The sequence below is a fragment of the Endozoicomonas sp. ALB091 genome, assembly GCF_049310265.1.
In the GTDB taxonomy this organism is placed as follows: Bacteria; Pseudomonadota; Gammaproteobacteria; order Pseudomonadales; family Endozoicomonadaceae; genus Endozoicomonas.
The window spans coordinates 519,043-576,713 of the sequence record NZ_JBLYNQ010000006.1 but is presented as its reverse complement, the minus strand read 5'-3'; the positions used below and the strand labels follow the sequence as shown (position 1 = coordinate 576,713).

The window sequence follows — 57,671 nt, the reverse complement described above, 5'->3', positions numbered from 1 at the left end:
CGGCTGAGCTGATTGTTGAACGCTCGAACCCGGATCAACCCAATATGGGGCTAATGAGCTTTGCAGGTGACAGGGTCAGAAAAGCCGATGTGGTGATTGCCAAGAACTATTTGAATGCAGAAGAGCTGGATCACTTGAATCGTCTGGTGTCGATGTTTTTTGATTTTGCCGAGCTGAGAGCAAAACAAAAACAGCATCTCACGCTGGCCAGCTGGCGTGATTATATCAATAATTTTATGACTTTTAATGAACAGCCATTACTGAGCAATGCAGGACAAGTCAGCCGCAAGAGTATGGAAAAAATAGCGGGTGAGCGTTATGACCAGTTCAATACTCAGCGTAATCAGGCTGAGGCTCTGGAAGCCGACAGAAAAGAAATGGAAGCTCTTGAACATCTGGAAAAGCAGTTGTTGCAAAAACGTAAGAACGATTCAGAGCGTTAAGGGTGGCCCATCAGAAACCGATGATCTTTTTTTGTTAAGTCGAGAGCAATATTCTGATCGGTTGGTAAAGTATACACAGAGAGGTACATATCAGGAGGATGGGAAGGCAACCGTGGTTTTCCCTCGTTAGCTAGCTGGGGGCATTAAACCAGGCCTTCATGCTATCGATGGGTAATCCGTAATGATATTATCCCCACGATTACAGAATGGACCTCAATAATGAACGAAGCCATGATCAATCCGGAGATTGTCCACTGGGCGCGAGAGCGTGCCGGGATGGCTCCTGCTGATCTGGCGGGAAAGTTAAAACAGAAGCCCGAAAAGCTGCTTGAGTGGGAACAGGGCAAAAGTCGGCCCAGTTTTTCCCAGGCTCAGAAGCTGGCAAGCCACCTCCGGATTCCTTTCGGTTATCTGTTTCTTAAAGAGCCTCCTGAAGCTCCTTTGCCCATACCTGACCTGCGTACCGTGGGCAGTCGGGTATCCCCTGAGCTGGGGCAGAATTTCCGTGATCTCCTGAATAATGTGCTGCTCAAGCAAGAGTGGTTTCGGGAGTACCAGATTGAAAACGGGAATGACAAAGTTGAGTTTATAGGCCGCTGTTCTTTGAATGACGACGCTGCCAGTGTGGCTGAGGATATCGCTCGTACGTTGGGTGTAACGGCCGCTTTACGGAAAGGTGCCCGGAACTGGGAGCAATACCTGAGCTTGCTGATTGAAAGGGCGGAAGCCGTGGGCATTCTGGTGATGCGAAGCGGCATTGTCGGCAGTAGTTCTAATAGAAAACTGTCTGTGGAAGAGTTTCGGGGGTTTGCCATCAGTGATGATTATGCCCCGCTGATCTTTATCAATGCGGCCGATGCACCTGCCGCGCGGCTGTTTACCCTGGTTCATGAACTTGCCCATTTGTGGGTGGGTAACAGTGGTATTTCTAATGTTCCGCTGGATGATTTTTCTGAACGAGGTCACCAGAGGAAGGAAGAGGCATTTTGTAATCGGGTTGCTGCTGAGTTTCTGGTGCCTGGTAAAGAGTTTGTGAATGACTGGCAGGCAAAGCGCAGCCTGGTGGAAAACTGTGCGGATTTAAAAAAGGTTTATAAGGTCAGCCCCATGGTGTTGGCACGTCGTGCCTATGATCTTGGTCTGATTCCCCGCGAGGAGTATCTGGACTTTTATCATGCTGAGCTGAAAAAGTTCCGGAATCAAAAAGGCGGTGGTGGTTCTTTTAATCTGAACCTGAAAACACGCAATGGCGTTCTTTTTTCTACGGCTGTTGTGGGGGCTGCAATGGAAGGGCGCTTGTTACTCAGGGATGCTTCCCGGCTTTTGAATATCAATAAGATCAGTACTCTCAACGATTTTGCCAAGTCTCTGAATGGATAGTCTCTTAATGTAGGGTGAGCTGTTGATGCAATACCTTTTGGACGCGAACACGTTTATCCAGGCGAAAAACCAATACTATGCTATGGACATCTGTCCCGGGTATTGGGATTGGCTTGAGCGGGAGAATGGCCTGGGCCGTATAGGCAGTATCAGTGAAGTCGCCAGAGAGTTGAAAAAGCAGGAAGACGAGTTGAGTTCCTGGGTTAAAGGACGAAATGAACCGGATTTTTTTCTGCCTGTTGATGATCAGCAGACACAGGAAATCTATACGGAAATCGCCAATTATGTCGTTCAAAACTATGAAGAGAAGCACTTTGCGCCTTTTCTCAATGTCGCTGACCCATGGCTGGTGGCCAAAGCAAAGGTAACAGGGGCGGTACTGGTTACCCATGAAGCACTGGTACCTGCAAACAGCAAGAAAGTAAAAATACCGAATATCTGCAACCAGTTTGATGTGCAGTACATGAGCACATTTACCCTGCTGAGAAGGCTTGATGCCAGGTTTTTTCTTCAACCGGCTGCTTGATATTGGCTTACAGCTTGCTCTTCTTAAAACATTGGCCCCGTACACTGACCATTAATCATCTGACCATAGCAGGTTGGATGATTCGCTGTTTTGGGCAGAATAGAGCCGTGACACACGCCGTTCACTATAGACCCAATGCATTCGTCTGCTCGGTAGACTTTGGTGCCGTAGCTGGACTGTGTCGCCCTTCTGGCAGATGAGTTCTGAATACCTCGATTCATGGTACTGACATAGAAATCCATCTGTTGCTGATATTCAGAGGCCAGACACTGTTCGTAGGCAAGAGAATCCATTTGCCCTGATGATTCTTCCTGCTGCTTCTGACAGCTTTCTTCAACTCCATTACGTGCCATCTGGTCAAAAGCATTGTAATAGGTTTCGTATACAGCGATTTGAAGTTCTCCAACCTTCCGGGCTACGGATGTACATCCTGTAGAGGCAATGGTTAATCCGAGAATAACTATGAATGTTAGTTGACGGCTGATGTTCAAATTTGTGGCTCTGAAACAGTGGTTTGATGATGCCGAGTGTACATTTTGAAAGCTTTTAATCCATGCGGATAATGCACTTTATTTGAGACTTGTTCAGCCGTTTTGCTGCCGAACCTTGCCATAAATCGATGTTGGTCTCGTATTTATACATTTCAGTTTTAGTCTTTGAGAATTTGCAGTCATCCCGAAGTTGGTTATTGCCAAAAATAATTCGTAATGGCAGGTTATTGGTTGCTATATGTTGCAACAAGGACGTATGTGATGACTGTTCAATTACGGTTTACGGATGAAGAAGAGTTAAATGTAGGTCAAGAACTTGAACATTCCTGCCTGCTATTGGCTGGGATTGAGACTGCTGGCAGTTTCGATGAGTTTGTGGACTGGTATCGGGAACAGGAAAGGGAGTCTGATAGTATTCGACAATCTAGATTGGGGACTATCCATCGTGGACGAGAAGACTATTTGCTTGGTAATCATTGGCTGGGAAGATTTAAGGAAGCGCAAAAAAACTACTCGACAATACTGAATCGACATAAAGAAGGTAGGACCGAACTGAGTTTTCATAGCTATTTAGCTTGGGATGGAGTGACTCGTGAGTCGATATTGATCACCAAACTTGAGTTACAGAAATACTGTTGCGAGAGAGGAATATTTCCAGAGTTTTTACTGCCTTTTCATCCTTCAGTTGTTTCTGGGCGAGTTGTTGAACAAATAGCGTCATCCACTCAGACAGCCACGGAAAATAAAACTCTGAAGTTGAGAGTGGAAGAGCTGGAAAAAGAATTGGCTCTGGCCTGCCTCTTCAGAGATTCTTCACTTCCGGCATACCAAGAAGAATTGGTTATCGCTGTTGACCTTTGGTATGAGTTTCATGGACAAGAAGTACGGAAGAAATCGCAAAAAGAGGTGATGAGAGGATATTTAAAACAGCACCATAATCACTTGAGTGGAAAGGCTGTCGATCGAATTCTAACAATGGTCAACTGGAAGATGGGGGCACCCAAAAGTTAAATTTGTTCATCTCTCTCTGACCCCTTACTGACTGGGCTATTCACCTAAGTCCGCCCCCTTCTTCAGAAAGTCCGCTCCCTGTTTGGTGGTTTCTTTCTATGGTTTTCTATCTTTGCACTCACAGCAAGGATACGGCTTATGGCAAAAAAAGTTTTTGAGCAGGACGCAATCAAACGAGGTTTTACCCCGGAGCAGGCGTCGAACTATACAGGTTTTTCAAAATCACTGATTGATCATTATCGGACAGATGGCCAGGTGAATGATATTTCTGGCCCAGCATTCATAAAAATTGGTCGTAAGGTGATCTACCTGAAAGAAAGTCTTGATGAGTGGATGGACAGTTTTACCCAGGTACGTTCATTGGCTGAACTGACGTTGAATGAGCCAGATGATATCAATGGATAAAAAATCGATTCCTGCTCATTTCCGAAACTTGGTGATTCCTGATACTCGGCTCCTGATGTTGTATGCAGGGGCTCCCGAGTGTTGGGCTGCTTCTCGAAAAGACAGTTCTGCGGGGCTATTCAATCACCTGGTATTACCGGAGTTGAATCAGGCTGAGTATTTTTACTGGCCTGTGGCGCTGCTCCGTTGTCATCATTAACTTTGATCGTCTGAATATGCACCTGGCGCATAAGCTCGCTCATATCATTCTTGAGGCGGGTGCAAACGATGTGGCTTTACGGAATATGCCGGATCAGACGGTCTTTACGAGTATTCTGGAAGAATAGACTAGTGGCACTGTCCAAAATGGATCGGCCTGCTGTTCAAAAGTGCCCCCCCCTACTGCTGATGGCACACCGTGCTGCAATGTGTCCATTCAGAAAAAATTTGTAACAGCAAGTTTAACCCGCTGTAACCTGCTCGTACCCCAAAACCAAAAAGGCAGCACCAGTTACCCAGTGCTGCCTTCATTTCATCGTGAATATAAGGTGTAAACCTTAACTCACGGTCGTCTGCCAACTGGCAGCAATCACCGGAGTAACCTGATCGCGAACGTTCTGTGGCAGCTGAGCTTCACCAGCTGGCGGTGCATCAAACCCAGCCATGGCATTGACCAAGTTCTCCACCTTGTTGGCCAGCAACACAGCATCGCCCGTGCGGATTTTATCCAACTTTTGGGCATCATTGCTGTACCAGTCCTGTACCGTAATCTGATCATCAGAACCGATAACATCAATCAGCAGATGGTCACCGGAGCGGGTAAACCAGAGGTTTTCTTCTTCAATGCCCAACAGCTGCAGTACATCCTGATCCACTGCTGAATTGGACAGGTTATTGATCGTGTCAGCACCACCACCTGTTGTGAAATGGTAGGTATCATTTCCATCACCCCCCATCAGATAGTCATTGCCAACGTTGCCATGAAGATGATCATCGCCGGCTCCACCATCCAGCATTTCAGCATCGGAAGAGCCAAGAATGATCTGATCACCAGCCTGGCCGTTCAGAATCGTGGCATAACCCCGTTCGTCCGGAACGTTCTGGTAGTCCGGTGAACCATTGGTATCAGGGTTAGTGCCACCAAAAGCACCGAATATCTGATCTGCGGTAATCTGACCGCCACTGGCAAACCGAATGGTATCCACTACGTTATCACCACCCAGGAACCAGTCTTTCAGCGTAACCGTATCAGTCCCACCCTGAATATTGAGAATCAGGTCACTACCAAAACGGCTGAGGCCTGAGGCTACCTGGTTAAAGCTGATACCTTCAAACAACAGCGTATCATTACCACCGCCAGCATTGTTGATAACGTCCTGACCATCTCCGGCAGTAAACACATAGGTATCGTTACCACGTCCACCTTTCAGAGTGTCATTTCCAGCCTGTCCATTCAGGGTATCGTGACCATTTCCGCCCTCCAGAAGATCATCACCGCCATCCCCGGATAGCTGATCATCGCCATTAAATCCACGGATGTGATCAACGTTGGTTGTACCCGCTAACGATGCGTCATCACCGGCTGTGCCATCAACCTCATTAAGACTGTTTTCAGAAGGGGTTGGAATGGCCAGACCAAAGGCAGCAAAAATCCGGGCTGCCGTGATCTGACCACCAGTAGCAAACGTGAAGCTGTCGATCAGATGTTCACCGCCCAGGAAGAATTTCTTGAGGGTGATCTGATCCGGGCCACCATTCACCTTGAGAATCAGGTCATCGCCCATTTTGGAGAGGCCAGAGGCTACCTGGTTAAAGGTGATACCATTTACAAAGTGCACTTTGTCGGTACCACCACCCGTGTTATCCACCACATCCTGTCCACTGGAGAAGTGATAGATATCATCTCCCTGACCGCCAATCAGATGATCGTTGCCAGCTCCGCCAATCAATGTGTCATTACCGGCACCGCCCAGCAGCACTTCATTGGCAGCGGTCCCTGTGATGACATCGTCACCGCCCAGTCCTGGCTCGGTTGGCTCACCGGTCTCTCCACCCTGGTTACCCCCACCGGAGCTGCCACCAGAGTTATCAACCGATTCACCACCATTACCGTTGCCAGTCTCACCTCCGCTGCCATCACCACCGCCCGGGAGAGCCGTTAGTAACGATGCAAAGCTTGAGGCCGGGATAGCATAGCCACCGTCAGAAGGTTGCACATAGCTGATGGCTTTCTCACCACCAAGGAAGTGATCTTTCACCCGCAGCTGTTGCTTCAGATCATTATCCAGAAGCATGACCAGATCATTGCCATCCTTATGGAAGCTGATCCGGTCACGGCTGATACCGCCATTGAAAAGCACCCAGTCGGTACCGCCACCCGTGGCATCAATGGTATCTACACCGTCTCCGGCCTGATAATAGTAGTGGTCATCACCGACACCACCATTCAGGGTGTCGTTGCCATCTTCGCCGTTTAGAACGTCATTTCCAGCACCGCCGGCAAGGACATCATCACCAGACCCCTGACCAGAACCATTACCACCCATCAGGCGATCGTTTCCATCACTACCTTCCAGCCGGTCATTGCCGGACATTCCGAACAGGGTGTCATCACCACCTTCACCCAGAACCTTATCATTGTTTGCACTACCAACCAGACGATCACCGTCGTTAGTGCCTTTCACCACTGAAGCAAAGTCCGGATCACTGCCCCCGGCAACCAGCTGATTGATCTTGTTGGTGGTGATCATAAAGCCACCATCTGGCTGTACACCATCCAGTGCCCAGTCACCGCCAAGGAAGTGGTTCTTTATGCGGATGGACTGACCTGTCTGATCTTTCATGGCAATCAGCAGGTCATCCCCATCACGGCTGAAGTCCAAAGACTCCGGGGTTGCACCACCCTGAAGCAACAACAGTCCTTGTCCGCCACGGTTATCAATAACATCCGCGCCATCACCCACAGCCCAGACGTAAGTGTCCCGACCCGCGCCGCCTATCAAGGTGTCGTTGCCGCCCTCTCCACGAAGCTGGTCATTACCATCACCACCGAATAAACGATCATCGCCGCTTTCACCGTCCAGGTAATCATCACCGGCATCGCCATGAATCAAATCATTACCGGCACGTCCCCAGACTTTATCGTCTCCGGCACCGGCATGGATTTCATCATGATGATCACGGTAGCCAATCATGGTCTGATCGCTACCGTCAGTTCCATAAGTTACTACCTGCTCTTCAAGGTCGGCATCGGATAAGATGGTGCCATCGGCAAACTCAAAACTATTGATTTTGAAGTGCTCGGTAGGCTCCCGGAACCAATTCTCAATGGTGATCTGGTCACTGCCGTTACTGTGGCTGATGACCATATGATCCCCTCGACGGGCATAGGAAAGATCAATGGCGGCAATGCCTTCACCAAAACGAAGCACATCAAAAGAGGCGTTGTAATTGCTATAGGCTTCGCCCAAGCGCCGTTCAATCACCCGGTCAGCACCGTCACCCAGATTGAAAAGGTACTCATCATCGGTAAAGCCACCATATAGAGTGTCATCACCTGCACCACCTTCCAGTGTACTAAGCACACCGCGCTCCCAGGGCTGGCTGTCAACGATCAGGGTATCGTTACCGGCGTCACCTTTCAGGGTGCTGCCACTTTGCCCGGTAATGACATCATGACCTTCACCACCTGCTAAAAGACCACTGCCTTTCAGAGTGTCGTCACCTTCATTACCAAACAGGTGCCCACGACCAGACAATTTGTCATTCCCCTCTCCACCATACAGGGTGTTATTGCCGGTGAGATCGGTCAGCTCATCATCGCCTGAGCCACCATGCAGGGTGTCATCACCCCAGTCACCGTTCAGCGTGTCGTTGCCGCTGTCCCCAAAGAGCTGGTCATTGCCACCACCGCCACTGAGGTCATCATTCTGGTCACCACCGAAAAGTTGATCGCTACCGTCCTCGCCTAACAGGGTATCGACACCTTCACCACCTTCCAGGCGGTCATCGTCGTCCCCGCCTTCCAGACGGTCATCGCCCTGACCACCCAACAGAACATCCCGGCCGGTCTCACCGTAAAGCGTATCGGATCCGTGACCACCATCAATCTGATCATGGCCTCCCTGACCATGAACCACATCATCACCACTCAGTGCCGTGATCATGTCATTCTCAGCGTGAGCCAGAATCTGATCATTGGCTTCAGTGCCTTTGACCGACTGAACCAGAATGTCGTCTGTATTCCAGCGGGTTCCGTTGGCAAATGTGATGACATTAATGGCACGAAGGCTGACAGCACCGGTCTGTTCGGTAAAGTGGTTGAGGATACGAACACTGTCATTACTGTCAGCGTGACGGGTAATGAGCAGATCATCGCCCTGTCGACGAAGTAACACATCATCGTCGTTCAGGTCTTCAAAGATCAGGGTATCGATGCCGGCACTGTCTTCAATAACGTCACTGCCATCGCCGACTGCAAAATGATAGGTGTCATCGCCAACGCCCCCTTCCAGTCGGTCGTTGCCAGTACCGCCACGCAAGCTGTCATCACCTGCATTGCCCACCAGTGTATCGTTGCCAGCATCACCGGAAAGCACATCGTCTGTCGTATAACTGCGGAGCAGGTTATCGCCAAGATCTCCAAGCAGCGCTTTATCCAGCAGGAGTTCTTTGTTCCAGACGGTGCCATCAGCAAACGCCACCGTATCCAGAGCGTATCTGGAATGGCCTTCATCCTGGAAGAACCGGGAAACAGTGACCTGATCATTCCCCCCATAACTGAGCAAAAGATCATCACCAACCCTTGATACTGCGACACTGTCCGGTGAAACACTCTCTGCAAACCGAATAGTGTCCATGCCTTCACTATCGTAGTTATGAATCACATCCTGCCCGTCTCCAGCAGCAAAATGATAAGTGTCAGCACCTTCACCGCCCGTCAGGGTGTCATTGCCCAGCCCGCCAGTCAGGTGATCATCATCCGCTTCGCCTTCAAGGGAATCATCACCGCTATCGCCGACAAGTACGTCATTGCCAAAACCGCCCTGAAGACGATCCTGGCCATCACCGCCACTGATAACGTCATCACCGCCATAACCCAGCACACGGTCGTTGCCATCGAGAGCAGTCACCTGATTCACCAGGTTGTTACCCTCAATCACATCATCTAATCCCGTGCCCTCCAGTGTTTTGAGGTTAATCGCTGCTTTATCGAGAACCCGAGTATCTTCATCAGGGCCAATCAGAGTCAGGTCACTCGATGGCAGGTCGTTAACAAAGAAATACTTGAGCGTCACATTGTCTTCAGTACTGTCACGGAAAGTCAAAGTCAGGTCATCATCCACACGGCGGAAAGTAATCAGGTCAAGATCAAGGCCAGTCAGTAATAGGCGAGTCTGATCCTGATAGTTATCCCGAATCTCATCTTTTCCATCGCCTTGGGCAAAGTAATAATCATCAGCCCCATGGTCGCCGCTCAGGATGTCGTCACCCATACCGCCTGTCAGCGAGTCGTTACCATAGCCACCGTAGAGACGGTCATTACCTGTCCCACCGGTTAACTGATCATCATTCTGGCCACCATCGAGGTAGTCGTCCCCTTCACCGCCGTAAAGCTGGTCATTACCGTAATCACCATAGAGATGATCATCATTTTTACCACCGTCGAGATAATCATTACCAGCTCGGCCATAGAGGGAATCATCACCCTCTCCACCTTCAAGGCGGTCATTCGATGCATAGCCCAAGAGTTTGTCATTACCGTCTGTGCCCAGAAGCACTTTGGCTTTCACAGTTTGAACATCCCACTGTGTACCATCAGCAAACTCAATCTTATCAACCGCGTAATTAGTTGCTGCATCACGATGAAAGTAGTTGTTAATACGAACCGTTTGGGTCTCATTAATGAGCAGTAACAAGTCAGAGCTCTGTCGGCGGGCTATCACTCCCTCCGGTGAAATTCCTTCACCCAGTTGAATGCGATCCGCACCACTGCCACTTGAAGATTCGGTGATCGTGTCATGTCCATCACCCTTGGCAATCACATAGGTATCATTGCCAGAGCCACCATTTATCGTGTCGTCGCCTTCACCAGCCACAATGGTGTCAGAGCCAGCCCCGCCATAAATGACATCATCCCCCTTGAGGCCGCTGATATGATCATCCGATGCATACCCCCAGAGCTTGTCATTACCATCTGTGGCCTGCATTACTTTGGCTTTGACGGTCTCAATATCCCACTGTGTACCATCAGCGAAATCAATCGTATCAACCGCGTAATTGGTTGCTGCATCACTGTTGAAGTAGTTGCGAACACGAACCGACTGATCACCTCCAATATATAAGAGAAGGTCTGCATCCAGCCGCCGAGCCACAACATTCTCCGGTGAAATTTCTTCACCCAGTTGAATGCGATCCGTATCGCTGCCACGCCAATATTCAGTAATCGTGTCGTGCCCATCACCTCTGGCAATCACATAGGTATCATTACCAGAACCACCATCTATGGTGTCATCGCCCTCACCAGCCACAATGGTGTCAGAGCCAGCCCCGGCATAAATCACATCATTACCCTTCAGGCCACTGAGGTTATCATCCGATGCATACCCCCAGAGTGTGTCATTACCGTCTGTGGCCAGAAGCACTTTGGCTTTGACGGTTTCAACATCCCATTGTGTACCGTCAGCGAATTCAATCGTGTCAACCGCGTAATTGGTGCTCCCATCACTGTTAAAATAACTGCGAACGCGAACCGACTGGTCATCTCCAATGAGCAATAGAAGGTCTGCATCCTGCCGCCGAGCCACCACACTTTCAGAGGTAATCCCTTCACCCAACTGAATGCGATCGGTATCACTGCCACTTGAAGACTCAATGATCGTGTCGTGCCCATCACCTTTGGCAATCACATAAGTATCATTGCCCGAGCCACCGTGTATCGTGTCATCATCTTCACCAGCCACAATGGTGTCAGAGCCAGCCTCAGCATAAATAACATCATTGCCTTTGAGGCCGTTCAGATGGTCATCCGATGCATACCCCCAGAGTGTGTCATTACCGTCTGTGGCCAGAAGCACTTTGGCTTTGACGGTTTCAACATCCCATTGTGTGACATCAGAAAAAACAACCGTGTCAACCGCGTAATTGGTGCTCCCATCACTGTTAAAATAGTTACGAACACGAACCGACTGGTCATCTCCAATGAGCAATAGAAGGTCTGCATCCTGCCGCCGAGCCACCACATTTTCAGAGGTAATCCCTTCACCCAACTGAATGCGATCGGTATCACCGCCACTTGAAGACTCAATGATCGTGTCATGCCCATCACCTTTGGCAATCACATAAGTATCATTACCTGAGCCACCGTGTATCGTGTCATCATCTTCACCAGCCACAATGGTGTCAGAACCAGCCCCAGCATAAATAACATCATTGCCTTTGAGGCCGTTCAGATGGTCATCGGAAGCATACCCCCAGAGTGTGTCATTACCGTCTGTGGCCAGAAGCACTTTGGCTTTGACGGTTTCAACATCCCATTGTGTACCGTCAGCGAATTCAATCGTGTCAACCGCGTAATTGGTCGCTGTATCACGGTGAAAATAATTGCTAACACGAACCGTTTGGGTATCACTAATGAGCAGTAATAAATCTGAATTCTGCCGCCGGGCCACCACACTCTCTGGTGTAACCCCTTCACCTAGTTGAATCTTATCCGTATCATTGCCACTCGAAGACTCAGTGATCCTGTCATGCCCATCACCTTTGGCAATCACATAAGCATCATCACCGGCTCCACCTTCAAGCCTGTCATTACCCTGCCCACCATTAAGCTGGTCATTACCGCCGTAGCCAAAGATATGATCATCACCGGCAAGCCCGTCAAGCTGATCGTTCACAGCATAACCGTAAAGATAATCATTGCCCTGCGAACCCTCTTGAACCAACTCCTTGACGTTATCAACTGTCCACTGCTCACCACCGGCAAACTCAATCATGTCCAGTGCATAACCACCAGTAGCATCACGATTAAAATAATGATTAACGGTGACCTGCTGCCCGGAGTCTTTAAAAGTCAGGAAAAGATCTTCATTGTAACGAGTGGCTCGAATGGACTCAGGCTTTATACCTTCTTTAAAGCGCAGCACATCGTGACGGTTTGTATGAGTGTCGTGGTTATTGATGGTCACATTGCCATCACCGGTGCCATACAGGTACACGTCATTGCCACTACCGCCAGTTAGAGTATCTGTACCGCCATTGCCATCCAGCACATCATTGCCATCACCGCCGTTAAGAGCGTCATTACCAGCAGAACCGATCAAGAAACTGTTACCACTGGAACCATTATGGTTTTTCTTCCAGAAGCTGACATCCTGGATATCACCCGTTAACAGATCATGGAAAATTGCAGCACCAGGCACCTCTGACAACTGCGCAGCCACTGCCTGCTCATTAACACCCAACTGATTACGGAAGGAACTATAAAGGTGAGCAAAAGCAACAGCTTCATCTGTCGTACTCAGGGTTTTGGCGTATTCAACCAGCGATGCCTCAAGCATTTCCCGGTCAGCGATTTCTACCCGGTTATTAGTGACTGAATAGAATGTGCCTTTAAATGCATCACTCATGACAGATTGCACCAGAAACCGTTCCGCATAATGGTGCTTCAATGCCTCAAAACGGCCATCAAGATAGCCAGAATTTAAACGTCTAATGGTAGGGCTTCGACCTTGCGCAAACTGAAATTCAATGGTTCCTTTGAATTCTTCGATGCCAAAAAAGCTCTCCATAATCCAGAGTTTTTCGGTAGTAGATAATGGTCGTTTGGTATTCAGTCCAGCCTTTTCCCTGAGTGAGGTTAAACCCGACCAGTCCGCAAGCACCTTGTCAAACTGCGCATAAACGTTAGCCGCATCAGCTGCTGCCAACGATTGTACAAGTTCCAGCGTGGTATCATTTTTGGCGTATACAGACTGCAAATCTTGAACGGAACCAAATCCACGGAGCAGCGGTAAATCAATATTCCGTTCCAGCAAATCTTCCAGAACGCTGAGATCCAGAGTATGGGTGCCGGGGTCTTTCGTCACACGGTTATCAAGCTGAAGGTCAAAAGCAGCGGCATAAGCTGCTTCTCCATTGATGATTGCAGAACCTTCCGCCAGGATACGGTTACCATTACTGTCCTTGCTGACTTCTTCGTGTTCCAGGTTGATCGACTCAATTCCTAAAGATTCGAGAGTATGAAGTTCATCCTCCTGACTCAAACCATCTTGGTTAGTATCCTTCCAGACTTTCAGACGGGAAAAAATCTCATCATTACTGTCAATCACGCCATCATCATTGCTGTCACCAGCCTGCTTTAACGCCTTGAAGCCATTGATCTGAGCGTTACCAAACAATTCAGAAATATCATCAATCGAACCATTGTCGTTCAGATCATTAACCAGCAGACCATCTTTAGCATTAATCCAACCAACCTTCTCGGCAATACCGTCTTCATCGAGGTCAAAGAAGGCCGTGCTCAATTCAACATTTCTGGTAGCAATATCACCACTGCCATCCAGATCGAAAGAAAGCGGGTCAAACCGTCTAATCGTCGTTGCATTTGGATCATGCTCGGGCGGTTCTTCCGGCTCTTCATCTTCGGTTTCCAGCCGGATGCCTAACTGGCCATTAGTGAAGTTATTGATGGTCAAGCCACCATTGATGGTCAGGGTATTACCACTGAGAAAATAAGTATTTCCTCCACCTTTAAACTCGTTGGCTGGGTCATCTTTTCTGCGGGAGCCGCCAGAGAGAGCCTTCCCACCCAACAAGACGACACCTTTGCCATCAGAATCAAGGATCGTATCCTCACCGTCTGCATGGTAAATATCTCGCCCATCACCACCATAGAGCTTGTCTGCGCCATCCCCACCCAACAAAGAGTCATTCCCCTCTGCGCCAATCAGGGTGTCATTACCAGCCCCACCTAAAAGGGCATCATTGCCAGCATTCCCAACTAGAGAGTCTTCACCATCACCACCATCCAGATGATCGTTACCCTCGCCACCCAGCAGGTCGTCATTACCACCTTTACCGAGCAGTTTGTCATCGCCACTCTGTCCGTTCAGCGTATTTCGGGCATTATTACCAGTGATTTCATTATCGAGTTCATTACCAATACCTACCAGCTCTGCTTCACCGGTCAACTCAAGGTTTTCAAGATTATCGGACAGTGTAAAGACGACAGAAGATTTGACCGTATCAATACCTTCATCGGCTTGTTCAATCACCTGGTCGGAAGCGCTATCGACAATGTAGGTGTCATTGCCCTGACCACCTTCCATAATATCGTTGCCGGATTGGCCATCCAGAGTGTCATTACCACCATCAAAATCTGCCAGGTAGTTATCGCCGGAGTCTCCGGTTAGAGTGTGGTGAATATTGGTGTCGTTCTGGATAGTTTCACCTTCGGGAATCAGGAAGCGCCCCTTATAAAACTTGAATCGATCGCCCTTATCAGCAAGCCACCGGTTCAGAAGTACCAGCTCTTTAACCTTGAAACCATAGCCATGAGCTATAGATGTCAGTGTATCCCCACTTTTTATGACATAAATACCTTTTTCACCCAGATTGATTTTTTCACCAATACCAAGGAATACATCAGAAGAAACAAAGCTCTCTGAAGCAATACGATGAAGGTTATTCTTTAGAACAATTCCATCATTGCGGCCCTCTATAACAGCAAAACGCTGACCATTATTATCAATATATTTAATCTCTGGTATGCTGAGTATCGGCTTCAGATTATCTCTCAGGTAGTCTTCGTAGCTTTGAATCGTGATATCGAAAGTTGTTGAGTCGACACTAACAAACCCACCTTGCTGATCAGAAAACAAGTGGACTGTTTCAGGCTCAATGGAAGTATTTTCGATAATGGGTGATGGACTAATAATCGCTTTTCTGTCGCTCTCTATTAAGCTAAAAAATTCATCATAGAGATAACTAGAGAGGTACGTTCCTGCTGTCGCTGCAGCACCTAATAACACAGCCACTCCAATAGCTGGCGCTGCAACGCCACCAATAAATGTTCCAGCAATGTAAGCGTTCAAGCAGGGAGCAGACTCCCCCTACTTGTCGAGATCGGCTTTTAATGGATTGGCCCCGAATTTCTCTTTCCAGAGTCGCGGTATCAGTTCCCTGATATCACGGGCCGGGTGGAGGCTGATGCGTTGGAGAACATCAACCAGGTATTTGTAGGGATCGATGCCCGCCAGCTGGCAGCTGGTGATCAGCGTCTGGAACACGGCAACATTGTCTGCGCCTTCTTCCGTCCAGCAGAACATCCAGTTCTTTCTTCCCATCGGGATGCAACGAAGGCCACGTTCAAGATGATTGGTGTCTATCGCTACCGTTGGATCGTTCAGGTAAACCTGAAGCTCTTTTTCCCGCTTGTGAACATAGCCCAGTGCCTTGCTCAGAGGGTTGCTGGGAACCAGGTCAAGCCGTCTCAGCTGCTCCCGGTTCCATTCAAAGAACTGGTCAACCAGGGGTTTGGCTTTTTGTTGGCGATAATCACGCAGTACGTCGCCTTCCAACCCCTGACGACGGATGTCATCTTCAACCTTGTACAGTGCGCCGATCTGTTTCAGGGCTTCTTTGGTCGCTTCGGGTTCCGCTTTTTCTGACTTGACGAAATAACGTCGGCTGTGTGTCCAGCACTCGGCATGAGTGATCTTTGGGTATTTCGAGCAAAGGCTAGCGTAGCCGGGGTAGCCATCTGTGAGTAATACCCCTTCAAATTCTTTCAGGTAAGGCTCAACCACATCACAGGAGCGGCTGTCGGAGTAGATAAAGGCTATTTCTTCGTGGTCGCCATAAAAGCACCAGAAGTAGCCTTTTTTCATTTTACCCTTACATTTCAGCCCAGCTTTTGAGGGTGTTTCATCCAGTGCCAGGGTGTGACTTTCAAGGCAGCTGTTCAGTACTTCATGGGCGACAGGTTGTAACAACTGGCCAGCACGCTGCTCCAGATTGGTCAGCGTGCCACGACTGACGGTGATACCGCTGGCTTCCAGTCTCTGATGTTGACGGTAAAGCGGCAGGTGGTAGCGGTATTTCTCAACCAGCAGGCCAGCTATAAAGCTCACATCGGCAAAGCTGCGGTCAAACAGGCCGGAGGGGGCTGCCGCCGTGCTCAGGGTTTGGTCTGCCTTATGGCGAACGACGTCCCTCTGGTATTTCAGAATAACGTAACTGCCCGGTCGCTGCGCCAGACGATGGGTATATTTATGATCAATGATTTCATACTGGTCGGCGTCTTCACCCTGCATTTCAGGAGCCGGAATATGAATCAGCTCAACAGGTACACCTTCCGTGAAGCGCAATCCCTGATCGGTAACACAGTCATCCGGCCTGTGCTTCTTTCTGCGCTCATAGGTGATGGTTTCTGTTTCCGGAACTTCTGGAGACTCAATGTTCTTGAGGATCTCCCCGAGAGCCAGCTGGTCCGGGTTTTCTATCAGTCTCTTTTCCGATTTTTCACCAAACAGCTGTTGTTTAAACCAGGCCAGCTGATGTTTGAGGGACTCGTTTTCCTGCTTCAGGTGTTCGTTCGCAGATTTGTGTTCCTGCAACAGCACCTGCAACTGCTTGAGCAGCTGCAGGTGAGAGGGTTGATTGGCAGGAACAGGAAGATTCATAGCCCTTGAATGTAGCTGCTATTCAGAGGTTGTGCTGTTCGATGTATCAGGTTTTACATAACGTTTGTGATAGCGGATAGAACGGGTATCAATACCGTCAATGATCAGCTTCAGGTCGGTCAATGCCAGCAGTTGTTTAACCGCCTGACCGGCGTGGGAGTGAAACTGACCCTGCTCCAGTCGTTTACTCCAGATGCAGTAACCGCTACGTTCAAAGTACAGCACCTTGCACTGGTTTCGGCGACGATTGATAAAGACGAACAACTGCCCACTCAACGGGTCTTCCTCAAGGGTATTTTTCACCAGAGCAACCAGGCCGTTGTATGACTTCCTCATATCGGTGGGGCGGTTATAAAGCCAGACCCGCACCTGTGATTCAGGAAAAAACATGATCAACGCCGCATACGCAGGGTTACACCACCGGGTAATTCGAGTTCAATTTCCCATGGAGGCAGGTCTGATGGTGTGTTGTGAAAATCAGTTTTAAATTCGAACCAGTCAGGGTCTGGTTGTGCTGGTTGATCAGGCCTTTCGGTTGCCTGCCTTAGTTTGCGCTTCCACAATGTGAAGGTTGACAGGCAGATATTGCGCGAAAGGCAAAAGGCTTTCTGGCTGATGCCGCTTTCCCGCTGTTGATCGATGAGGCCTTGCCACTGTTCAGAAGTGCGGCGGTTTGGTTGTTTTTGATTCACGGCTCGCTCCTGTTTTTAAAACAGGGGTTAGCGTGGCAGACAGATGATGGGTTTTGAAGACGTCCTTAAATAAGCGCTTACCCAGCAATGCCAACAGCAACAGATGCAGCAAGGGATGTAGTTGCGATCTTACCAAGTGATATCCATAACTCCGAAGTACTCTCCCCTTTACTAATGGCATCAGATAGCTCATTTACAATAGTAACTGCATTAATGGTATTTGACGCAAATTTCACAGGTGCGGCACTGTGAAAAATAACAAGAGACTTTTTAAGATCTCCTAACAAGGGCTCTATTGTCTTGGTGTATTTTTTTAGATCTTCACTCCTAATATAATTATTTTTATTAAGGTCTGATTGCATCGTTTCAATGGCAGTTTCTATACCACTGGCTGCTGCTGAAAGATGATTGTTAAGCACATCTCTAAGTTGCTGATTTTTATCAGCAGCATTTTTATCATACTCTAGTGATGAATCTATAATCATATCACTCATTAGAGGCTTCTCCTTTTTGTTTTATCGCTTGATTAGAGTACTCAGAGAGCACCTTATTTTTAAATAAAAGAGTGCTTACAATATAAGAAACAAAAAAGGCCATACCATTTAGAACTAGAAAAGGGATATCATCGTCCTCAGCACCTCCACATCTTACAGAACATGATTCTGATCTGACTAAGCTGATATTAAATAAAGACAACATAAGAATACACAATATGAAGATAACAGCTTTCATAGGGCCAATTATTTTTGTTTCAGAGAAGCCAAAGTTCAATACATTTTGTTTTTCTAAATCAGACATACTTATAGAGTGAGAAAATATGAGATAAGCCGTTAAGCAACTCCAGCCCGCTACAAAGAAAAAGTTATGGCGTACTTCTGAAACACGTTCGTACAACCCTAGCTTCACAAGATCTCTTTCAGTTTTTCCCATTGCAGGAATAACCTCTGCAACAATTTTTTCAGCAGTTGAAAATAGTGAAATATACGTTCCATATGCCTCGTAGAAAAAAGTACGAAGAAACATAATTGATAAGAAATATAGTATTGGAACACCTAATAAGCAGGCGAGTAGCCAACGCTCTTTATAATTTAAAACCCCTGTATTTCTTAAATGCGCAATATATATGCACAAAGCACAGCACAAAGCAATGTAAACAGACATACTTACTGAAAGTAATGAGACTCCTTTAAAAAACATAAATAGAGCTATCATTACCAATGTAAATGATATGATTTGATAGTACCTTTGCAAAATACTCTTATTGTTCACGAGTACTCTCCTGCTTAAAATTTACTCGCTCCCACAATCCACCGTAGGAATCCATATCGTTTTTTTTGTTCAATTGTTTGTCTCCTTATGCATCCCCCCGAAGAGCGTGGGAACGAGATAAAAAATTTTACTCACTATATAGCTTTCCATTTTGCTGTTTCATAAACCTAGAAATGTAAATGACTTTATAAGATCCGCCGAGAGTACAGCCTAGTATGCTTCCTAGGTAATATAAAAAGAGGAATCCAAGATCTGAATTATCAATACCATAACATTTAACAGAGCATGAGCTATCGGTTGCCCAATTCATAAAGTAGGTGTACATGGCAACCACACATATTAAAATTACTCCTAATTTTGAAACCCATGAGAATTCAAGAGTGTCTGACTGAGAAATACCGTGCTCTTTAATAAAGTCTATTTCACTTTCAATCCAGCGCGGGAAATAGGAAAGAACCCAATAAAAACTAAGAAAATTGCAAAAGACTGCAAATGAAAAATTATGCCGTGCTTCTTCTACTCGATCATAAAGCCCATTTTTTACCAGAGCTTCTTCAGTAATAGTCATTGCAGGTATAAGAGTGCTGGCAACCGATTCGGCAGGAGATAAAAAGGAAATATACTCTCGGTATCCATCATAAAAAAACAACCGAAAAAGAATAATAAACAGATAGTAAAGCAGTGGTAAAAGTGAAATAAAGGCAACACTTGACCAACTTTTCATAAAGGAGATTTTTGGGTGTGTTAGCAGTCCTGGGGTACAAAGGATATAAAAAACTGCACAACATATAGCGATATATGCAGACATAAAGATAGCGCCAAAACCTATTCCTTTGATGAATAAAAAGATAACCAAAAAAACAATTGTCGTAACAATTACTTCCCAGAAAATCCCTAATCTAAAACTATCGTTCACGAATACTCTCCTGCTTAAACCTCAACAACGGACTCAGAAAATACTCAATCAGTCGTCTTTGTCCGGTTTTGATCTCTACCGCCACGCTCATTCCCGGAGCCAGATTCACCTTACGGTTTTCTACCTGCATCCAGTCTTTTTCGATTTGAACATTGGCAAGGTATCTCAGCCCTAACTGCTCATCGGGCACGGCATCGTTGGAAACGTTGGTTAACATGCCATCAATCAAACCGTATTTGGTGAAGTTAAAGGTGTCGATTTTCACTTCAGCGCTTTGTCCTTCATGAACAAAACCAATGTCTTTGTTCAGTATCCAGGCTTCCACTTCCATCTTTGCTTCGGCGGGTACAATCTGCATCAGTGCCTGCGCTGGCTGTACCACACCGCCGATGGTGTGCACCTGCAATTGTTGCACCGTGCCATCAATGGGTGAGGTGATCTGTTGCTGGTCGTGCAACTCTTCTGCTTTGATGCGTTCCTGTTCCAGTGTGTCCAGCTGACGGTGCAGCTGTTCCTGCTGATCCAGGCTTTCCCGGCGAGTCTGTGCATGGAGGCTGGCCAGTTGATGTTGCAGCGCTTCCGCTTCTGCAGCCAGTTGCTTAACGGCGGCGCTTTGAGCCTTGATATCTTCTTCCAGTTCGATGCGTTGCTGTTCCAGCTCCAGGTATTCCACTCTGGAGCCGTAGCTTTTGTCATAAAGCGCTTTCAGTGATTGGGTGCGTTCTTCAATAATGGGAAGAACCCGCTTCAGCTTGTTCACCTGGGCGACAATGGTTTGTAGCTCAGCGCGTTTGCTTTTTTCCTGGCTGATCAGGGCATTTGCTGATGTTCTGTAATCTTCGATTTGTTGGAGTAATAATTGTTGTTCGAAAGTTTTTACCTCTGTAGCAGAGGGGGTATGCATTCCCACGGGGACCGTGGGAACGAGGTCGGAGGAGTGTTGATCAAGATAAGTCACAAACGCCTGCTGTCTGGCGAGCTGCAGGCTCAAGGCTGTAATCTCCTGCTGCAACCGAACACTTTCGGCTTCAGTGACGGTGCCGACCAGAGTGATTAACGCATCGTCGGCTTTGACTTCATCGCCTTCGTGTACATGAATCGCCTGCACCTCACCAATCACCATCGGCTGAATGGTTTTAACCCGCTCACCGGGTATGATTTTTCCCTGTGCGTGGCCACAATATCGATTTTGCCAAAGCAGGCCCAGAGAATGGCGATGACAAACAAAGCGATAATCACTTTAACGATAACCCGGCTTGCCGGACTGGCTGGGGTATCTTCCACCTCCAGTGCCGCTGGCAGAAACTGACGTCGAGTGTTGTCCAGTGCTTCAGGCCGCTCAGTTCGACTCAACAGTGCTTTGGTGGCTTTTGAGAACAGAGACTTCATCTACACCGTCTCCCGTAATCCATGCTGATGGGCATTCAACCTTGCGTAATGACCACCCTGTTTTACCAACTGATCATGAGTGCCTTCTTCCACAATACGACCTTTGTCCATCACGATAATACGGTTGGCATCCCGCACCGTGGAAAGACGATGGGCAATAATAAAGACCGTGCGTCCCTGGCTGATCTTTTTCATGTTCTGCTGGATGATGTGTTCCGATTCATAATCCAGGGCACTGGTGGCTTCATCAAAGATCAGGATTTTCGGGTTGGTGAGCAACGCACGGGCAATGGCAATGCGCTGTTTCTGACCACCGGAAAGGAAGCTGCCCTGTTCACCGACATTGGTGTCGTAACCTTCGGGCAATTCCAGAATAAAATCATGGGCACCAGAGAGTTTCGCCGCTGCCATCACCCGTTCAACGGAGGCACTCGGGTCGGCCAAGGCAATGTTGTCCCGCACCGAGCGGTTGAACAGGAAGTTTTCCTGCAGCACCACGCCCACTTGTCGGCGTAGCCAGGCGGGTTCTACCAATGCCAGGTCGACACCATCCACCAATAGACGACCAGACTCCGGTACATACAAGCGCTGCACCAGCTTAGTCAGCGTACTTTTACCGGAACCGGAACGGCCAACAATACCTATAATTTCTCCCGGATTAACTGTTAAGGAAACACCATTGAGCACTGCCGGTCGATCAGGCTGATAACGGAAGGTCACGTGTTCTAAACGCACCTGACCTTTCAATGCCGGTAATGTGGTTCGGTTCGGATCGTGCCCCGGTTCTGTAGGGGTATTCAGTACATCGCCCAATCGCTGAACAGAAATTCCCGCCTGTTGAAAGTCCTGCCATAACTGTACCAGTTTCAGGATAGGGGCACTTACCCGACCGGCAATCATATTAAAGGCAATCAGCATACCAACGGTAAGCTCACCATTAATGACCAGTGTGGCCCCTACCCATAACGTCAGCACCGTGACGACTTTATTGATTAACCCGGCAAACTGGCTGGCAATATTGCCAAGGTTCATAGCCCTGAAGGAGGCAGACACATAAGCCGCTAACTGATCTTCCCAGTGCCGCTGCATCTGGGGCTCCACCGCTGAGCTTTTGATGGTTTCCATGCCAGTGACCGATTCCACCAGGAAGGATTGATTTTCTGCGCCACGCTTGAACTTCTCATTCAGTCGGGCACGGAGAATCGGGGTAACGATCAAAGAGAGCAGGATATAAAAAGGAATGGAACCCAACACAATCCAGGTCAGCGTTGGGCTGTAAAAATACATCACCACAAAAAAGACGACGGTGAATAACAGGTCGATACACAACGTCAGGGCAGAGCCGGTAATAAACTCCCGAATGGTGTCCAGCTCCCGAACCCGGGCCACCGTGTCGCCTACTCGACGAGCTTGAAAGAATGCAATGGGTAAGCGAAGTAAATGGTTGAACAGCCTTGAGCCAAGCACCACATCGACTCTGTTTGTGGTGTGACTGAATACATAATTCCTGAGGCCATTTAGGACAATATCAAAAAATGAGAGTACCAACAGGCCAAATGCCAATACGTCTAACGTCGTTAATGCCTGGTTAACCAGCACCTTGTCGATAATCACCTGAAAGAACAGTGGGGTGATCAGTGCAAACAATTGAATAAAGAAGGAAGCCAGCAATACTTCCGACAGCAGTTTTTTATGCTTCAGCAAAGGGGGAATAAACCAGCTGAAATCAAACTTGGCAAAACTGCCCGGCAATAAAGAGCGTTTCGTGAATAACAGAACATCGCCAGAGAGCATCGTTTCCAACACATCCAACGATACTGCCTCGGGGGATTGCTTCAGCGGACTTTGAATCAGCGCCTTCCCTTCATGTACCCGGGCAATGATGAAGTAGTGACCATCCGCCTGTCGTGCAATCGCAGGCAACGGCAGATCAGTCAGCTGATCCACTGCCACTTTGATTTTTCTGGCCTTCAACTTCAGGGATTTAGCCGCCCTGAGCATGGCTATATCGTCAAGCGCTGCATCGCCACGACCAAACTGGTAATGCAACTGCTCAGCCTCTGCCGCTACGCCATGAAATTTGGCCAGCATCACCAGGCAATGTATGCCACTATCTATGGAATTGAATTGACTCACTACTACGGCTGTCCAGATACTTATTTTTATGAATGGACATCGTGCCTGATGCAGAACACGAACTTTCAGTTAGAAGAGGCTTGGAGAAGGAAAGCTTTTCAGCTTGCGACATCTACTGATAACAGGCGATTCTTTCCAGGTACCAGCGAAAGACTGGATATAAGCAGTACGGCCACGAACGTAGGCCATCATTCCTCGGGTCATTCCATGTATCCCTTTCACTATTGAGTTGTTCTTATTGAATGAAACACATTCAAACAGCAGTGTAAATCGGTGTCAACAGCTATAAATAAAGTCAATATATTTTTTGACTCTGTTCACATAATTGCTATAGCAACAAGACTTCCAAAGCATCCACAGAATTACAGCCGGGTACTCGTTACAATTCACGACAGAGATAATCGTAGAGTTCCAGTCCATTAGCCTTTGCACTTTCGATCAGGCTGTAAAAAATGGCACTGGCCTGAGAACCAAAGGTCTTCTTTTTCAGCCACAGCACCGTATCCGGCGTATTCATCAGTTTGCAGATACGGGAACCATAGATTGTGCAATGAACTGTTCCGTGGTTCCCTTTTTGATCCGTCACGTTATAGGTTTACTGCATATTATTCCTGTTTTGCCAAATTGAGACTTTGTTTCTTACGCATTGACTCCCCTGACAGTTCCAAACGGTGTGAACGGTGAATCAGACGATCCATAATGGCATCAATAAAAACTGATTTCTGGTTATCCAGTCGCATCGACACAGGGTTTCTAATGCGCCTCGATCAATCCCCCGATTGGCCGCATAATCAATATCCTCCACATAGGCGCTGGCCTGCTTGATTTTTGCCGCCTTCCTGAGTCGTTGCTGTTTGCGCTGCTTACGATCCAGAGTTTCAGCTTCAAGTAACAGGCTGAGACGATCTTCAAACGACAGTTTCATCTGGTCGGGTGTTTCAAACATACGGGACAATGCTTGCTCAAAGCCCGGTAGCCGAAGCTCTCTGATCTGCTCTATCAGTTGTTGCGTGCTCATTTCAAATGACCTTCATGATCCGCATAGTAAGAAGCACCCCGGACATTGGAGTGGGCAGGAAGCTTGTGTTGTGTGGTGGTTTCCGTAATCTGCTGTCCATCAAGGTGGCATTGCAGAATTGAGTGCACGCTGGTTACCGTGAGAGACTGAATTTCGGTCACACAGGTGCAGGCATTCATGAATCGCTGCACTCCATAGTGCCGACACAATTTTTGCAGCTTGCTACAGGCTCGTACGCCTTTTAAGGAATGTTCAGGCAGGTTCTCAAACTGCGCTGTCACAACAGCCAGCACATCAGCACTCTGTTCTTTGGCCCAGTTGATAAAGTAATCCCGGGTCTGGTTTGCGTATGCCTGATGCTGGGTAGGACGGTGCTCCGGATAGGTGGTTGCGTCCTCTTTGCGATGACTTCGGGGGTGGATTGCCACCCGATGGTGCTGATGGAATATTTCAACCTTCTGATGACCTACCTTCACTTCCACACAGAAGATTAACTGTGAGTAGCCAAGCACTCCCACGAACAGTTCCACCTTTTGTGTCTGGCCTGTTGCAGAATCAACAAACGACAAACGTTTACCTGCATAATCAACAAAACAGACATCACCCGGCTCGTAATGTTGTCGCATGCATAAATCAATAGTTTTTCGGTAATCCCGGTAATATTTATTGAACTGGCTATAACAGTACGCATCGTCAGGGTTGATACGACGGTATTCCTCCCATATCTGCAGACGACACTGATGCTTGTCCTGCAATAACTTATGAATGTGCGACCAGTCTGGAGCCCGCTTGTCCGGTTTAAGCCCAGAGGAAGAGCTGACCAACCGGAACAAAGCAGGGTCATCCAGCTGTTTCACTTCTCCCCAACAGCACTCACTTTTATTGATTCGCGACCGGTATCGTCGAACGGTTGTTTTTGATAACTGCGTCAATTGAGCAATATGGCGATTTGAAAAATGGGTTGACAGCAGCAAGCGCAAAAGCTCACGCAAGGTAGATGACTTCATGCATCCTCCTTGTTTTCATCAAGAACATGGGAAAACAAGGCAAACTCAACCCAGCCAATCAATGTAGACATTTGACAGGGTTGAGCTGGAAAGCTTAAATGAGGGGACTGAGTCTTATCTCATCCTCCCGTGAAAAGCCAGAGTCCCGACAACTCTGGCTTTTTGCTTTCAGTGCCTTGAAATGGAATAACAAGCTTTCTCAGTTACTTATTGCTCATCCTCTTCAGTCGTGTTGAACGAGTTTTCAATACTCTGTTTTGCCAGCCACCGGGCAACATCAGCGACCAGGACAAATCGCCCCCGCCGCTTGGCCATAGTAAACAGCCTCACAGGAAAATGGTGCTGATTGATGGCCTGGCGCAATGCGCCCATGGTCCGATACCCCATTGCCTGACGAAGTTGCTCCCCGCTCAATACGGGTGAGCGATAAAGCGTCAGCAGGTCACTTTCCAGTTTGGCCGATAACGCGGTCACCCTCGCCTCAGGCTGTCCAGTACTCAAGCTAACCTCCACACATCTATATCAGTGATAAGTGGTCATTTAGTAAGAATAAGCGCTTTTACAATTCTTGCGTAGCGGCTTATTTTTAGAAAAAAGGCACGACTTTTTTTGCATTGAAAAAGATAAGTGCTGATATACCAAGGCCCTGCCGGGCACAGCGCAATTTTCGCACATCCAATGCGCAATTTTTTTCTTATGTATTCCTTTACTGATTACAAACGTTTGTCGCGGAGAACACGATCCTTGACCACGCGATACTGGGTTGCCTGGATAAAAGAACGCCTTGGGGTAAAAACCGCTTACCAGATTAAGAAGTGCTTGCTGGAAGACTCTGTTTTGGCAGAGAAGAACCCCGGCTGGCTGAACCATTCTTCAAGGTTCTGGAACAGAAAAGAAAACGGGCAGCCTGCCTCTCAGGAAAAGTTGGTAAACCAAGTAGAATCATGCAGTAAAACAAAGGGGGCGAAAGGCATTCTCTGTCATTGCTTTTGGGAACTCATTGATCAACAGCAGATTGATCAGGATTTTTTACACCATATCCTGTTACAGCTGCCCTCAATGTACAGGGGCAAACTCTTCAGTGATGAAAATAGCGCTGTCAGAAGACAGACATTAAGGGCCAAAACTGTTAATAAACTTGAAGTGCCTTACACGCTTGATTCGCTGACCTGTTTTCTGGCATTGGCTATTGAAGAGGGGTGGGCTGAGCAGAAAAATACTTGTCGACGGGCACATGGCTGCCAGATGACAGTAACCAAACTGTTTCTCAGACAGAGCTTACTAACGCCATTATCTGCTGTTGCAGAAGAACTTTACACGACAATATCTGAACAACTGCAGCACCTGTTTACAACGTCGGTTTATGATCCATTCTATTTTGAGTTTAATGATCATAATGACCATCAACGCCAGCTGATTAATGGTTTTTTCGCTCACTGTGAGCTTGTTTTCTCTGGCAGTTTGAAACTTTATGGAGAATGGTTGGCCCAAGCCAGAAAAATCGGGTTGACAAAAAACGCTGCTGATGACAAGGCTTTTTTGTGGTCAGTATTCCTGACAGAAGCCGAAAAGCTTGAGTCCGTATTATTCGACGACGATCCGAACCGTACGAATAGCCATCCACTGATCCTGAAGCTGAAGAGCAGGATGGATGATTTCAAAAAATACACTGGACCATAAACAGCGGGGTGGTAACTCTAAAACAGCAGGGTGGGTCACATTTGAACAGCAGAGGTGGTCAGTTTGGACAGTGCCACTAATAGCTATTGCTGGTGGGGTGTCAGCAAACTTGCTGATAGTCATTGATGAAATATTGTGAGATGGGTCTCCTCAAACTTGGGGAAGGCTGGGTAAATACTATTAATTTTCAAATCCTCAATTTAAGGAACTGGAAAGTTTGCAGTGCCCAAATGTGAGCACTGTCATGAGTGAATTGATTTCAGAAAGGTTAATCTTTTTACATGGACAGTTACTGAAAATTCCGATGTGTCCAAGTTTGGACGCATCTTATACTTTTGTAGTCATCTGATAGCTACCCCTGATTTTTCTTAGGTTACAGGATAGAAAAAAAGGGGGGGTGTACTCAAATCTGAGCACACCTAATAATGAATGGCATTTTCCAAGTTTATAATGGGAAGGTCAGGCTATTTCAGATTTCTCCTGTTCTGGCTCATTACTGATCTCAGATACACCTTCATCCATAGCCTGTCTGGAAGCCTTCATATAATCATTCAGTACAGCAATAGCAGACTGCCTGAATTGAGGGGCCAGGTGAGCATATTTGAGTGTCATATCAATAGACTGATGACCCATCGCATCCCTGACATGGTTCAGGTCAACTCCCGCCATTACCATGTTGCTGGCAAATGAGTGTCGAAGATCATGAAAGCGGAAGTGTAAATCCTCTTCTTTTGGTTTGTATAAGCCTGCTTCTTTTCTGATCTTCGTCCAGGAGGATTTAATATCCTTCATGGGCTTGCCCGTTTTTTTATTAGGAAAAATGACCTTGGTTTCCATATTTTGTTTACGCCACTCCCGAAAGGCGTAATGGGCTTCATCGGTCAGATGAATATGACGGGTTTGGCCGTTTTTGGCTCTATCTCCTATCACTGTCAGTAGGCGCTGATTTATATTGACCTGGTTCCAGTTCAGCTCAAGCACCTCGGTAATGCGAAGACCGGTATTCAGAGCGATCAGGACAACCGGCTTTACATGGCATGCAAAAGTACTAGCCAATTCTGGAATATTTGGACGACGCCGTTCCAAAAGCCACTGGTTATAGCGGACTCGTTTGTTCCTCTGCTCATCATCGTAGTTGTCCAGAGCAATACGCAAACGCTGCTCTTCGTCTATGGAGAGGTATCTAACGCGCTTATTCTTATCAACGGGAAGGTTCTTGAGCTTGCGTAATGGGGTCCCTTCCAGCAATTCAAAATCTACGGCTTTACTCAATATTCCTCTTATGCAGTTTACGTCCCGGTTGATACCCGATGCTTTCCGGCCCTTCTTGAGTTGCTCTGTCTGAAAGAGTGTCAGGCGACGAACAGATATTTCTGATAGTGGAAGGTCGAACCACTTTCCGAAATGCCTCTCTGCTCGCTTGAGATCCTCCTCACCTTGTTTTTTGTGGGTAAGAGCCCAAAGCCTATAACGCTGCTCGATGAATGCACCAAGAGTGCTGCTTTTTTCCAGCTCTGCCTGGCGACGTGAATCATTTCTGGAAGCCTGAATATCAATACCTTTGGCTACCTCTCCTAGGGATGCCTTCGCCATTCTTTTGGCATCAGATGGGGTGATAGCTCCATGACGACCCAACTTAAAATCCTTTCTCTGGTTGCAACCCGGCACTGTGTAGCTGAGATAATATGTTTTGGTGCCTTTCGGGCTGACAAGGACATAGAGACCTTGCTGTTTTTGCTCCCATACCCGATATGATTTGTCTCTGGGTTTCAGGTCATCAACTGAAGTGTTGGTGAATGAAATTTTCTCATTGGTGGTCTTAGGCATGTCCGTTTACCTCTTTATTATTTGAATGAGCGCCGGAAGTGATTTTTTTCCAGTATATTTCCAGTAAAACTCAGACAGCGATATACAATTCCATGCAACATGGTACAATATGTGGGTGGGTGATAACTTTATATATATCAATGAGTTATCTATATAATGGCTTGTTTTAAGTTGTAAGGCAATGGCTGGGATGATGGGGTGAATGATCACTCCGGAGGCAGAGGTCAGAGGTTCGAATCCTCTCGGGTGCGCCATAATCATAATAGAGGTATCTGCGTGCATGAGTAAGCGCTCATACATTTGCCTTTCATGATTTCCAATCTACGTATAGCCTACACCTCTCATCAAGTTACTCTCTTTTATTTGTGTCTTGTGTCAAACCCTTTCCAGCGTCGTCTATACCGGCTTGCTTGCTTGTTTGTCTGATGATTATCAATGGATTGTTCTTGCCATCCATGTTCAATTGTGTTCACAAAAAGGCCAGGGCGTTTCCCGGTGCAAAACGAATGGAGTCGTTTATTCCCATGTCGCGGATGGTGGATGACTGGCTGTTCCGGTTTGCCAGAGGTTTGTCTGAATGGGCATATCCACAAACGCCGGATGGGAATTTTCCGAATCCATTTCCTGCAGCAGCAGCTACTGTTATTGGGCTGGAGAGTTCATTGGCTTTGCCAGATAATGTGGTCAGCCTTGACGAGGTACGTAAGCTGTAGAAAGGTGCAGAAGGCATAACAGTTATGAGTGAATACCAGTATTACGAGTTGGTGGCCGTTGACCGGCAGTTGTCGAAAGAGGAGATGGGGTATCTTCGGGGGATTTCCAGCCGGGCACAGATATCGTCTACCCGGTTCTGTAACACCTATAACTACGGTGATTTAAAAGCCGACCCAAGGCAGTTACTGAGCAGGTTCTTCGATGCTTATGTTTATGTTTCCAATTTTGGTTGCAAAATTTTTGCGATTAAGGTGCCTCGTCATCTTATTGATGAATCGACACTGCTGCGTTACCTCCAGGGGGATATCTGCACTTACAAATCGTCTGGCGCGCACTGGATTATTGAATTTGTCTATGAAGATGAAGACGGCTACGACGATGAGTGGGATGAAGGCGATGGCTGGATGGGCAGCCTGCTGAACATTCGCAGTGAGCTGATGCACGGTGACTATCGTTCACTGTATCTGGCCTGGTTGTCTCAATTGGATGAGCTGGAACCGGATGCGCTGTCCCCCGCCATCCCTCTGGGCCTTGATGACCTTTCTGCCAGCCAGAGTGCGTTGTGCGATTTCCTGAAACTGGATGCCCAACGGGTTGTTGCGTCGGCCAGGGTCAAACCGGATTATGCCAGTGTTGAGCCTGAAGTGTTAATTGATCAATATGTCATGCAACTCCCGGAAGCGACGGCCAGAGCCCAGCTGAAAGCGTTACTGTTAGATGAAACCGGTACTGCACGAAGAGAACAGTTTGCCGCCCTGGTGGATCAAACTCAGGAAATACCGCGCAGCAGTTCAGTCACGGTTGGCCATCTGCTGGCTTCTGCCCGGGAGCTGCGGAAAAAGGCTGATGAAAAGGCCATGATGCAAAAGCAGCTGCAACAGCAGCAAAAGGCCGAAAGCGTTGCTGCCAATGAAGAGGCCTATTGGCGTCGGGTGGAAGAACTGTTTGAGCAAAGAGGCTCATCTACCGTGTATTCCGAGCTGTCAACAAAGCTTGGCGATCTTCAGCTGATGGCCAAAATGCTGAACAGACAAACAGCCTATGACCAGAGGCTGGCCGAGCTGAAACAACGCTACGCCAAGAAAACCAGCCACTGGCAGGGATTAAGGTACCGGTAACTGACCTTAATCAACTGGCCAATAAGTAGACATAAATACCACTATTTAATGTTGTTCGCGTTTATATGCTGTGTATTTTGCTATTATGTAGACAGAAATACACCATTTAAGTGATTAAAACGTTTACATGAAGGAGTGGTAACGATGGATCAGGCCACTGCAATCCACCGGCTATCGGCTTTTGACCGGATGGGACATTCGGTTTTTACCGCCAGGGATTTGGGCAAAATCTTTAGTGAAGACTCCCCGCGAGCCTTTCAGGCCGGACTGGTTCGGTTGGTGAAGAATGATATTCTTCGTCGGATGATGAAAGGGATTTATACGTTCACCCTCTCAAGCAACAAAAATGCAGATATGCTGGAGCGCATTGCCATAGCCTTGCGAAGGGGGGAGTACAACTACATCAGTTTGGAATCAGCGCTATCAGAGTATGGCGTTATTTCCCAAATCCCTGTTGATCGGCTGACCATTATGACCACAGGCCGGAAGGGAGAGTATAAAACCCCTTTTGGGGTTCTTGAATTTACCCATACCCGCCGTTCAGTCGCCGATATTCTGGACAGTGTCGTTGATCGTGACAGACCGTTAAAAATTGCTACGCCTGAGGCGGCTATGCGTGATTTGAGGCGTGTGGGGAGGAATAGTCATTTGGTGAAGGAGTCACAGAGTTATGAAAATGACCACTGAAGATTTTTCACAGCTGGTTGAGAGGATTATGCAAAATAATCATCTCGCACTAATGCGGCCAGTCGTTGAGAAAGAGCTGCTTCACTATGACATTCTGTTCTGTCTTGACCGGGAAGGCCTGTTGGATCAGTTGGTGTTTCAGGGCGGTACGTCGCTTCGTCTGTGTCATGGAGGTAACCGGTTCAGTGAGGATCTGGATTTTGTTGGAGGGGTGGATTTTTCGTCAGCCTCTCTTGCCAATATAAAGACCTGTATTGAGGACTATATTGGGGCCAGATATGGATTGGAGGTATTGGTTAAAGAGCCGGCGACGCTTAGAAAAGAGCCTTGTTATGCACAAATGAATATTGATAAATGGCAAATCTCAGTAATAATCTCTCCGAAGCGTAAAGATATTCCCCGGCAAAAAATCAAGATTGAAGTCGCTAATGTTCCGGCATATACCAAAGAAGCATTGCCGCTACGAGTGAATTACCCGTTTCTTCCCGATGGTTATGGAGACACTCTGGTTTTTACTGAAACCCTTGACGAAGTGCTGGCAGACAAACTGATCGCTTTGCCTGCAACACAAAAATACATTCGTTACCGTGATATTTGGGACCTGCCCTGGCTTCAGCAACAGGGTGCTGAAGTGAATGTTGAGCTGGTGAAGAAGAAAGTGAACGACTACCGGCTTGATGACTTTGAGCAGCGGCTGGATCAGCTGATTCGGAATATCCCTGAAATAGTGACCGGCGGTGGGCTTAAAACTGAAATGCGGCGATTTATACCTGCCGATGTTTATGAACGCACTCTGGGTAAGGGGAAATTTGAAAGCTACTTGTCAGGGACGTTACAAAAACTGTTTAGCCGCTTAAAGGGAGAGCTTTATGGCGAAGGTGAGCTTCCTGAGTTCAGAATGTGATGATGCTCGAATGTTCTTTTCCGGAGTAACGACGACGAATGAATAACAGTAATTCGCTGCAGGATTGTGAGGTGTTGCAGCTTAAGCAAAAGCGGGCACTGGTGCTTGATTTTACCGATGGTAAACGTTGGACGGTGCCATACTATATGCTCAATCTCGAAGGTGCCGACGCTCGTGTTAATCATGAAATGCAACAAGGGGTGAGTCGCCATGCCATTGCTGTGGGTGATCTACTGGGTTTTAAAGATAAGCAAAGAGAGGAACATTTTGGCTATGTCCTCCGTCTGAATACCAAGTCGGTTACTGGATTATGATTGTTTAGTCCCAGCATATTTACCATCTCGACTACATCCGATAGTTAATTAACGGTACACTCCCCCGGTAACCAATTTCCCATAGCCGGGTCTGATGCTCTGCCTTCGTCTATATGACAGCGAGCCTGTCTGCTTATTTGTTCCCCGGCATTATTGTCCCTGATGCCAAGTACCCATTATGTCCAACACCCATAACAATCTTGCCGCCTTTATCTGGTCCGTTGCCGACCTGCTGCGGGGAGATTTCAAACAGTCCCAGTACGGTCGCATCATTTTGCCGTTTACTTTGCTCCGGCGTCTGGAGTGTGTGCTGGAGCCTACCAAAGAAGCGGTGCTGGCCCAGTATGAAAAAGTGACGGTGATGAACCTGCCGGAAGAGGGACGGGAGAAGCTGTTGTTGCGGGCGGCCGGGTTGTCCTTCTTTAATACATCACCGATGGATCTCTCCAAACTTGGACAGATCGGTATTAAAGACAATCTGGAAAGCTATGTGCTTGCCTTCTCACGGGATGCCAGGGAGATCTTTGAACATTTCAAGTTCGATGAATTTGTTGGCGGCCTGCAGGAGGCCAACCTGTTGTATAAGGTGGTGCAGAAGTTCGGCAGCATCGACCTGAGCCCGGATGCCATTTCCAATCACGATATGGGCCTGGTGTTTGAGGAGCTGATCCGCAAATTTGCCGAAAGCTCTAACGAAACCGCCGGGGAGCACTTTACCCCACGGGATATTGTCCAGCTCACCACCTCCCTGGTGTTTATGGAAGATGACGATGCCTTAACAAAAGAAGGCATTATCCGCACCATTTACGATCCCACTGCCGGTACTGGTGGCTTTCTTTCTTCCGGTATGGAATATGTGCATGAACATAACGCCAATGCGGTGATGCGCGCCTTTGGTCAGGAGCTGAACCCGGAGTCTTACGCCATCTGTAAAGCCGATATGCTGATCAAGGGGCAGGATGTCAGCCGTATCAAGCTGGGCAACACCCTGTCCAATGACCAGCTTGCCAGTCAGCAGTTTGATTATATGCTCTCCAATCCACCGTTCGGAGTGGACTGGAAGAAGATCGAAAGTACGGTCAAAACAGAACATGACGTGAAAGGCTTTGATGGTCGCTTTGGCCCGGGTCTGCCACGGGTATCCGATGGTTCCCTGTTGTTCCTGATGCACCTGATCAGCAAATTTCGGGCTATAACGCCCGATAATCAAAACCCCAGCCGTATTGGTATTATCCTGAACGGTTCGCCGTTGTTTACCGGCGGCGCGGGCAGTGGTGAAAGTGAGATTCGACGCTATATTCTGGAAGCCGATCTGCTGGAAGCCATTGTCGCCCTGCCTACCGATATGTTCTACAACACTGGCATTGCGACCTATATCTGGGTGCTATCCAACAAAAAATCGGCGGAGCGTAAGGGCAAGGTCCAGCTTATCAATGGTGCGAAGCTGTTTGGCAAGATGCGCAAGTCCCTGGGTTCCAAGCGCAATATGATGAACCCGGAAGACCGTGCCATGGTGACTCGCTGCTTTGGCAAATTTGAGGCGGAAGCTACTGACTCCAATGGCATAGCAATGAGTAAACTATTTGAGACATACCAGTTCGGTTATCGTCGCATAACGGTAGAACGCCCCCTGCGCCTTTCTGCCCGGATTACTGCTGAAGCCGTTGCCAGCCTGCGTTATGCGCCCAAACCGTTTAACAATGTAATGCGCTGGCTATTCGAACAGTTTGGCGATGCCTGCTACTCGACACTGGCAGACCAGGAAGAAGCCATCCGCAACAAAATCAAAAAAGACTTCACCGAGCTGAAAGAGAAACAGGTTAAAGAAGTACTGGATACCAAACTGTGGTTGTTCCAGCGCAAGCTGATGGAAAAGGCGCAACAGCTTCAGTCTGAGGTTGGTATTGAGAACAGCGATGATTTCAATCGCTTTGATGAATTATTGAAGGCAGTGATTAAAAAGCGGGCGATCAAGCTGGATGCCAAAGAGAAGAAGCAGCTTCTGGATGCCATTACCCATAAGAACCCGGAGGCCGAGCCCGTTGTCAAAAAGGTATTAAAAGAAGAGTCGCAGCCCCTCTACGGTGCCTTTGAATACCGAGGCAACGTCGTCGAGTTTGAAACCGATGGCGACCTGCGGGATAACGAAAATATCCCCCTTGATCCATCGGTGACCACCTCAACGCTGATCGAAACCTACTTTCAGCGGGAAGTGATGCCCCATGTACCGGATGCCTGGATCAATGCCAGCAAGCGGGATGAGCAGGACGGTGAGATCGGTATTGTCGGCTATGAGATTCCCTTTAACCGCCACTTCTATGTGTACCAGCCACCCCGAGCCCTGGAAGCCATTGATGCCGATCTGGATGCGGTCAGTGGGCGGATTATGAAGCTGCTGGCGGAGGTGCATTCCTGATGGCTGATGTTGGCGGCAAATACAAGACTTATGCGGAGTATAAGGACTCTGGGGTTGAGTCAATGGGAACCATTCCTTCAGCTTGGGGCCTGGTGCGTGCAAAGAATATTTTTTCTATTAAGAAAAGAATTGCTGGCGAGTTAGGTTTTGACATCCTTTCTATCACCCAAAAGGGAGTGAAGAAGAAAGATATTGAAAGTGGTGAAGGGCAACTTTCAATGGACTACTCAAAGTACCAACTTGTGTTTGCTGGTGACTTTGCAATGAACCATATGGACTTGTTAACTGGCTATGTAGACATCTCACCTTTTAACGGTGTTACAAGCCCAGACTACAGAGTGTTCAACATTGAGAATACGAAGGACTACGTGCCTGAATATTACTTATACTTGCTTCAAAATGGTTATAGACAAAAGCTTTTTTTCCACCTTGGACAAGGTAGTGCACACCTTGGGCGATGGCGTTTGCCAACAGAAGCTTTCAACGAAATTCTTTATCCAAAACCAACCAAGCGTGAACAGGAGCTTATTGCCAGCTTCCTCGATCACGAAACCGCCAAAATCGACACCCTGATCGAGGAGCAGAAAACCCTGATCCGGCTGCTGCAAGAGAAGCGTCAGGCGGTGATCAGCCATGCCGTGACCAAAGGCCTTAACCCTGATGCACCGATGAAAGACTCCGGTGTGGAGTGGCTGGGTGAAGTGCCGGAGCACTGGAGTGTCAGACGGCTCAAGCATGTTGCTGATCTACAGTCTGGTATACCAAAAGGCAAAGACCTTGCGGGCAAAATAACAATCGAAGTGCCCATGCTTCGAGTGGCTAATGTCCAGGATGGTTATTTAAAATTAAATGAGGTTCATAAAATTCATATTGAGCCTGATCAGTTGGAACGTTATGAACTGAAAAAGGGTGATGTTCTAATGAACGAGGGTGGGGATAACGATAAACTTGGCCGTGGAGCTGTATGGAAAGGTGAAATTGCACCGTGCATCCACCAGAATCATGTTTTTGCAATCAGGCCAAAAGATATTGAACCAGAGTGGCTTGCACTACTCACAGGTTCTTCATATGCCAAGTTTCATTTCTATAGGGTAGCCAAGCAAAGCACCAATCTGGCATCTATATCCTCAAGTAATATCAAGGAAACGCCGTTAGTTATCCCTCCTTTTGAGGAGCGTAGAGCGATCATTGATCACCTGAAGACATTAATGAAAAAGTACGATGCCATTGAAGCCCAGGGACAAGATCAAGTCAGGCTACTAACAGAACGCCGCACCGCCCTGATCTCTGCCGCAATTACAGGCAAAATAGACGTCCGTGACTGGACACCCACTGCCCACCCACAACAAAAACACCCCGAGGCCCCCCATGAGCAAACCGCCTGAACCGCCGGAGCACCCAGACACCCTGTTCAGCGAAATCAAAGGCCTGATCCAGTCCGCCCGCCAGCGGGCTGCGGTGGCTGTGAATGCCGAACTGACCCTGCTTTACTGGCAGGTGGGGGGGCGCATCAATAGCGAGGTGCTCAAAGGTGAACGTGCGAATTATGGCCAGGAGGTGGTTGCCGGCTTGTCCAAACGACTGACTCAGGCGTTTGGTCGCGGCTGGTCTCGCCGTAATCTGTTTCAAATGATCCGGTTTGCGGAGTTGTTTCCCTCTCTGGAGATTGTGCAGACACTGTCTGCACAATTGAGCTGGAGCCACTTCACCGCACTGATCAGCCTTGAGGATAGCCTGAAGCGAGAGTTCTATCTGACCATGGCAATACAGGAGCGCTGGTCAGTCCGTACGCTGGCAGACCGTATCGACAAACTGTTATTTGAACGAACAGCCCTGTCCAAAAAACCTGAGCTGACCATTACCAGGGAACTGGAGATTCTCAGAAGCCAAGGCAAGCTCAATGAGGAAATGGTACTCAAAGATCCTTATGTACTCGACTTTCTGGAAATGAATGACGCTTACCTGGAGAAGGATCTTGAAGACGCCATTCTGCGGGAGATGCAACAATTTCTGCTGGAGCTGGGCGTGGGCTTCACCTTTGTCGCACGGCAGCATCGTATTCAGATCGGAGGTGATGATTTTTATATTGATCTGTTGTTCTACAATCGCAAACTTAAGCGGTTGGTTGCCATTGACCTTAAGGTAGGTAACTTCAAGGCAGAACATAAAGGACAGATGGAGCTTTACCTGCGCTGGCTGGATAAATATGACCGCCAGCCCGATGAGGCCTCCCCCCTGGGTATTATTCTTTGTTCTGGTAAAAATGATCAGGAGGTTGAACTGCTGGAGCTGGATAAAAGCGGCATCCATGTGGCGGATTACCTGACCAGCCTGCCGCCCAAAGCGGTGCTGGAAGAACGCTTCCAGCAGGCCATTCACAATGCCCGCCAGCGTATTGAGAACAAAAGTGAGTAGTGTATGAGCAGGGACGCCACCGTTGAGGCCGTTTTCCAGAACGAAATAATCGCCCAGATGCAGGCCAATGGGTGGCTGCTGGGTTCCGGCGACCAGTACCACCGGGAAACGGCGCTGTACACCAGCGATGTGCTTGGTTTTGTCAAACAGACTCAGGCGAAGGAGTGGGAGAAGTTCTGTAAGGTATTCCCCTCGGATTCGGAACAGCACTTTATCAGCCACCTGGTGACCCAGCTTAACAAGGCTGACCCCAATGCCATTGATAAAGAGCTGCGCAGCTACGGCACCCTTGGGGTGTTGCGCCACGGCCTGAAGATTCGCAATGCCCGGTTTCGCCTGTGCCAGTTTATGCCGGAGCATGATCTGAATCCGGATACGCTGGCCCGTTATAAAGAGAACCGTTGTCGCCTTGTGCCGGAGCTGGTGTATTCGCCCCATGCTACCGATGAGCACCTTGCCGAAACCGGTAAAAAGGCCAGGTCGTGGCGCATTGATCTGGTGCTGTTTATCAATGGTCTGCCGGTAGCGACGCTGGAGCTGAAATCCGAGTTCAAGCAGTCGGTGGATAACGCCATTCGGCAGTATAAAACAACTCGCCTGCCCAAAGACCCGGAAACCGGTAAGCCGGAACCGCTGCTCACCTTCAAGCGGGGTGCGCTGGTGCATTTTGCTGTCAGCCAGTATCAGGTTTATATGGCAACCCGGTTGGCCGGTGCTGATACCTTCTTCCTGCCGTTTAATAAGGGGACAAAAGAAGGCGGCGCTGGTAATGATATTCCCGACGATGAGAACCGCTATGCCACCGATTACCTGTGGAATGAGGTGCTGCTGCCGGATAACCTGCTGAATATTCTTGCCCGTTACGCTCACCTTGAGATTAAGGAGACCGAAGACTGGGAAGGCCGCAAAACCAAAAAGGAGACGCTGATTTTCCCTCGGTATCACCAGTGGGATGTGGTGCGTAAACTGATTGGCGCTGCCCGTACCGAAGTTAACGGGCATCGTTACCTGGTGCAGCACAGTGCCGGTTCCGGCAAGTCCAACTCTATTGCCTGGACCGCTCATCAGTTATCCACCCTTTATAAAGACGATGGCGATAAACAGTTCCATTCTGTGATCGTGATTACTGACCGGACGGTGCTGGACGATCAGCTTCAGGATACCATTTACCAGTTTGAACACGCCGATGGGGTGGTGGGGCGTATTAACAGTAAAGAAGGGCAGGGCTCCAAATCAGAGAAGCTGGCCAGTGCCCTGGAAAATGCCCAGCCGATTATTATCGTGACCATACAGACCTTTCCGTTTGTACTGGCAGCTATTGAGAGCAGTACCAATCTGCAGAAACGTCGTTATGCCATTATTGCCGATGAGGCGCACTCTTCCCAGACGGGCGATACTGCCAGGAAGTTGAAAAAAGTGTTGATGGTGGATGGTGAAGCAAAAGAAGCAGAGCTATCGGCAGAAGACAAGTTGAATGCATCTGTTGCCGCACGACGGAAGAGCGGCAATCTCAGTTATTTTGCTTTTACAGCTACGCCAAAGGCGAAGACGCTGGAAACTTTTGGTCGGCTGGCTAATCCGGATGAACCACCTTCAAAGAAGAACCTGCCCCGGGCATTCCATGTGTACTCCATGCGACAGGCCATTGAAGAAGGCTTTATCCTGGATGTGCTGAAGAACTACACCAATTACAAAGTTGCCTACAAGCTGGCCCAGAAGATTGCCGCTACCGATGAGGAAGTGGACAGCAAACGTGCCAAGGTGAAGGTGGGGCGCTGGGTACGCCTCCATGAGCACAATATCAGCCAGAAGGTGAAGGTGATCGTCCAGCACTTTCAGGAACATGTTATGGGACTGCTGGGTGGTCAGGCCAAGGCGATGGTGGTGACCAGCTCCCGCAAGGAAGCGGTACGCTATAAGCTGGCCTTTGAGAAGTACCTGGCTGAACACAAGAGTTCCATTGCCGTGATGGTGGCCTTTTCCGGTGAGGTGCAGTTCGACCAGAATGATCCGGACAGTGCCGCCATTCTTGATGAGAAATTTACGGAAAAAAATATGAACCCCGGCCTCAAAGGACGGGATATGCGTAAGGCGTTCGATACCGACGATTACCAGATTATGCTGGTGGCCAATAAGTTCCAGACCGGTTTTGACCAGCCCAAGCTTTGCGCCATGTATGTGGATAAACCGTTGGGTGGTGTGGAGTGTGTGCAAACCCTTTCCCGCCTTAATCGCACTTATCCCGGCAAGGCGGAGAGCGGCACCTTTGTGCTGGACTTTGTTAATGAGCCGGACGATATTCTGGCTGCCTTCCAGCCTTACTACCAGACAGCAGAACTGGCAGATGTGTCTGACCCGGACAAAATCTTTGAGCTGCATGAAAAGCTGCGGGCCAGTGGCATTTTTACCTGGAATGAAGTGGAGCGGTTCTGCGAAGCCTTCCTGACCCGAAAGAAAAGCAATGCTGCTGTCAGTAATATCTGTAAGCCTGCGGTGGAACGGTGGCAGAAGCGTTACAGCTCTGCGGTGGCGGCTTATGAGCAGGCCAGGGATATGCTGGACCGGATGAAAAAGTCCGGCGATGCGGTGCTGATCGCCAACGGGGAAAACAGCCTGAAGGAGTGCAAGCAGGAAAAAGACCGGCTGGAGATTTTCAAGAAAGATCTGGGCAGCTATACCCGTTACTACGAGTTTATGTCCCAGATTGTCGATTACGATGATATTGAACTGGAACAGCTCAGCCTGTTTGCCCGCTACCTGCGGCCGCTGCTCCGGGAACAGGTTCTGGACGAAGATGATATTGACCTTGATAACGTGGTGATGAGCCACTATCGTCTTGCCAAAATCCGGCAGCAGGACATTCAGCTTAAGGAAGACAGTCCCGAGTACAAACTGGAACCGGGCAGCGATATGGGTACTGCCAAACCCAAGGATAAGAAAGAGGAGTTTCTGTCGCAGATTCTTACCCGATTGAATGAGCTGTTTATTACCGACAACCTGTCGGATGCGGACCTGATCAATTATGCCTATACCGTTCGGGACAAGCTGGCGGAAAACGACACGGTGATGAAACAGATTGCCAATAACACCGCTGAACAGGCCTTGCTGGGGGATTTCCCGAAGGCCATTGATGATGCGGTGATGGACAGCAACGAAGCTCACCAGGAGATGATGTTGCAGTACCTGTCCAACCCGGAGCTGGCCAGAGGGTTTGCACGGGTGGTGTTTGATATGTTGAAGGGGTGATATGCTCCTTCAGTTTTCCTTTTTGATGAGTTTCAACAACTCAGAGCCTGTTGTAAAAGTTACTGATCATTAACCCAGGATAAAAATCTAAAGTCGTCTATAACTACGGTATCTGATTTCATATGGTTAGCTACTTACCCTTCCGACCTGACTGATAACGAGTGTGCAATCCTTGAACCACTGTTTCCTGACCCTGGCTATGATACTCCAAAGAATGGACGACCACGTGATCACCTTAAGAAACATTTTAAAAAAATCCAGAAAGTCTGGGCTGATTGTGGTTACCGAGGTTACCTTGAAGAGTGGTTTTATCGCTGTAAGCCCAAAAGGGAACTGTCTAAAGACTATGAACAGTTGCCAAGGAGTTCAGAAGCCTTCGTTTATATATGCATGATTCGCATAATTCTGCGAAGGCTTAAGTAGTTTTAAAACAGCCTCTTACTGATACTCGTGCTCAAGAATATGAGAGATGTGTATTGATAGCGGAGTGTTACTATGCACTATGTTTACCAGTTTCTTTACTTCCTGAAAACTTCTACCCGAATAAATAGCTTCAACATTTACACTGGATGTATTTCCGTTAAATAAAACTTTGTTGGGGTTGTTTGCATTTGTATCCTCTTCAATACTGGAGGATTGACGAGGTGCAATAAGAAAAACATGCCCATTTTCAAATAGTCCTGTGTACATTGTATATTTTTCATCTTTGTATTTAGTGGTTGCGTTACCCAGCTCCATAATTGCCAGGAAACATTTAATATCTACTCGTTCTGGATCTTTAACAAGTCCTGAGTGTTGGTCGTATACATATCGTTTAAAAAAATGATCAAATTTGCCTGAATTGTAGATTGATTTTAAACTCTCATATTTGCTCGAATGTACTACTGTTTTCATATTTTTGAACTGAATTCGATGCCTTAAATCTTCGATAATCTTTTGATCAATAGAATTGTTGGCATTATGGCATGTCTGCTTGAGCCGGAGCGCGTCGGGCAGTGTCAGTTTATTTGCGATATGTTGAATAACCTCAACGGGCAAGCAGTTGAAATAGCCAGTTTGTAGCTGTTGGTCAGGTGTTGATTCTGCTAATTGCAGTGGAACTCTGGACGATAATCCTGCTTGATTACATGGAACATCGAATGGCATAAGATAGTTCTTATATTTCCCTCTCTTCTAAGTCTTAATAGAACCTGAGTTTGCGAAAAAGTTCCATCTGCGGGCGAGTGTGTGATGCAATGCAAAACCGGGACATCCACAGTGCAAAACCGGGACATCCACAGCGGCAACATGCTCTCAGGCAGCCTGATCTTTGGAAAAAACGGCAGTATCCAAATGCTGTGAGCCGTCTTGCACTGATAGTCAGAGGTTTCCTTTCCGTACATTTGACACTCTACTAAATGAACTTTTCATCCCCCCTGCTGTCGAATAAAAAAGAATATAAATTATATTTTTTATTTCTGTTTTTTGTTATACGGGGGTGCAATACGCACTGAATCAGAAAAAGAGCAACCACCATCATTGCCTATGTTACCAACGACAATTGCAACGAATGTTCCGGCCGCCCACAGTAGCAGACCTCTTGAGGCTGACCATGCCGTTCAGCGTCGGTATTTCAACCGGGATATCAGCCAAATACTGGGCCTTCCTCCGGTAGTCAACAATACCAGACTCATTGGTATGGAGTATGAGTCCAACAACGTCACAGTCACAGCTCCTGGCATCGCCCTCAGAAAAGGCACAGTACTTGCGGAAACCCTCGGATGTCACTTTGGCTACCCATTAATGAGTCTGACCATTGATCAAACGGGTGGGGAGCAAATACTGGCAATACTGGAGACGGTGCTGGCACCGCTGTTATCGGAGACGCTGGTCAAATTGCGTTTATGTGAGCTGGTAGAGAAGCTGTTTGAAATGCTGGCAACCATCCCCTCAGAGACCGGCATGGCGCTGGAAGAACTGATCCAACAATACAATCGATGGCTGGAAAGCCTCGATGGGTTTGACGAGCGTACCTGTACTCTTTTGCAATTAACGGCAGTCTATGAGCCGACCTCCCTCAGACACGACCAGGGTATTAACTATGGGCTGCTGAATCAAGCGGAGGTCAGCACCTCGACCGGCAAAGGACCTCTGACATTAATAAAGATACCGGATCGGGAGGTCGGCTGGGACTATTACAAACAGACCAGCTTTTTTGTAGAATTCAAAAATATCAGACAACTTGCGAATATCCCCCGGCAAACGGAACTCTATTCACTGCTTGATGCCGCCGGTTGGTGTGAAGCAAAAGAGATCGCTACCGCTCTGTTGAGGGAGTTCGGAATAAAAACGGAACATGAAAATACACTGCCTGTCTTAATGCACTGGTCGTACAACTGTCTGAAAATAATTAACTACGGTTTTACGACCAGAACGCGTGGTGGTCAAAGAGTTATCCGCCATGTGTCTTTGTGCATCCGAGCTGGCCAGCTTCAGGAGGTGTTTCAACTGCTATCAGATGAGACCGTTAACGAGTTGGTCACAAGCATTAATAGAGATCGGGACAACGACCTGTACAAGGTCATAATACTGATATTTCTGGACTACGGTGGCTGGAAAGAATTTCCTGAAAAACGCACCGCCTATGAAAAGTTGGAGCAATGGCTGTTTCACGAAGTCCGGGAACTGTTTAAAGTCCTCAAAATAAGGCAACAGCACGGTAAACACCATGTGTATAGCCCTTTTTTATCAACTCCTTATATTGTCACCAGAGATAATGAAAAACTGATATTGCCTGATCCGGGCAAGGCAGCTGGTTACTTGCGAGATTTTGTTCTGCCCAAGCGCAATGACAAATATTATTTCCTCTATGAATTAACAACAATTAAGGAAACAAGTTATTGCGTTATCGAGTTCAGATTGCATCAGGGCAACTGTGGGGAGTTAAGTGTTTTTGATCTTCCATTCAATCATCCGGAAAGACCCTTTGACCCATCACACCTCACCGAAAATGAACAACAGATGATGGATATTCTGTTTGAAAACACAGCGGTGCAAACCTTAGACGACATCATGTGGCTCCAGAACCTTCGGTCTTTGCTTGAATCTCTACCCGATCTGGGTACTGGACAGATATAAAATTCAAGCTAGCCTCAGGGGGCGTTAATTAAAACTCAAATAAAATCATAGAAAAAATCGGTAAAAGGTGGTCAATAGAAAAGGTGGTCAATAAATGTATCAAGCCAATGTCGATGCGACTGGGGTAGGCCCACATACTGGCGATATGTCTCTCAAGACGACCAAGACTGTTTCGAGGCAAGCAACGCTGGCTTCAAAATCGTTTTGCAGAAAGGTAAGCATTGACGAGTGGGCCTTAGCCATGGGAGTCAAACGTCAAGCAGAGTGTGATAATTCTGTCGCTGCAGATCTCAGAGACAAAAGCTGCAAAATGACAGAAGCTGGCTTAACGGATCAAAACTCACTGAAAAAAACAGCTCAGAAAATTTTTATAGGTAATAGAGAGTATACGCGTCAGGAACTTTCTGAGATATCAACTAAAGAGCTTAATCTGCTTCTCAAGAAAGAAAATAGCAAGGAAGTTGAAAGTTTCGTGAGGTATATTAGAAGAGCGGAAAAAAACAGGCGTCATCAAGCAGGATATAGAAAAGGGGTAATGGCTAATAAACAGGCTGTTGCCAATGAAGTGAAAATGTTGAAGTCTGAAAAAAACAGGCTGGAGTTAGAGAAGAAGTCTCTAATAATGGGAAAAAACAAGCTTGAGTTAGAGAACAGGGCTATTGTAGCGTTAAAGAACAGGTTGGAGTTAGAAAACAGATTTCTAATAACGGAAAAAAACAGGTTAGAGATAGAGCTCAGGTCTCAAATAGCGGAAAAAAATAATATTTGGAAACAATATCAAGCTATCATGCAGGGGATTGCTGTTCAACCAGGGGAAAGGTCTACTCAATAACTGTGCCAAACATGCCCCTATTCGGCAGGAGGAGCTGTCAGCAGAAAGGTATCCCTACCAGTGTAGTTTGTGTCAACGTAAATCAGCCAGTCTCAAAGGCCTCAAACTTCATTTACACCGCCACCAGAATGAACTTTCTTTTATAGAGCGCAGAGGCATAGTCCTCATGGCATTGGGAGGCGGGTCAATGGCATAAAACATCACTGTGTTGGTTAACGCTTAAAGAAGTTAATGCTAACAATGAGAGTACCGACCCATTCCGGCTTCACTGATCTAATGTATGATTTCTGACTGTTTATCCGCACAAAATCAAAGCAGTAATATAACTGCATCTCAAACTGATAGGCTTGAGGAGCAGAACATGGATATTCTTGCCAATATTAACCAGGCAGAATGTAAAGCCAATTGTGGGTTTGTTGCTATGAGGGTCTTTCATTACCTGGAGAATAAAACGTTTCAGCCCATTCTTTGTGATGAATTCAATGCACCAGCACCACTATCAACACTGACTGTCTATGGCAAACTTGATGACATGTACTTGGGAAAAAAAACACTGAAACTGGAGTTGTTTGAAGGAGAACATGATGATCTGATATTTTCATGTGAGCAGAAGTTACTTGAGATGAAGCAAAATGAACACGCCATTGTCAGTTTTTCATATCAAGTGGCTGGTAAGGAAAAAGGGCATTTTTTCAATATTTACCGGAACAAGTCCACCTACAAAATCATTGACGCTATTAGTGCCATGGCCTTTGATAGATATGCCATTTGCAAAAATTTGAGTGAATACTTTCATATTAAACTACCTCGGGTTGGTGCTGATACATTGACAAAAATACAGCTTATACACTGACCGCATGGATTATATAGTATTGCATAAGCTCATTCTGAAAATGGCTGCATTTTACAGGATTAAGATAATTCCAAAGATTAAGTGCTACGGATAGCACTTTGGAGTCACTGTTGAGTGTGCCAGATCTTATGCCGAATGCATCATCACAAGCAGTGATTTGATAAAATCCTTCTTTTTGATTTCATAATCACTCACATACTGATTGGTCGACAGCCAGTTGTTAATTCTGTGCTCGAAACCACTGCGGCAAACATGGCCAGCCAATTTTTTTTGAAGAAGTGCCGTAAGCGTGTGCAGGCGTTGTTGTTGTACTTGACGATATTCAGGCAGACAGTCAGGTGTTCCGGGTTTGCCTTCAGAGTGCAGATCGATAAACTGCCTGGCTTTATTCAGGGTAAGCAGAGAGCGAATAAGCAAGCCATAAATACGCTCCTCGATATTTTGGGGGTCGTTAAAAAGAATGGTTCGTTGCAGGTCAAATACTGCCCCTCTTTGTAGTTGCCTGGTCAGCGGATCCAGGTTTTCAGCGAGGTATTCCAGCGTATCGTTCAGTAACTTTGTTTCATCAGCAAACGACAAACACAGTACCGGCCTCGCAACACCGGGAACGTGGAGGGCCAATGGTGCTGTATTTTCATGGGTTAATCTGTCGTCAACACTGACCTGAAGCCCCATGGCTTTCATACACAGATCCGCGTCCCTGAGATGAATATTGTAGGTTTTTGGTAGTTTAATCTCCGGACATCCCGGGAGTTGCCAGATGGTGATGCTTTTGGGAATGTCTGAGTCTGTGGTGTTCAGTGCCTCTAGCTTTGCAAAGAGTATTCTGGCGGGCTCCTCTGTTGAGCAGATAATGTCAATATCATTAAATAATGAGCAGTGGTCCTGTAAAAAACGCGCATAAGAACCGGTAATCAGAATTGGGGTATTGCTATAAGAAACATTGATTTCCTGAATAATCTCCAGTGTTTTCAGTGTTAGCGCATTTAACCGCAGAACCGGATTTTCCGGGAAATCCGCTCTGCCAGTTGTTGACCATTGCTTCAGAGTTTGTGCCCCATTGGTGGTAATGCCCTGAGTGGCACACGTATGGTCTGTTTCACCCCGGTATTTCGTTGTTCGGCCGGCGTTCTCTATATTGGGAATCAGGTCGGGGAGGTTATCTCTATGTCGATGTCCGGTGTTTTTTACACAATGGGCTTCGTAGCTGTATTGTTCAAACCAGAAGCCTAGATCATGGCGCAGTTTGCTTCCTTCCGGAAAACTCTGAAGACAGCCAAGTACCTGGTCCTTATGGACTTTCAGTCCATCAATAGACTGCCTCGTGATATAGCAGTGTGCCAGGAAGAAGAAATGTACGCGTGAATTCTGAAATGAGTTCCTCAGTTTTTTGATGGATTGCAACACCTGTTCTGCTGACACTTCCTGATGATCGATAGTCAATTCATTCTGCATAGCCATGAATTTCAAGATACATTGCAGCCGATGTTGCTCATCTTTGAGCGATACGTTGTTTAATAGTTGCCAGGCTTTTTGAATGATATCCTGAGCTTCGCTGGTTTCATCATATCCCTGGGATTGATTCAGCCTTTGAATCAGATACATCGTTTGTCGTGAAGAATGATCGCCAGGTACTTCATTAAATGCTTCTAGCACTTTCTGGTTATCCAGATAGTTGCCATTCAACTCTCTGGCATGCAATGCCAGTAGAGAATAAAAAATAGCTCTTTCGAGCAACCAGCCACCACGTTCATAATCCTTCACCACCGTCTCCGGTGTTACCTGCTGGCCATTCAATAGCAGCCCCTTCAGGCAACATTCTTCTTTGAAGCGTGCGATCTCAAGTGTCGCTTTGGCCGTCTGAAAATTCTTATACACCTCATCCGGGGTAACCAGCTGGCCATTCAGTACCAGTTTCCTCAGGCAGCATTCCTGCTTAAAGCGCGCTATTCCCAGCCTGCCTTCTGAACTATTCGGGAAAGCCTTAACCACAGCATCCGGTGTCACCTGCTGGCCATTCAATACCAGTCTCCTCTGGCAGCATTCCTGCATAAAGCGCGCTATTCCCAGTCTGCCTTCTGTCGTATCCGGGAAAGCCTTAACCACTGCATCCGGTGTCGCCTTCTGGCCATTCAACGCCAGGCCTGTCAGGCAACATTCTTCCTTAAAGCGCGCTATTCCCAGTTTGCCTTCCGGACTATCCGGGAAATCCTTAACCACCGAATCCGGTCTGACCTGCTGGCCATTCACCAGCAGCCCTCTCAGGCAACATTGTACCCTGAAGATTGCTCTGCCCAATTTGCCTTCGGGACTGTCAGGGTAAACCGTGATCACCGCATCCGGTGCAACCTGCTGGCCGTTTAACTCCAGGCCCCTCAGGCAGCATTCCGCTTTGAAACGGGCGAGCTCCAGAGTTGCACCGGCTGCCTGATAATCCCTGACCACCTCATCCGGTGTTATCTGCTGGCCGTTCAATAACAGGCCCCTCAGGCAACATTCCGCTTTGAAACGGGACTGCTCCAGTGTGGTTCCGGCTTTCTGAAAATCCTCAACCACCGCCTCCGGTGTAACCTTCTGGCCATTCAACGCCAGGCCTCTCAGGCAACATTCTTCCTTAAAGCGTGCCAGCGTCAATGTTGCATTGGCTACCTGACAATCCTTAACTACCGTATCCGGTGAGACCTGCTGGCCACTCAACGGCAAGCCCTTCAGGCAACAATTCGCTTTGAAGCGTGCCAGCTCCAGGTAGGCTCCGGCTGACTGATATTCCCTGACCACCGTAGCTGGTGTGACTCGCTGGCCATTGAGTGGCAGCCCTCTGATGCAGCATTGTTCAATAAAGCGCCCCAGCTCAAGTGTTGCTTTGGTGGCCTGATAACCCTTAACTACCGTATCCGGTGTGACCTGACGGCCATTCACTAACTTGCCCATCAGGCAGCATTGTTCCTTAAACCGGGCCATCCCCAATTTGCCCTCCGGACTATCCGGGAAATGCTCAACCACATCGTCCGTTGTGACCAGCTGGTCATTCAACAGCAATCCCCTGAGGCAACATTCTGCCCTAAAGCGCGCCAGCTCCAGTGGTGCCCTGACTGCCTTAAAATCATTAATCACCGTATCCGGTGAGACCTGTCGTCCATTTAACAGCAGGCCCCTCAGGCAACATTCCGCTTTGAAGCGGACCATCGCTAATCTGCACTGCTTGTTACCATCTGGTTTCCGATTGAATTCCTGAATGACCTGGTCCGGGGACACTTTTTTATTGCCGTGTAGAATGTTCTGTAAGCAGAGCTTTTGCAGAAAGAAGCCACCTCTGAGAGACGTTTTATCATTTCTATAGGTGCCAAGCACAGCGGCCGAGGAGATGTGACGTTCCTTTAATGGGTTTTTATCCCAAAAGGCGTCCTCAACACGTTTGCCGACATCCAGGGTGGGAGCTCTACCTCTATAAGACGGATGGTTTGAGACTCTTTTACCGTTAAATGTACTTCTTGAGCGATCAGGAATCCCCCTGGAACCAGCTGGCTGGGCAACACGGCCAGCAGGCTTTGGGCGGGAGTAGGTTGATGCGTTTGCTTTCAGAATAAAACCCTGTCTGGACAGTTCATGTTGAGAAGGTGAATTCGGTACAAATATTCCTTCAGCCAGTCTAATTAACAGTGGCAAGAGGCAGCACTGATGATAATTCTGCTCTTTTGGCCTTAGCTGCCAACTCTCCTTTCTCCCTGGCCAATGTTTCGCTGAAGCCTTTTCTTATGGCAGATGTATAGGCGTTTGATCTGGCATTTCTGATGGCTTTGTATGCCTTGGCTTTATCGGATGCTTCGTATTTGGCCAGGTACGTTTTGCGTTTAGCGGATGTAGCATGCCTGGCGTGCCTTTTGGCTCTATTTGCCTTGACTTCATCGGATAAGTTGTACCTGGCGTTGTTCGCCCGGCCTTGATCGGATGAAGTGTATCTGGCTTTGGACGCCTTGCCTTTTTCGGATCTGAAGTATCTGGCTCTGCTCAACTTGCCTTTTTCGGATGCTTTGTATTTGGCCTGGTATTTGGCTTTGTTCGTCTTGCGTTTTTCAGAAGCACTGGCCACTTCAGGCGCAGGTGGCTGAGGTTCATCAGAACTGGAAGATTCAGTGCCTGTAAATCCAGAAGTTACGGTATGCCCTGGCTGTTCTGTGTTTTTATTCAATGGGCGAACCACAGCAACCGGACGGGGTGGTGGCTGAGAAAAATGAGCTGATGCATTTTCAGCAAATGGTAAATGAGAAATTGAAAAGTCATTCAGTGACCGTGGAGAAGGTGGCTCCTGGTTTGTGACTTCCTGATTGAAATATTCGTCAAGGGGTGAGTCATGCCTGTGTACAGAATAACCAGCCATGCATGGCGATGAGCTGAAAATGTCGTTTAGTGTTAAAAATTCATCTGGAAAACCCTGTAAATTGGCATAAAAAAGATCGGGATCCAGGTTCAGATTGAATGTGTCCATTAGAATTATTGAACTGTTGAATTACAGCCAAAGACCACTGATTCGTATAAAAGTTCCCCCTTTCAGCATTAGTCGTTGACTCGATGAAACTGACACCGATACAGCTGGTGTAAAAAAACATGCCTTGAAACGCCCTGTTTGCCCTCTCCAAAGTGGCCATTAAGTAGTTGGCCAATGGAATCGTATATTTTTGGTTTAGTGGGCAGTTACTATGCAAGGCACAACAGGTTCTATCACTCGCTGCCCAGAGCAGCGACTACTGATGTGCTGTAGAGTTCCATTCTGTACCTGAAATTCCTTAGGTGTACGCTACGACTACTCACTGCTGTCCGGTTCATGGAGGCAGGAATTATTTCAAGATAAGGTAATCACTGATGAGTTTTCTGACGAGAGTCTGTATGATAGGGACCGTTAAAAGTGATATTAGTTTTTTTATGAAAAGATTTGATGTTCCGAGCGTAGTCTCTCTGCATATCCTTCATAAACAAAAATAAAACTTCTAGCTAAACGGCTTTGCCCACAAAGTCACCCTATAGTGTTTGAATATCAGGATATGAGTATGTCTACCTCTACAGGAACCGTTAAGTGGTTTAATGACGAGAAAGGTTTCGGTTTTATCAGCCAGGAAAACGGTGGACCTGACGTGTTTGCCCACTTCCGTCAGATTGCTACCGAAGGCTTCAAAACCCTGACTGAAGGCCAGCGCGTTGAGTTTCGTGTTACTCAGGGCCAGAAAGGTCTGCAGGCTGAAGATATCCGTCCTCTGTAAAACTCAGTTTTTATTTGGGCGATCCATATAAAAGGCAGTGCTTTACGGTACTGCCTTTTTTATTGCCTGCCACAAAGGGGGCAGGAAGAACCGGTTATGCCCCTTCTGATTCACGTACTTGCTCAACATTCGTCTGCTGTCGCCCAAAATGACCTGTTCTTCAGTACTTGTCTTATGATTGGTACGGTTTGTTGATAAATTACACTTTTATGGCGGGGCTGAATCCGTCATTATAGTGCTCCCGCTGGCTCAGGCTGGTTTGGTGTTGGTTTTCAAGGGCATCTCAGGGGAGTGGTAGCATTTTCCCGGGATGCCGAGTGTTATTTGGGCAAGGCAGTCGATGACAGCAGAAGACAGTAATATTTCTGACCAGGGCATCCAGAAGCAGGAACAGCAGTTGGCCTCTGAACAGGATGTTTCCGGTTCCCCTATGAATCAAGCGCTTCCGGAAGAGGGCAGGAAAATTCTTGAGAGGCTGCATAACCGGCCGGAAAGCGACGTAATGAACTCTGAGGCGCTGCGTCTGGTGCGAATTATCTGGCCCGGTGCCTTCAATGTTTCGGATCCAAGGCCCCTTAAGATTGGTATTCACAAGGAGATGGCAGAGGCAAACCTGCTGCCTGCACACATTATTCCGGTTGCATTGCGGTTTTTTACGTCCATGGAACGCTACCTTGAGAAGATTAAGCCCGGTGCTACCCGCATTAACCTTCAGGGGCAGGCGGCAGGTCGGGTGAAACTTCGCGAAGCAGTGGATGCAGAAATCAAACTGTATACCCAGAGCAGTGATTTTGTCATAACACGGGATCGGGTCATTATTAAGAAGATTCGTTTATTGTCCGTGAATAAACAGACTTGAACGGATGCCAGTAGGCGGTCTGATTATTTTTTAATCAATCTGTCCGGGTGGCCTGAATTGACAGGTGTTTGTGAACTATCCCGAATGTTGTCACAAGTTTATCCACAAAAGCTGTGGATAAACTATATGAGCCTGTCAGCGGGCAATAATCATCAGATAGCGCAGTTGCTCCCGGTGAAGCATCCAGCGAATAAACCAGACTTGCAGTCGCAGCCTGATCCACATCTTGGAACGTGTGAATGCTGAAAGGCTCTGGTAGTGTTGGCCAAACCAGAAACAGAAACCGGAAAGGACATCATCGGTAATATCCAGAATCTCAACCTGCTCAAACCCATGCTGGTTAAGCAGGTTTTCGTAGGTCTCTTTGACGGGCATATCTTCAACCAGGAGTCCTGATATACGACCAAGCTTGTTTACCAGGCGCTGTTCCCGGCGGTCCTGAAATGGCCGGGCCAGCACCATATCGGTAAACACCAGAGTGCCTCCCGGCCTTAGTGCTTTCCTGGCATGGCTGAAAAAATGAGAGCGGGACTCCAGATGGTAAACGCAGTCCAGGCCGATTAACTTGTCGCAGCTATTCTCTGGCCGTTCTGCCAGTGACTTGTCACCACCCCGCACCAGTTTAAGCGTATTGAAATGCCCGCAATACTCCAGTGCCTGGACCATCTGTTGCTCATCACTGGCGATTGCCGTCAGGTGCTGAACCTGGTAATAATCCAACCAGACCAGCAACTGATCATGGCTGGTGAAAGCGACATCAAGGACTTCATCCTGACTGGACAGACAGACTTTGTCGGCCAGTAACCCCGCCATTTCCGAGCAGGCCTGCCGGTATTGGGACGTGTCTCTCCAGTAACCCAGCAAGCGCCAGCCGGAGGAGGGCTGTAACGGGTTATTCAACAGCCACTGATCAACCTTCAACTCGCGCTCGCGGCTTGACGATGGCCACCAGATACGTATCAACAGTGCCAGACCCTGAGCCATCAGGCCTGACATAAACAGCCACGTCAGGAGCACTCCGAGAAGAAATGAAAGAATTGGCATAAGCTGACTTTTAATTTTATCCATGCTTTTTAATTGAGTACGGATAATAGAGAGATCATTGTGTTTTTGCCAGAGTTGTGCTTTTGCCAGAGTTGCAGTTTTGCCAGAGTTGCAGTTTTGCCAGAAACCCAGGCTGTTTTTTGGGGATTCGGTGACAAACTTTATGGTGCTGAAAAACTCGGGTTTCCAGACAAAATCTGAAAACCCGGGACGTTGCCAGTTATCGTATTAACTTTAAACCTGCGTAATCTTAATCAGCAGTGCACTTTCCGGCTGCATCACTGGCATCATCAGACCTACCTGTTCAAGCAGGGCGGCGCTCATAATGGCAGGCTCTGTCATCCAGGGCGGACACTGTTTCATGTAAATATCGGAAGAACTTTTTTCCAATACCTGAACCTTATAGTCTTTTTCCGGGTCCAGGCCGGGAATTTGCACAGTGGCGGACATGGCATACTCAGGCATATCCAGCTGGGCGAACATCACCACGGCTTCCTGCTTATCGGTGCTAATACCAATTCCACCTTCTAAATATGATAACGAGCAAGTCATTTTGGACCGCTGGGCAAGGCGGAATGACGAGTAATAGCAGGGCTATTGCGAGGAATTCCAACGAAGATCCAGCGGTTCAAAATGGCTGCGCAGTTCATATTTAGAAGGTGGAGTTGGTATAACAACTCCCCAGCCCTGTGACGCTTTATGGGCGGTGTCGCAGCGGAAATGATCACCGGTATGCAACAGGTGTCTTAAGGACTTGTGCAGGGCAATGTATTTGGCAAAGGAGCGCTTCTCTTCCTCTGAAGCACTGGCCGGGTCGAGCTCTACCCCCATATGACCAAACAGCGCAGTAATACCCCGGAAGGGATGTGCCTGCCTTGATCACCAGGCTGGTGGTGTCTGTGAAAAGGTGAATTAACGGTTTGCTCATCACAATGTGCTCGTAAGAAATGGTTCTGACTATTCAACAAAAATACCCCCACATAAGGGGGGCACAAAAACAGGTTATTTGTGAACTACCGGTCTTCAGACACTAGCAGCTACAGCACTTTCATCCTTGCTGAGGCGGGCATCCAGACGATAAGTCTTTTTATAGATGATGGCGCTCAGGGCAATCAGTACTGCGGGAATCAGGATCATCAGTACTTTCAGTCCGACAATGGTTTCCGGTGTCTGAACAACGTTGGGCACATAGCCGATAAACGTCAGACCAAAACCAATCAGGAAACCTGCCATGGCACCGGCACATTTCACCAGCATGGTTTGCACTGAAAAGATAATGCTCTCGCTGCGCAAGCCGGTTTTGGCTTCGCCGTAGTCCACCAGATCAGCCAGCATAACCGTAGAGAGACCATTGAACAGACCGTTGCCAAATTTCAGAGCAGCACCGGCCAGACCTACCAGAATGGCGCTTTCCGGGGCAATCACGCTGGAAAAGTAGAGTACGGAGCTGCACAGAATCGGAAAGCCGCAGGCCAGGGGCCACATCAAACGACGATTGACTACTTTAGCAATCCAGGGGAACAGGAAGATACCTGAGAATTGCATCTGAATTAACCCTCCATTGAATGAATCGTTAACCCCCCTGTTTAGCAGCAGCAATAAAATGTAGTGAATCCCGGCAGATGGTTAATTCTGAACCATTAACCGTCTCAGGGTGTTTCAAAGCTTGCTGGTCATAACCCCGTATCACTGTGGATTCAGGGTTATGAACGTGTGATCACGACAGTTCGAACGACCACTGGTACATCGGTTGAGTCAACAGGTACTCAGGGCGAACGCTCGGCGTCCAGGAATCATCACCACCAATACCCATGTGGAAGCCATCCAGATAGACAAAAATGCCTTCTTCTTCCTGAAGCTCGTGGGTATGTGTTGCCCTTGCCAATTGTGCCTGGCCGTATGGGCTGACACTGAAATGGAACTGTCCTGTTACCCGGATATCGCCCAGCATCAGCGCCTGGGTATCGCACCGCAGACCATTGTCGCTTGGGAAAATGTAAGGCGTGTGCATGGCCTTGAGGGACTGCTCCCAGTGTCCGATATCCGCGCTTAACTTGCGGTCCGGATAGTTTTCGTGGGGCCCACGGCCAAACCAGTTCACTTGTGCCGGTTGTTCCTTCAGTCTCAGGCAGGCACCGATGCGGGGCATAGGCGGCATATCACCATCAACAGTGACCTCAATATCGATACGGGCACTGCCGTTGGCGGCAAAATGATAGGTCCATACGCTGCGCAGAATCTCTTTTTCCGGTTGTTCCGGGTGGAAATAGCCATGGTGAGCCAGAACAAGCCCTTTCTTGGCATCACATTCAACCAGCAGGCAGCGGTGTTGCAGGTTGTTTAATCCGGCCCGCTCCCAGCGTGGCATCCAGGCATTAGGGTCCGGACGGTCAACTTCGCTGACACCAATATCGTTGTCCAACGGTGCCCGGTAGAAATTGTCTGCCAACGGGGTAAGCAGTTGTTCTTTACCGTCTTTTACCCAGCTCACCAGCTGGCCAATGTTACGATCAATCGTCCAGCTGTTTTCTGCCGCATTGACGATAAAGCTGCTGTCGGCCTCATTGATGACCGCAGAGGTTGGCAAGCGAGGAGTAACCGCTTGATGGGTCAGCGATCCCGTCAACATAAACTGTTGGCGTGCGACTTCGTGGCCGGCTTCGGACCAGTCGGTTGCTTCAGGCTGGATAATAGAGAGATCCAGTCGTGGCAGTTTGCCGCTGATGGTCAGTGACTGCTCAGACAGTACCAGCAGTTCTGAGGAGTGGGGCGCAATATTCAGCGTGACTTCGCCAGCAACCAGAGCTTCTTCGCCCGCCATTAGCTGCCACACCAGTTGATGGTTGTCGGTGGCGCAGAAGCAGGCTTCGCTGGTGACTTTCACGGTGAGTGGTCGGGTTGCCACTAATTCGAAAGTAAACGGCTGCTGTGCTCTTTTGGCTTCAAACAGTGCCGGGTGCGGTGTTTTATCCGGGAATACCAGCCCATTGATGCAAAACTGGCGATCGTTGATCTTGTCACCAAAATCACCGCCGTATGCCCAGAAATGCTGACCATTGTCGTCGAACTTGTCCAGTCCCTGGTCCACCCAGTCCCAGATGAAACCACCTTGCAGGCGGGGGTGCTTTCTGAACGCATCCCAATACTCGGCAAAACCGCCCAGACTGTTGCCCATGGCATGGGCATATTCACACAGGATAATTGGCCGGGTTTCGTTGGGCATGCCGACCCACTTGGTCAATGCCCATTTGTTTTTGCCCAGGAACTGCTGTGGCTGATCCTCATCAGTACGACCATACATTGGGCAGATGATGTCTGTTGCGGGGGTATCGGAACAACCACCTTCATACTGTATCGGGCGAGACGGGTCGGTCCGTTTGGTCCATTGGTACATGGCATCATGGGCGGCACCGTAGCCTGATTCATTACCCAGTGACCAGATGATGATGGATGGGTGGTTAAAGTCCCGCGCCACCATGCGCATCATCCGCTCCAGGAACGCATTGGCCCACATCGGGTCGTCGGCCAGTTTGCGCATGGGGGTCATGCCGTGGGTTTCAATATTGGCTTCGTCAACCACATAGAGGCCCAGGCGGTCACACAGCTGATAGAATGCCGGTTGGTGCGGATAGTGTGAACAGCGCACAGCATTGAAATTATGCTGTTTCATCAGTATCAGGTGTTCACGAACATCGTCTACCGTTTCAAAATGACCGGTCGCCGGGTTGTGCTCGTGCTTGTTCACACCACGAATCATTAGTGGCTGACCATTTAATTGCAGCAGGCCATCTTTGATTTCTACCTTACGGAATCCAACGTCGTAGGCTTCGCTTTCAATATCGCTGTTTGTTTGCGGATCCGTCAGCGTGACCACAACGCGATAGAGGTTGGGTGCCTCTGCGCTCCACTTTTGCGGATGGTTGATCTCCAGCTGCAGGCAGGTGCGATCGTTATACCCGCCTTTTTCGTCCATCGGTGCGGTACCAATGGCGGATGTGGTGGTGGCAATAACGTCGTTAGCCAAATACAGCGTCGCCCGAATGGCCAGGTCATCGGCATTCATGGTATCGGCAACAATGGTGAGTTTGCCGTGTTCGTAGCGGTCATCAAGATCCGGTGTGACGCGAATATCCACCAGACGCTGGTGTGGCTTATTGAGCAAGCGGACTGAACGATAAATGCCGCTTAGCCACCACATATCCTGATCTTCCAGGTAGCTGCCATCGGACCAGCGGATAACCATTGCGCATAACCGGTTCTCTCCGGCCTGAAGGTATGGTGTCAAATCGAACTCGGCGGCCAGTCGGCTGTCCTGTGAATAGCCCACGGACTTGCCGTTACACCAGAGATAGAAGGCACTGTTTACGCCATCAAAGATCACCCGGGTCTGGCTATCTTCCTGCCACTGCTCAGGCAGGGTGAATGTGGTGGAGTAGCAGCCAGTCGGGTTCGTCACAGGCACCCGGGGCGGGTTGCAGGGGAACGGATACTTGACGTTGGTATAGATGGGCTTATCGAAGCCCTGTAGCTGCCAGTTACCGGGAACGGTAATGGTCTGTGTCGGGTCGGATCCCTCCCTTGAAAATGTTTCAGGGACTTGTTCCGGAGAGTCATACAGTGCAAAAGCCCACTGGCCATCCAGACTTAATACCGAATCACTTGCATGGTCTGCCAGAGATTGTGGCTCACTGCGCCAGCTGCTCATAGGGGTATGGCTTGCCAGTCGGCTGCGTGCGGTGATTTGTGGGCTTTCCCAGTCGCGCTGCATGAATTTACTCATAGGTTGGCTACATCATTTTCCTGTCTCTGGAGTCACAGATCATTTCACCTGGTGGTGAGATTATTGACGACAGTTATCCAGAATTTTCATACTTCAACAGGATGTATCTTATCTGTGAAGGCGGGAAAAAGTGTTGATCCAGCTCAAACTTATGTAACTGTTACATTTTCTGGTGTCAGTCTGTTTGTTGATACCGGTTTAGTGCTTGCACACTGCTGCGTTCAACAAAAGTCGGCATCATTATCTGGCCTGTTACCTTTGCCCT

The 57,671-nt window shown here is 48.0% G+C and carries 46 protein-coding genes and 2 pseudogenes (2 of these 48 only partly in view); 21 read left to right on the top strand and 27 right to left on the bottom strand.

The features are described 5' to 3' along the window. From ACO6UX_RS09530 to ACO6UX_RS09520, 3 genes and pseudogenes are all read left to right on the top strand, one after another. Window positions 1–443: pseudogene (locus ACO6UX_RS09530) on the top strand (virulence RhuM family protein) (it extends 434 nt beyond the left edge of the window). Window positions 444–662: 219 nt separating this feature from the next. Further along, window positions 663–1,823 carry an ImmA/IrrE family metallo-endopeptidase gene (locus ACO6UX_RS09525; RefSeq protein WP_422447031.1) on the top strand — a complete coding sequence of 387 codons (1,161 nt, stop codon included), beginning with the start codon at window positions 663–665 and terminating at the stop codon, window positions 1,821–1,823. Between the two features lie 25 nt (window positions 1,824–1,848). Next, entirely contained in the window at window positions 1,849–2,349 is a 501-nt protein-coding gene (locus ACO6UX_RS09520; protein ID WP_422447029.1) for a DUF4411 family protein, read from the top strand. A 23-nt stretch (window positions 2,350–2,372) separates the two neighbouring features. On the opposite strand, the gene ACO6UX_RS09515 is transcribed toward ACO6UX_RS09520, so the two are convergent. Further along, window positions 2,373–2,840, bottom strand: coding sequence for a hypothetical protein (locus ACO6UX_RS09515; RefSeq protein WP_422447027.1), 468 nt, complete (start codon window positions 2,838–2,840; stop codon window positions 2,373–2,375). Between the two features lie 261 nt (window positions 2,841–3,101). Between ACO6UX_RS09515 and ACO6UX_RS09510 the strand changes: the two genes are divergently transcribed. Both ACO6UX_RS09510 and ACO6UX_RS09505 read left to right on the top strand, forming a co-directional pair. Next, window positions 3,102–3,851 (top strand): hypothetical protein, encoded by a 750-nt coding sequence (locus ACO6UX_RS09510; RefSeq protein WP_422447025.1) that lies wholly within the window; start codon window positions 3,102–3,104, stop codon window positions 3,849–3,851. Window positions 3,852–3,989: 138 nt separating this feature from the next. After that, window positions 3,990–4,256 (top strand): helix-turn-helix transcriptional regulator, encoded by a 267-nt coding sequence (locus ACO6UX_RS09505; RefSeq protein ID WP_422447023.1) that lies wholly within the window; start codon window positions 3,990–3,992, stop codon window positions 4,254–4,256. A gap of 119 nt (window positions 4,257–4,375) precedes the next feature. On the opposite strand, the gene ACO6UX_RS09500 is transcribed toward ACO6UX_RS09505, so the two are convergent. The 16 genes from ACO6UX_RS09500 to ACO6UX_RS09425 all read right to left on the bottom strand — a co-directional run bounded on the left by ACO6UX_RS09500 (window position 4,376) and on the right by ACO6UX_RS09425 (window position 25,846). Then, the gene (locus tag ACO6UX_RS09500) at window positions 4,376–4,498 is read right to left on the bottom strand and encodes a hypothetical protein (RefSeq protein ID WP_422447021.1); all 123 of its coding nucleotides are present in this window, start codon (window positions 4,496–4,498) and stop codon (window positions 4,376–4,378) included. 294 nt (window positions 4,499–4,792) lie between these two features. Continuing rightward, complete coding sequence (locus ACO6UX_RS09495) at window positions 4,793–15,328, bottom strand: calcium-binding protein (protein ID WP_422447019.1); 10,536 nt, start codon at window positions 15,326–15,328, stop codon at window positions 4,793–4,795. Between the two features lie 18 nt (window positions 15,329–15,346). Further along, complete coding sequence (gene tnpC / locus ACO6UX_RS09490; RefSeq protein ID WP_422444698.1) at window positions 15,347–16,918, bottom strand: IS66 family transposase; 1,572 nt, start codon at window positions 16,916–16,918, stop codon at window positions 15,347–15,349. A gap of 18 nt (window positions 16,919–16,936) precedes the next feature. After that, window positions 16,937–17,308 carry an IS66 family insertion sequence element accessory protein TnpB gene (gene tnpB, locus ACO6UX_RS09485; protein ID WP_101745387.1) on the bottom strand — a complete coding sequence of 124 codons (372 nt, stop codon included), beginning with the start codon at window positions 17,306–17,308 and terminating at the stop codon, window positions 16,937–16,939. A 2-nt stretch (window positions 17,309–17,310) separates the two neighbouring features. Then, complete coding sequence (tnpA, locus tag ACO6UX_RS09480) at window positions 17,311–17,610, bottom strand: IS66 family insertion sequence element accessory protein TnpA (RefSeq protein ID WP_422444696.1); 300 nt, start codon at window positions 17,608–17,610, stop codon at window positions 17,311–17,313. A gap of 77 nt (window positions 17,611–17,687) precedes the next feature. Then, window positions 17,688–18,104, bottom strand: a complete 417-nt coding sequence (locus ACO6UX_RS09475) for a hypothetical protein (RefSeq protein WP_422447017.1) — start codon at window positions 18,102–18,104, stop codon at window positions 17,688–17,690. After that, complete coding sequence (locus tag ACO6UX_RS09470; protein WP_422447015.1) at window positions 18,097–18,879, bottom strand: hypothetical protein; 783 nt, start codon at window positions 18,877–18,879, stop codon at window positions 18,097–18,099. Before ACO6UX_RS09470 ends, ACO6UX_RS09475 begins: the two co-directional genes overlap by 8 nt. 127 nt (window positions 18,880–19,006) lie before the next feature. Then, window positions 19,007–19,795, bottom strand: coding sequence for a hypothetical protein (locus ACO6UX_RS09465; RefSeq protein WP_422447013.1), 789 nt, complete (start codon window positions 19,793–19,795; stop codon window positions 19,007–19,009). Continuing rightward, a complete protein-coding gene (locus ACO6UX_RS09460) occupies window positions 19,785–20,918 on the bottom strand; it encodes an HlyD family type I secretion periplasmic adaptor subunit (RefSeq protein ID WP_422447011.1) in 1,134 nt (377 codons plus the stop codon). The genes ACO6UX_RS09465 and ACO6UX_RS09460 overlap by 11 nt, the downstream gene beginning before the upstream one ends. Further along, on the bottom strand, window positions 20,912–21,184 hold the full coding sequence (locus tag ACO6UX_RS09455) for a hypothetical protein (protein WP_422447009.1): 273 nt from the start codon (window positions 21,182–21,184) through the stop codon (window positions 20,912–20,914). Before ACO6UX_RS09455 ends, ACO6UX_RS09460 begins: the two co-directional genes overlap by 7 nt. Then, entirely contained in the window at window positions 21,185–23,320 is a 2,136-nt protein-coding gene (locus tag ACO6UX_RS09450) for a type I secretion system permease/ATPase (RefSeq protein WP_422447007.1), read from the bottom strand. A 379-nt stretch (window positions 23,321–23,699) separates the two neighbouring features. Continuing rightward, complete coding sequence (locus ACO6UX_RS09445; protein WP_422447958.1) at window positions 23,700–23,906, bottom strand: hypothetical protein; 207 nt, start codon at window positions 23,904–23,906, stop codon at window positions 23,700–23,702. A gap of 19 nt (window positions 23,907–23,925) precedes the next feature. Beyond that, complete coding sequence (locus ACO6UX_RS09440; RefSeq protein WP_219622270.1) at window positions 23,926–24,018, bottom strand: ATP-binding protein; 93 nt, start codon at window positions 24,016–24,018, stop codon at window positions 23,926–23,928. Beyond that, window positions 24,006–24,338: an ATP-binding protein gene (locus tag ACO6UX_RS09435; RefSeq protein ID WP_422447005.1), complete on the bottom strand. Its 333-nt coding sequence runs from the start codon at window positions 24,336–24,338 to the stop codon at window positions 24,006–24,008. Before ACO6UX_RS09435 ends, ACO6UX_RS09440 begins: the two co-directional genes overlap by 13 nt. Beyond that, complete coding sequence (locus ACO6UX_RS09430) at window positions 24,335–25,345, bottom strand: hypothetical protein (protein WP_422447003.1); 1,011 nt, start codon at window positions 25,343–25,345, stop codon at window positions 24,335–24,337. The genes ACO6UX_RS09435 and ACO6UX_RS09430 overlap by 4 nt, the downstream gene beginning before the upstream one ends. Window positions 25,346–25,552: 207 nt before the next feature. Further along, the gene (locus tag ACO6UX_RS09425) at window positions 25,553–25,846 is read right to left on the bottom strand and encodes a hypothetical protein (RefSeq protein WP_422447001.1); all 294 of its coding nucleotides are present in this window, start codon (window positions 25,844–25,846) and stop codon (window positions 25,553–25,555) included. A gap of 243 nt (window positions 25,847–26,089) precedes the next feature. Between ACO6UX_RS09425 and ACO6UX_RS09420 the strand changes: the two genes are divergently transcribed. Further along, the gene (locus tag ACO6UX_RS09420; protein ID WP_422446999.1) at window positions 26,090–27,025 is read left to right on the top strand and encodes a hypothetical protein; all 936 of its coding nucleotides are present in this window, start codon (window positions 26,090–26,092) and stop codon (window positions 27,023–27,025) included. A gap of 459 nt (window positions 27,026–27,484) precedes the next feature. Here ACO6UX_RS09420 and ACO6UX_RS09415 read toward each other — a convergent pair whose 3' ends face one another. After that, window positions 27,485–28,852, bottom strand: a complete 1,368-nt coding sequence (locus tag ACO6UX_RS09415; RefSeq protein WP_422446997.1) for a tyrosine-type recombinase/integrase — start codon at window positions 28,850–28,852, stop codon at window positions 27,485–27,487. 425 nt (window positions 28,853–29,277) lie between these two features. Between ACO6UX_RS09415 and ACO6UX_RS09410 the strand changes: the two genes are divergently transcribed. From ACO6UX_RS09410 to ACO6UX_RS09365, 10 genes and pseudogenes are all read left to right on the top strand, one after another. Then, the gene (locus tag ACO6UX_RS09410; protein ID WP_422446995.1) at window positions 29,278–29,565 is read left to right on the top strand and encodes a hypothetical protein; all 288 of its coding nucleotides are present in this window, start codon (window positions 29,278–29,280) and stop codon (window positions 29,563–29,565) included. A gap of 24 nt (window positions 29,566–29,589) precedes the next feature. Continuing rightward, complete coding sequence (locus ACO6UX_RS09405; protein ID WP_422446993.1) at window positions 29,590–30,684, top strand: hypothetical protein; 1,095 nt, start codon at window positions 29,590–29,592, stop codon at window positions 30,682–30,684. Between the two features lie 144 nt (window positions 30,685–30,828). Next, window positions 30,829–31,371: a type IV toxin-antitoxin system AbiEi family antitoxin gene (gene abiEi / locus ACO6UX_RS09400; protein ID WP_422446991.1), complete on the top strand. Its 543-nt coding sequence runs from the start codon at window positions 30,829–30,831 to the stop codon at window positions 31,369–31,371. Then, on the top strand, window positions 31,355–32,275 hold the full coding sequence (locus tag ACO6UX_RS09395) for a nucleotidyl transferase AbiEii/AbiGii toxin family protein (protein WP_422446989.1): 921 nt from the start codon (window positions 31,355–31,357) through the stop codon (window positions 32,273–32,275). The genes abiEi and ACO6UX_RS09395 overlap by 17 nt, the downstream gene beginning before the upstream one ends. Window positions 32,276–32,313: 38 nt before the next feature. After that, complete coding sequence (locus ACO6UX_RS09390; protein WP_422446987.1) at window positions 32,314–32,589, top strand: hypothetical protein; 276 nt, start codon at window positions 32,314–32,316, stop codon at window positions 32,587–32,589. 178 nt (window positions 32,590–32,767) lie between these two features. Next, window positions 32,768–35,005: a type I restriction-modification system subunit M gene (locus tag ACO6UX_RS09385; protein ID WP_422446985.1), complete on the top strand. Its 2,238-nt coding sequence runs from the start codon at window positions 32,768–32,770 to the stop codon at window positions 35,003–35,005. Next, entirely contained in the window at window positions 35,005–36,390 is a 1,386-nt protein-coding gene (locus ACO6UX_RS09380) for a restriction endonuclease subunit S (protein ID WP_422446983.1), read from the top strand. Before ACO6UX_RS09385 ends, ACO6UX_RS09380 begins: the two co-directional genes overlap by 1 nt. After that, entirely contained in the window at window positions 36,374–37,420 is a 1,047-nt protein-coding gene (locus ACO6UX_RS09375; protein WP_422446981.1) for a PDDEXK nuclease domain-containing protein, read from the top strand. Before ACO6UX_RS09380 ends, ACO6UX_RS09375 begins: the two co-directional genes overlap by 17 nt. A 3-nt stretch (window positions 37,421–37,423) precedes the next feature. Next, window positions 37,424–40,666, top strand: a complete 3,243-nt coding sequence (locus tag ACO6UX_RS09370; protein WP_422446979.1) for a type I restriction endonuclease subunit R — start codon at window positions 37,424–37,426, stop codon at window positions 40,664–40,666. A gap of 327 nt (window positions 40,667–40,993) precedes the next feature. Next, window positions 40,994–41,089, top strand: a pseudogene (locus tag ACO6UX_RS09365) (IS5/IS1182 family transposase); the annotation flags it as partial. A gap of 15 nt (window positions 41,090–41,104) precedes the next feature. On the opposite strand, the gene ACO6UX_RS09360 reads toward ACO6UX_RS09365, so the two are convergent. Next, window positions 41,105–41,812, bottom strand: coding sequence for an F-box protein (locus tag ACO6UX_RS09360; RefSeq protein ID WP_422446977.1), 708 nt, complete (start codon window positions 41,810–41,812; stop codon window positions 41,105–41,107). Window positions 41,813–42,190: 378 nt separating this feature from the next. On the opposite strand from ACO6UX_RS09360, the gene ACO6UX_RS09355 reads away from it, so the two are divergent. The 3 genes from ACO6UX_RS09355 (at window position 42,191) to ACO6UX_RS09345 (ending at window position 45,468) form a co-directional block, all read left to right on the top strand. Further along, window positions 42,191–43,783 (top strand): hypothetical protein, encoded by a 1,593-nt coding sequence (locus ACO6UX_RS09355; protein WP_422446975.1) that lies wholly within the window; start codon window positions 42,191–42,193, stop codon window positions 43,781–43,783. A 94-nt stretch (window positions 43,784–43,877) separates the two neighbouring features. Continuing rightward, window positions 43,878–44,615: a hypothetical protein gene (locus tag ACO6UX_RS09350; protein ID WP_422446973.1), complete on the top strand. Its 738-nt coding sequence runs from the start codon at window positions 43,878–43,880 to the stop codon at window positions 44,613–44,615. Between the two features lie 361 nt (window positions 44,616–44,976). Next, window positions 44,977–45,468, top strand: a complete 492-nt coding sequence (locus tag ACO6UX_RS09345) for a hypothetical protein (RefSeq protein ID WP_422446972.1) — start codon at window positions 44,977–44,979, stop codon at window positions 45,466–45,468. A 126-nt stretch (window positions 45,469–45,594) separates the two neighbouring features. On the opposite strand, the gene ACO6UX_RS09340 is transcribed toward ACO6UX_RS09345, so the two are convergent. Together ACO6UX_RS09340 and ACO6UX_RS09335 are read right to left on the bottom strand one after the other, a co-directional pair. Beyond that, on the bottom strand, window positions 45,595–49,134 hold the full coding sequence (locus tag ACO6UX_RS09340; RefSeq protein WP_422446970.1) for a hypothetical protein: 3,540 nt from the start codon (window positions 49,132–49,134) through the stop codon (window positions 45,595–45,597). Beyond that, a complete protein-coding gene (locus ACO6UX_RS09335) occupies window positions 49,118–49,846 on the bottom strand; it encodes a hypothetical protein (RefSeq protein ID WP_422446968.1) in 729 nt (242 codons plus the stop codon). The genes ACO6UX_RS09340 and ACO6UX_RS09335 overlap by 17 nt, the downstream gene beginning before the upstream one ends. A 667-nt stretch (window positions 49,847–50,513) precedes the next feature. Here ACO6UX_RS09335 and cspE point away from each other — a divergent pair. Together cspE and ACO6UX_RS09325 are read left to right on the top strand one after the other, a co-directional pair. Beyond that, window positions 50,514–50,723, top strand: a complete 210-nt coding sequence (gene cspE, locus ACO6UX_RS09330; RefSeq protein ID WP_101748687.1) for a transcription antiterminator/RNA stability regulator CspE — start codon at window positions 50,514–50,516, stop codon at window positions 50,721–50,723. Between the two features lie 340 nt (window positions 50,724–51,063). Continuing rightward, entirely contained in the window at window positions 51,064–51,582 is a 519-nt protein-coding gene (locus tag ACO6UX_RS09325) for a ProQ/FINO family protein (protein WP_422446966.1), read from the top strand. A gap of 135 nt (window positions 51,583–51,717) precedes the next feature. On the opposite strand, the gene ACO6UX_RS09320 is transcribed toward ACO6UX_RS09325, so the two are convergent. From ACO6UX_RS09320 to ACO6UX_RS09295, 6 genes are all read right to left on the bottom strand, one after another. Beyond that, the gene (locus tag ACO6UX_RS09320) at window positions 51,718–52,578 is read right to left on the bottom strand and encodes a methyltransferase domain-containing protein (protein WP_422446964.1); all 861 of its coding nucleotides are present in this window, start codon (window positions 52,576–52,578) and stop codon (window positions 51,718–51,720) included. A gap of 282 nt (window positions 52,579–52,860) precedes the next feature. Continuing rightward, on the bottom strand, window positions 52,861–53,178 hold the full coding sequence (locus tag ACO6UX_RS09315) for a GH36 C-terminal domain-containing protein (protein ID WP_422446962.1): 318 nt from the start codon (window positions 53,176–53,178) through the stop codon (window positions 52,861–52,863). A 42-nt stretch (window positions 53,179–53,220) separates the two neighbouring features. Continuing rightward, complete coding sequence (locus tag ACO6UX_RS09310) at window positions 53,221–53,478, bottom strand: hypothetical protein (RefSeq protein ID WP_422447927.1); 258 nt, start codon at window positions 53,476–53,478, stop codon at window positions 53,221–53,223. Window positions 53,479–53,649: 171 nt separating this feature from the next. Next, window positions 53,650–54,171 (bottom strand): MFS transporter, encoded by a 522-nt coding sequence (locus ACO6UX_RS09305; RefSeq protein ID WP_422446960.1) that lies wholly within the window; start codon window positions 54,169–54,171, stop codon window positions 53,650–53,652. Between the two features lie 172 nt (window positions 54,172–54,343). Next, window positions 54,344–57,406 (bottom strand): beta-galactosidase, encoded by a 3,063-nt coding sequence (locus ACO6UX_RS09300; protein ID WP_422446958.1) that lies wholly within the window; start codon window positions 57,404–57,406, stop codon window positions 54,344–54,346. A 175-nt stretch (window positions 57,407–57,581) separates the two neighbouring features. Next, a protein-coding gene (locus tag ACO6UX_RS09295; protein ID WP_422446956.1) for a substrate-binding domain-containing protein crosses the window boundary here: on the bottom strand, window positions 57,582–57,671 show its final stretch. It continues 912 nt past the right edge of the window; only the last 90 of its 1,002 coding nucleotides appear in the window; the start codon falls outside the window, past its right edge; it ends in the stop codon at window positions 57,582–57,584.

Bases quoted from the DNA above. Each gene is read 5' to 3' on its own strand.
- abiEi (WP_422446991.1), top strand. From the start codon at position 30,829: ATGGATCAGGCCACTGCAATCCACCGGCTATCGGCTTTTGACCGGATG.
- ACO6UX_RS09375 (WP_422446981.1), top strand. From the start codon at position 36,374: ATGAGCAAACCGCCTGAACCGCCGGAGCACCCAGACACCCTGTTCAGC.
- ACO6UX_RS09525 (WP_422447031.1), top strand. From the start codon at position 663: ATGAACGAAGCCATGATCAATCCGGAGATTGTCCACTGGGCGCGAGAG.
- ACO6UX_RS09320 (WP_422446964.1), bottom strand. From the start codon at position 52,578: ATGTCAGGCCTGATGGCTCAGGGTCTGGCACTGTTGATACGTATCTGG.
- ACO6UX_RS09380 (WP_422446983.1), top strand. From the start codon at position 35,005: ATGGCTGATGTTGGCGGCAAATACAAGACTTATGCGGAGTATAAGGAC.
- ACO6UX_RS09385 (WP_422446985.1), top strand. From the start codon at position 32,768: ATGTCCAACACCCATAACAATCTTGCCGCCTTTATCTGGTCCGTTGCC.
- ACO6UX_RS09325 (WP_422446966.1), top strand. From the start codon at position 51,064: ATGACAGCAGAAGACAGTAATATTTCTGACCAGGGCATCCAGAAGCAG.
- ACO6UX_RS09500 (WP_422447021.1), bottom strand. From the start codon at position 4,498: ATGAGCGAGCTTATGCGCCAGGTGCATATTCAGACGATCAAAGTTAAT.
- ACO6UX_RS09505 (WP_422447023.1), top strand. From the start codon at position 3,990: ATGGCAAAAAAAGTTTTTGAGCAGGACGCAATCAAACGAGGTTTTACC.
- ACO6UX_RS09455 (WP_422447009.1), bottom strand. From the start codon at position 21,184: ATGAAGTCTCTGTTCTCAAAAGCCACCAAAGCACTGTTGAGTCGAACT.
- ACO6UX_RS09415 (WP_422446997.1), bottom strand. From the start codon at position 28,852: ATGCCTAAGACCACCAATGAGAAAATTTCATTCACCAACACTTCAGTT.
- ACO6UX_RS09345 (WP_422446972.1), top strand. From the start codon at position 44,977: ATGGATATTCTTGCCAATATTAACCAGGCAGAATGTAAAGCCAATTGT.
- ACO6UX_RS09510 (WP_422447025.1), top strand. From the start codon at position 3,102: ATGACTGTTCAATTACGGTTTACGGATGAAGAAGAGTTAAATGTAGGT.
- ACO6UX_RS09355 (WP_422446975.1), top strand. From the start codon at position 42,191: ATGTTACCAACGACAATTGCAACGAATGTTCCGGCCGCCCACAGTAGC.
- ACO6UX_RS09405 (WP_422446993.1), top strand. From the start codon at position 29,590: ATGAGTGAATACCAGTATTACGAGTTGGTGGCCGTTGACCGGCAGTTG.
- ACO6UX_RS09350 (WP_422446973.1), top strand. From the start codon at position 43,878: ATGTATCAAGCCAATGTCGATGCGACTGGGGTAGGCCCACATACTGGC.
- ACO6UX_RS09440 (WP_219622270.1), bottom strand. From the start codon at position 24,018: ATGGATCGTCTGATTCACCGTTCACACCGTTTGGAACTGTCAGGGGAG.
- ACO6UX_RS09360 (WP_422446977.1), bottom strand. From the start codon at position 41,812: ATGCCATTCGATGTTCCATGTAATCAAGCAGGATTATCGTCCAGAGTT.
- ACO6UX_RS09335 (WP_422446968.1), bottom strand. From the start codon at position 49,846: ATGGCTGGTTATTCTGTACACAGGCATGACTCACCCCTTGACGAATAT.
- tnpC (WP_422444698.1), bottom strand. From the start codon at position 16,918: ATGAATCTTCCTGTTCCTGCCAATCAACCCTCTCACCTGCAGCTGCTC.
- ACO6UX_RS09390 (WP_422446987.1), top strand. From the start codon at position 32,314: ATGAATAACAGTAATTCGCTGCAGGATTGTGAGGTGTTGCAGCTTAAG.
- cspE (WP_101748687.1), top strand. From the start codon at position 50,514: ATGTCTACCTCTACAGGAACCGTTAAGTGGTTTAATGACGAGAAAGGT.
- ACO6UX_RS09395 (WP_422446989.1), top strand. From the start codon at position 31,355: ATGAAAATGACCACTGAAGATTTTTCACAGCTGGTTGAGAGGATTATG.
- ACO6UX_RS09410 (WP_422446995.1), top strand. From the start codon at position 29,278: ATGATTATCAATGGATTGTTCTTGCCATCCATGTTCAATTGTGTTCAC.
- ACO6UX_RS09315 (WP_422446962.1), bottom strand. From the start codon at position 53,178: ATGACTTGCTCGTTATCATATTTAGAAGGTGGAATTGGTATTAGCACC.
- ACO6UX_RS09430 (WP_422447003.1), bottom strand. From the start codon at position 25,345: ATGAAGTCATCTACCTTGCGTGAGCTTTTGCGCTTGCTGCTGTCAACC.
- ACO6UX_RS09520 (WP_422447029.1), top strand. From the start codon at position 1,849: ATGCAATACCTTTTGGACGCGAACACGTTTATCCAGGCGAAAAACCAA.
- tnpB (WP_101745387.1), bottom strand. From the start codon at position 17,308: ATGTTTTTTCCTGAATCACAGGTGCGGGTCTGGCTTTATAACCGCCCC.
- ACO6UX_RS09475 (WP_422447017.1), bottom strand. From the start codon at position 18,104: ATGAGTGATATGATTATAGATTCATCACTAGAGTATGATAAAAATGCT.
- ACO6UX_RS09435 (WP_422447005.1), bottom strand. From the start codon at position 24,338: ATGAGCACGCAACAACTGATAGAGCAGATCAGAGAGCTTCGGCTACCG.
- ACO6UX_RS09460 (WP_422447011.1), bottom strand. From the start codon at position 20,918: ATGGTGATTGGTGAGGTGCAGGCGATTCATGTACACGAAGGCGATGAA.
- ACO6UX_RS09370 (WP_422446979.1), top strand. From the start codon at position 37,424: ATGAGCAGGGACGCCACCGTTGAGGCCGTTTTCCAGAACGAAATAATC.
- ACO6UX_RS09305 (WP_422446960.1), bottom strand. From the start codon at position 54,171: ATGCAATTCTCAGGTATCTTCCTGTTCCCCTGGATTGCTAAAGTAGTC.
- ACO6UX_RS09300 (WP_422446958.1), bottom strand. From the start codon at position 57,406: ATGAGTAAATTCATGCAGCGCGACTGGGAAAGCCCACAAATCACCGCA.